Raw genomic sequence first — 57,671 nt, 5'->3', positions numbered from 1 at the left:
GTTCTGCTCAAAAAAATGAAACTAAAGAAAAAGAAACGTTCACTGTAACAAAGACTGAGGCTGAGTGGAAGGAGATACTCACAGAACAACAATACTACGTTTTAAGAGAAGCGGGCACTGAGCGACCGTTTTCTAGTGCACTTAATAAAAATTATAAAAAAGGCGTTTATCATTGTGCTGCTTGTAATACACCTTTATTTAAAAGTGAGTATAAATTTGATTCAGGAACTGGTTGGCCAAGTTTTGATAGAGAAATTAAAGGTAATGTTGCCTATGGCACAGATACTAAAATCGGTTATACTAGAGACGAGGAACATTGTGCTACTTGTGGAGGACACCTTGGACACGTCTTTAATGATGGACCACAAGAGACTACTGGCAAGCGTCATTGCATAAATGGTGTAGCACTAAAATTCGTTGCCGAAGAGGATGAATAATTCAAAATAGCAATCACGATATTTTATCTAACTATCTCATTAGATTAATATTCTAAAATTGAATCACTAAATTTAAAGGACTAATCCAGAAGTTATGGAAGAAACCTATTTACCTAGTGTTATTAAACAATTTGAATATTACAAAAGTCTTGGAGACAAAACAATCGAACAACTTTCTGCGGTTGAATTAAAAAAAGAACATTCAGAAGATTCAAATTCTATTGCCATCATCGTTAAACATCTTGTTGGTAATATGCATAGTCGTTGGACCAATTTTTTAACCGAAGATGGCGAAAAAGTATGGCGTAAACGTGACGAAGAATTCATTGACAATTTTAGTACAAAAGAGCAATTAATTACGTCGTGGCAAAATGGATGGTATTGTTTACTAACAACGATTAAAAATCTTAAAAACAAAGATTTAGACTATATAGTTTACATTAGAAATCAAGGTCATTCTGTAACTGAAGCCATTAATAGACAAATGATGCATTACGCCTATCATGTAGGACAAATTGTATATATCGGAAAACTAATTAAAGGTAGTAATTGGCAATCGTTATCTATTCCCAAAGGAGAGTCAAAACATTTTAATAACTCAAAATTCAAACGAGAAAAAAGCCGAAAACATTTTACAGATGATGTTTGACTAAAACTAAAAAAAGGTAAAAGACTACAGATAACTATAAATTTCAAAGTGTTTTTTGAATTGGAATTTGCTGTTTACTATTCGGAATTTCATATTTTTGTAATTCAAAGAACTTAAACAAAAAAACTTATCCATGAGTAAATACGATATTATAGTATTAGGAAGTGGTCCTGGAGGCTACGTAACTGCAATTAGAGCATCACAATTAGGATTTAAAACTGCTATTGTAGAAAAAGAAAGCCTTGGTGGTGTGTGTTTAAATTGGGGTTGTATTCCAACTAAAGCGCTTTTAAAGTCTGCTCAAGTTTTTGAATACCTTAAACATGCTGAAGATTACGGATTAAAAGTAAAAGATTACGAGCATGATTTTGATGCCGTAGTAAAAAGAAGTCGTGGTGTTGCTGAAGGTATGAGTGGTGGCGTTAAGTTTTTGATGAAAAAAAACAAAATCGATGTAATTGAAGGTTATGGAAAACTAAAAACCGGAAAGAAAATCGAAGTTGATGGTAAAGATTATTCTGCTGATCATATTATTATTGCTACAGGAGCACGCTCTAGAGAATTACCAAGTTTACCACAAGATGGCGAAAAAGTAATTGGCTACAGACAAGCGATGACCTTAAAAAAACAACCTAAGAAAATGATAGTTGTAGGCTCTGGCGCCATAGGTGTTGAATTTGCTTACTTCTACAATTCTATGGGAACCGAAGTGACAATTGTAGAATACTTAGATAAAATAGTACCAGTTGAAGATGCTGACGTATCTAAACAATTAGAACGTAGTTTTAAGAAATCTGGAATTAAAATAATGACATCTTCAGAGGTAACTTCTGTTGATACATCTGGAAAAGGTGTAAAAGCAACAGTAAAAACTAAAAAAGGAGAAGAAATATTAGAAGCTGACTTAGTATTATCTGCTGTTGGTATAAAATCTAATATTGAAAATATTGGGTTAGAAGATGTCGGTATTGTTGTTGATAGAGATAAGATCTTGGTTAATGATTTTTATCAAACTAATATTCCTGGTTATTATGCTATTGGTGATGTAACTCCAGGTCAAGCTTTAGCGCACGTTGCTTCTGCTGAAGGAATTATATGTGTTGAAAAAATTGCTGGTCAACATGTAGACAAATTAGACTACGGAAACATTCCTGGTTGTACATACTGTACACCAGAAATTGCGAGTGTAGGTTTAACAGAAGCGCAAGCTAAAGAACAAGGATTAGACGTAAAGATTGGTAAATTTCCTTTCTCTGCTTCTGGTAAAGCAAGTGCTAGTGGTGCAAAAGAAGGTTTTGTAAAAGTAATATTTGACGCTAAGTATGGAGAATGGTTAGGATGCCATATGGTAGGTGCAGGTGTTACAGATATGATTGCTGAAGCTGTATTAGGTAGAAAATTAGAAACTACTGGCCATGAAGTATTAAAAGCGGTTCACCCTCACCCAACAATGAGTGAAGCTGTTATGGAAGCTGTAGCTGATGCTTATGATGAAGTAATTCATTTATAAATAACTATTTATAATCATTACTAAATGAAACAAAATTCATTTAAATAATGTACAATATAAAAATGCGATTCTTACGAATCGCATTTTTTTTAGAACTTTATTCCATATTTAAAAAAAAGACTCGATCTGTTTCCAAAGTTATAATTGTAGTGGGAACCAGAATTATTTAATTGATAATTAAATCCTGCACGAAGAAAGGCATTCTCTATAAAATCATATTGCAAGCCGCTTGAAATAGACACACCAACATCCGTAGAAATACCATTCTCTAATCTGTAAAAATCTAATTTGGCACCAGACAGTAAACTCAATTTATCGGTTACTTTTATTTTAAGTAATAAAGGCACTTCAATTAATCCAGCCTCTGCACCAACAAACTCAAACTGGCTTGCTGTAAAAGAAACATCTTCCTTCAAAAAAATTCCATTAACCGTTAAATTCCAATTTTGTGAAGCAAAATCCTCCTGTAATTTTTTAAATTGAAATTTATATTGACCAAAACAAAATGAAGAAGTTAAAATAAAAAGTATAAAAGTATTTCTAGATTTCTTTTTAAAAACTCTCATACAACTTAAAATTTATAACCTATTCCAAAATTAAAACTGTTTTTACTTCCATAATGCGGTGTTTCATCATAGACATCAATTAAGAACTGATCAGTTAATCCGTAAGTATACCTTGCGTCAATAAACCAATGAGAATTTATGTTATATTGAGCTCCTAGTAAAAATGACGATCCATATTTTTCATCTTCAAAACCTCGTAAACTCCCATTGTCAATAGACAAATTTAATTGAGGTCCTGTAAACAAATCAAATTTATTGGTCAACTTATATTTTAAAAGCAACGGAATATCTAAAAGCACTGATTGCGAGTAATTAGCCTCCAATTGTAAACTAAACTTTTCAGATAAACTTTTGCTTAAAAACAAACCTGCGTAAACACTTGTTCTTCCTATAGAAGTATAACTGTTCGAAATATTCAATTCACTATAACCATGCCTAATTCCAAAATGAAATTTGTTCTTCGAGGTTATGAATTCATCTTGTGCCGAACTAATAAAAGTGGAAAACAAAAACACTGTAATAAAAGTAAAAATTCTCATAATTAATTGATTGTTAGAAATTAATAATCACAAACCTAACTTGGTAAATTGTTAATTAATCCTAACTAAATCACAATCAAATTGAAAATAACAGTTAAATCCTTGTGAAAATTCTTAAATTTTTATGGTAAAAAATCATAACTAACAGACTTAAATGAGGTAGAATAATGGCTTGGATCATGGATACAATCTTAAGACTATAGTTTAAGTCCCATCCCTAAAAAGACTCCATTAGGTGAAATTTCCTGAAAACCTATGACGTATTTCATATGAATATCTACATCTGAGGTTAGATTAAAAGCCAATCCTAAGTCTGCTCTCACTTTGAGTTTAGCATTAAAGAAATCGAAGAAATAATTTAAACTTGGGCCGACAAGAATATTAAAATTATAAGCAATTTGGTATTTTAAATAAATTGGAGCATTTAAAAACTTAAAATCATTAAGCCCAATATAAAGCAATTCTACTTGCAGATTGAAGTTATCTTCCAAATAAAAGTCGGCAAAAATGCCACCATAATAACCAGTTTCTGCAGATGAAAAATCTCCAAATACACCATTATCCGTTTTAAAAAAGGTTTTATTAATTCCGCCTTTTATACCAAAATCCGTTTGTGCAAACGATTTGTACAAACCGCCAAATAACAAAACAATTATGAAAACTTGAAATTGATACTTCATACAACCTAAACTATGAATCAAATTATGAATCTTAATTACTAGCGCATTACTTAATACTTATATAAAGCTCTCTATAGCTAAATCGTAACTCTGCATACCAAAACCTAAAATTACACCTTTAGCGTTTGGAGAAATATAAGATTGATGTCTAAATTCTTCTCTAGAAAACGTATTAGAAATATGCACTTCTACTACAGGTGTAGAAATCGCTTTAATTGCATCACCAATACCTACAGAAGTATGCGTATAAGCAGCTGCATTTAAAATGATACCATCGTAATCAAAACCAACCTCTTGTATTTTTGATATTAGCTCACCTTCTATGTTAGATTGAAAGTAAAGGAGCTCGGCATTAGAGAATTTTTCTTTTAAAATTTCTAAGTAATCTTTAAAGGTTTGGTGTCCATATATTTCTGGTTCACGCTTACCTAAAAGATTGAGATTTGGGCCATTAATAATTATAAGTTTTTTCATACAACAAAAAAAATAACATGCTACATATCAGAAATATAAGATTTCGCTCAATTAAATCTCAAAATTCTAATTTAGAGTTAATATTGATTAGTTTATTAAGGCAAGAGTTGATGATATTTTTACCTTAAATCCATCTTAATATTTATAAATATATTCTATATTTGAAATCTAATCAAATTAATTATAATTATGAAAAAAAACTTATTAAAAGGTGCTTTCGTAGCATTCGCAGCATTATCATTAACAGCTTGTTCAATCACTATGCCAGTTACTGCAACTAGTAACTCTGTAGGTTCTAAAGTTGGTAAATCTTCTGCAACTGTTGTCTTAGGTTTCGCTTTTGACGAAGATGCTAGTATCAAAACTGCTGCTAAGCAAGGTGGTATTTCTAAAATTTCTACAGTAGACATTAAAATCAAAAACGTTTTAGGTCTTATTGTAACTTATGAAACTATCATTACAGGTGAGTAATTATAAGTACATATTAAAAATGGGTAGAGTTTCTTTACCCATTTTTTTTTATTTCTTTTTTAACTGTAGCCAAGTTTCTCAAAAAGAAATTACGCTTTTCGATGGTCACGTTTATTTATTAAAAGATGGGGAAACAGAAATTACCAAAACTGGTGTGGAGGTTAATGAGTCTGGAGAGTTAAAGACACTTTTTGCGAAAAATGACTTAGTCTTATATAAAGCAATAAAACATAAAGATTACAATACTTATCTTTTTATAGACCTAGACTCTACTATTGTTAAAGAAAACATTTACAAAACCAAGTCTATAAATACGAGCAAAATTATTCTTTATCAACACATGGTAGATTCTTTAAGTGAGATTACAGGAATTACGATTTTAAAGAATGATAAATTTAATAATAGATTTTCTAAAGACTCTTTATCTCAACAACGATTTATAATTTCAATTGATGCAGATGTTAAAACTAAATAAGCTTCCTATTGTAATATTTATTACATTCATTGCACTTAGCACTTATAGTTGTGGTGGTATAAAACCAGCTGCAACAGGAAAAATATCTAAATACGTTGAAGATTTTTTTCTTGGCGATGGTAAAATGCAATACTTTGTAAAACCAATAGATTACATAAGTACAACCGAAGATAAAGCAACTCTAGACGCTACTTTTAGAAGAGCTGACAGAAAAAATGATTCTGTTACAGTTAACTTTTCAGTTTTACTAAACAAAAACAATACAGTAAATAAAGTTGTTATTAATAATGGGGAAACTGAATACATCACAGAATCCGTTAAAACATTTTATACTCAAAAGGAAGATGAAAAGATTTCGCATAGATTAAGTATAAAAACCACTTATGCCGATTACCAAAACTATTTACTAAATCAAATACATTTTATTACGGTAACAACCGAAGACGAATCTGCAACAATTTCTCTCACAGAGAAGTCTAAACAAAAACTAGAGAATATCGTGGCAATCTTATCAGATTTACTATAACGAGTTTCAACCCATAGACTGAAAAAGCTTTTATATGCAATAAATAGCATGGTTGTTGAAATACATCTTTAAATTAAAGCAAAAATATTAAACTAGACATACGCATATTCCTTTCTCAGCACCAATACTATTTGAGACCATACATTATTCTTAACCTGTTTGCATACCGAAACAAGTTTGCAACAATATGGTAAGTTTTAATTTCTTTATAAAACAGAATTGAATATAGTTATTTTGTTACTTCTACTCTATTATTCTTAACTTTAATTATGAAATGGAAACAAGCCATTACGGATTATAAACATTATCTTCAAATTGAACGTGGATTATCTAAAAATTCAATTGAGAATTATAGCTATGATATTAAAAAGCTTGTTTCATTTTTGGAAGAACATGCCATAAAGGACTCTCCTATTTCAATAGATAACAGCATCGTAAAAGACTTTATATATTCGGTTTCAAAATCTATAAATCCAAGATCTCAAGCACGTTTAATTTCTGGTCTTCGAAATTTTTTTGATTATCTAATTTTTGAAAATTACAGAACCACCAATCCATTAGATTTAATAGAATCACCTAGAATTGGCCGAAAATTACCTGATACACTATCAATAGAAGATATTGATAATTTAATTAATGCCATTGATCTTAGTTACCAATATAATGGTGTTAATCTTGGTGAGCGAAATAGAGCTATCATTGAAACATTATATAGTTGTGGTTTAAGAGTTAGTGAACTTATTGAATTAAAAATTTCTGATTTGTTTTTTGAAGAAGGCTTTATTAAAGTAACAGGAAAAGGTAACAAACAACGTTTTGTACCCATTGGTCTTCCAACTCAAAAATTCATTAATATATGGATTAGCATTAGAAATCACATTGACGTTCAAACGAGTTCCAAAGATGTACTTTTCTTAAATTATAAAGGCAAACAACTAACGCGAGCGATGATATTTACCATTATAAAAAAATTGGTAAAAATTACCGGTTTAAAAAAAACAGTTTCGCCTCACACCTTTAGGCATTCCTTTGCAACGCACTTATTAGAAAACGGAGCAGACTTAAGAGCTATACAAATGATGTTAGGTCATGAAAGTATTACAACAACTGAAATATATATGCATGTAGATCGTTCTCATTTAAGTGAAGTTTTGAATAAATTTCATCCAAGAAAATAATTTTATTTTACTTAACTTAACAGTGACAAATACTTTATAAAAGTGTCTTATCACAAAGAAATAAACTATGAAACTCTCTAATTTTAATCTAACCAATTACAAGTCAAAATTTTACGAGAAAAACAAGTTATCTAACGAGTCCTTTGAAGATCAAAAACATCAAATTGCTTTAGAAATCTCTAAAGTTGGTATATGGGATTGGGACGTAAAAACTAACAAAGTAACTTACTCAAAGGAATCTAAGGAAATTATTGGCTACTCTAGTGATGATCTTAAAAACACATCAACAGCTTGGAATGACAAAATTCATCCTGATGACAAAGAAGCGTATTTTAGTGGTTTTAAATCTCATATAAAAGGCGAAATTGATTTCTATGAAAACGAATATAGAATTCAATGTAAAAATGGAAGCTATAAATGGATATTACATAAAGGAAAAGTTATAGAGAGTGATAACACAGGAAAACCCTCTCGCATCATTGGTACTCACACAGATATTACTAACTTAAAAAACACTGAAGATAAGCTTAACCAAAACTTACAGTTAATTACAAACCAAAATAAGCGATTATATAGCTTTACGCATATAGTTTCACACAATTTAAAAACGCATATAGGTAACTTTAGAAATCTTTTAGAATTCTATGATGAAGCCAAATCTGAAAAAGAAAGAGACGATTTAATAGATCATTTAAAAACAATTTCTAATTCATTAACTACGACAATTGTAGATTTAGACGATATAATAAGTATAAAATCTAAAGCTCAAACCAGCCAAATAAAAGAGCGCGTTTACCTTCATAATTGTTGTAATAAAATCATAGACAGTTTAAAATCCGAATGCGAAAAACATAGCGTTACAATTCATAATGCTTTAAGGAAGGATGAAGTCATTCTATCTAATACCTCTTATTTAGATAGTATTTTTTACAATCTAATTTCTAATGGTATTAAGTATTCTGATCCTAAAAAAAATTCGCAGATAATTATTCAATCTATACATACTAAGGATATCATAAAAATTCTTATATCTGATAATGGTATTGGTATTGACCTCAATAAATTTAAGGGTCAAATATTTGAAATGTACCAAACATTTCATGGTACAGATAGAAAAGATAGCAGAGGAGTTGGTTTATATATCACAAAAACCCAAGTCGAAGCACTACAAGGACGTATTGAAATTGAAAGTGATTTAGGTAAAGGAACAGCATTTTCAATTACTTTTAATAAACATAAATAATCTGAAATTATCCTAACTTATGTGTTGCAAATTACCATGTTCTGGTACCTGCATTTCAGTCGGTGGCAATTGCATATAATCGCCATAAAATTTATTTAGATATAAATCGTAGCCATCTAATATCATTAACTCTACACCTTCAAAATTAACTTTAGAATAAGATTTTAATATTGATTTAGGTAATATCTTTCCTAGGTAGGCAAACTTATCTAGAGATGAAAACATATAATCAGTATCCTTATTTTTAAAAAATGTAGCAAGCTTATCATAAGCCTTTAGTTTAATACTTTTGCTAAATATTAATCCTATCACATATAATACTCCAGTAAAAACAAATCCAAATACGCCTTTATCTTTGGTTACTTGGCCTTTTAAAGTTCCTTGAATAGCCATTAAACCAAATAGTTGCAATTTTTGAGAAATCTTAGAACTTGATATATTATCAAAAACAAAAATATCAATACAGATTTTTGGGTTATCAACTGAAACAAATCGTGTTACCCATAGATTATTACTAGAAATCGCAAAACCATCTGGAATTACTTTAAGAAATTTATCATACTCACTTCTTTCAAACACAACATCTGCATCATCATCCCAAGGTATAAATCCTTTGTGACGTATAGCGCCAATCATTGTACCAGCAAACAAACTGTATTTTAAATTATGTTTAGAACAAACATCATCTAACGCTTTTAGTAAGTCCAACAACTCATTATGAAGATCTTTTATACTACCCATTATTAAGTAATTGTTTTAATTGAGACGTAGAGACACCTTTAGTTCGAGGTAGGTAAATGACATCACAGAATTCCTCTAAATAATTAAATTTGTCTTTCCAATCATCTCCCATAACAAAGAAGTCTACTCTATGCTCAATGACATCTTGTGATTTTTGTTCCCAATTATCTTCTGGTATTACGAGATCTACAAAATCTAAAGATTCTAAATAGCGCTTTCTTTTGTTGTAATTAAACTTACAAGTCTTGCCTTTTACCTTATTAAATTCATCTGTAGATAAACCAACGATAAGCTTGTGACCATAATCTTTTGCACGTTTTAAAATTTCTAAATGCCCATAATGAAGCAAGTCAAAAGTTCCATAGGTTAACACGGTTTTAAACTTATTCTGCAGTATCATTGAAAAATCTACATTCAATTTTTTAGCAGTTTTGTATATGAAAAACTTAAAAAGGGTATTTAAAATTGGTAAGCTTTTAATTAAACTTGGTTCAATAATATTATTTAAAAGTTTTAATGTTTTAATATCCTCTAAGACAACATTACTTGTATTATCTTCTACATTGAAAAATCCTTTACCTATAATAGAACCTAAAGTTCTATTTCTACTTAATTCAGATAATGAAGTTATACAAAGGCCTCCTATGCCAGCACCAAGATTTGCGGTCCTCGTATCACACTTAAGGTATTTTAATAAAATTTTTATTTCTTTAAAACATTGTGTTAGTATAAAATACCGTGTGTTATTAGAGTTAAATTTACCATCAATATTACCCATATAAACGGCATAGATATTATTTAGAGCACTTAAATATTCTACTCCGTTATTGTCTGTTGTAAAATCGAAATGGAAAATAGTATTTTTAAAAATCTCCTTCACTTTAACAACATCCATTCGATCAGTATAACTCATCGTTAAAAGTGTAGGTGCATTTCTAATTACTTCAACATTAAAAACGGGACCTTTTAAACTAATAAATTTTTCAAATTTTAGATTTAGTTTGAAGTGATCATGTATAGTCATCCCATCCTTAAGTAAGCCTCGAGACATATTGATAATAAGAGAATTCTTATCTATGTTTTCTGAAAATATTTTGTGATAATCGTTAAATCGATTGGTCGGAATGGTAATAATTATAATTTCAAAATTCTTTAATAATTCAAAATCAAATTCTGATTTGACTCTTTTACTTAATCTAAAGTTTTGAAAATACTTTTTATTCCTATTTTTTTTATTAATGCGTTTGCTTTGTTTTTCACTTCGCACAAATAAAGAAACGTTGTTCTTTTTGTTAAGAGATAATTGTTGAGCGACAGCAGTTCCTGTAGTAGCTGATCCAATAATTGCAATGTTATTCATAATTATTTTAATACTCTAAAATTGATGTTTGAAACTTCCTTTTCTTAATATTTCAATCGATCAATAGATGGCTTAATAAATTACTAATAACAAGACGTGAATCATTATTATAAGGTTAGGTCTAATAATTTACAGCTGCAATATAATCATTTAACGTTTCTCATTTAAATTACTAGGTCAACCAACATATTTTTACTTTAAAGTTGACAGAATACAAGATTTATCCGATTAAATCATTACAATAACTTTAATCTTTTCCGCCCTCTGTAAACTGAAATATTAATGAGTTTTACAATTTTTTACACATTACAATAAAAAAAAGACTGTCATAAACTGACAGTCTTTTTTGATGAAAATTTGATTTAATTATTTAGCAATATTCACTGCTCTTGTTTCCCTTATTACAGTAACTTTTACTTGTCCTGGATACGTCATATCTGTTTGTATTTTTTGAGAAATCTCAAAAGATAAGCTTGCGGCTTTCTCATCTGATACTTTTTCACTTTCTACAATAACACGTAATTCTCTACCAGCTTGAATAGCGTATGCTTTCTTAACACCTGTAAATCCAAAAGCAACATCTTCTAAATCTTTAAGACGTTGTATGTAAGAATCTAATACTTGGCGTCTTGCTCCTGGTCTTGCTCCTGATATAGCATCACAAACCTGAATAATTGGTGATAACAATGTCGTCATTTCTATCTCATCGTGGTGAGCACCAATAGCATTACATACTTCTGGTTTTTCGCCATGTTTCTCTGCCCATTGCATACCTAAAATAGCGTGAGGTGTTTCTACATCTGTTTCAGATGATGGTACTTTACCGATATCATGTAACAAACCTGCTCTTTTAGCTAGCTTCGGGTTTAAACCTAACTCCGCAGCCATTACACCACATAGTTTTGCAACTTCACGTGAGTGTTGCAATAAGTTTTGTCCGTAAGAAGATCTGTATTTCATACGACCAACCATCTTAATTAATTCTGGATGCAAACCATGAATTCCTAAGTCAATCACAGTGCGTTTTCCAACCTCAATAATTTCTTGCTCTATTTGCTTTTCAGTCTTTCTAACAACTTCTTCAATACGTGCAGGATGTATTCTTCCATCCGTCACTAACTTATGTAAAGATAAACGTGCAATTTCTCGTCTTACAGAATCAAAACAAGATAAAATAATCGCCTCAGGTGTATCATCTACAATAATCTCTACTCCAGTTGCTGCTTCAATAGCTCTAATATTTCTACCTTCTCTACCGATAATACGACCTTTAACATCATCAGATTCTATATTAAATACAGATACACAATTATCTACTGCTTCTTCTGTACCAATACGCTGAATGGTGTTAATAATAATCTTTTTAGCTTCTTGCTGAGCGGTAAGTTTTGCTTCTTCTACTCTATCTTGTACAAATGCCATGGCATCTGTCTTAGCTTCTTCTTTTAAAGATTCTACCAATTGAGACTTAGCTTCTTCTGCAGATAACGCAGAGATCACTTCTAATTGTTTTATTTGGCTCTTATGAGCCTTTTCAACTTCGTCTTGTTTTTTCTCAAGAAACTCAGTTCTATAATCGTAATCCTTTATTTTAGATTCTAAAGATTGATTAGATTTCTTTGCTTTATTAAGTTCATTAGAGATTTGAGATTCTTTATCTCTAATACGTTTTTCGGCTTCAGCCATTTTTTTATCACGAGATAAAATTACTTTTTCGTGTTCTGCCTTTAACTCAATAAATTTTTCCTTTGCCTGAAGAATTTTATCTTTTTTAATAGATTCTCCGTCAGATTTAGCCTGTTTTAAAATTGTTTTAGATTCGGCTTCTGCATTAGAAATAAGCTTTGATGCTTTTCCTTTCTCTAAAGATTTTGCTATAATATATCCTAGTATTACGCCTAATACTACACCTCCAACTATATATATAATTGTGTTACTGTCCATTGTTTATTGTTTAGTTTAGTATATAAAAAAAGCCTATATCAGCTATCGGTTTTGTATAAACTCCTTAAAAACAAGTTTAGGGCTAACAAGATGATCAAAAATCTGTCTAAGATACTGAAACGAGTTCAGCACTAACAGCACGATTTTACAACTTAAACTCACCCTTTTTAAAGAATTGATCGTTGAGTTTATCAAAAAATGTAACTAATATAGGCAGTAACCTTATTTTATTTTAAAGAACGTACGAGTTAAATATGTTGATTTAATAGTTCGTTTAAAGCTTCTAACTTCTCTTGAACTTCTTCATTTACATACTCTTTATCTATTGACTTTTGCTCTACTTGAGCCGCAAACTGTAAAGCACACATGGCTAATACATCTTGCTTATCTCTTACAGAATAATTCTGCTCAAATTGCCCAATCATAGCCTCAATTTTTTTTGTGGCCTTGCGTAAACCTTCTTCTTGACTAGGATTTATCGTTAACGGATAAACTCTATTCGCAATAGAAAGTTTAATCTTTAATTGTTCTGGCATATCATTTAAATTTACAACTTTATTCTGAGAGTTGACCTATACAATGGTCTATATCTCTTATAAGTGCATTTATTTTGAGCTTCGTTTCTCGTTTATTTTCGTCACTACCAAGCATTGAATTTGCCATTTTGAGCGTATTATGCTTATCTGCCCAATCCGCAATTTCTTCTTGCTGCGCTTTAAGCTTTAATTGCTGCTGCTCTATTTCATTAGATAGCCGTGCATTAGTTTGTTTTAATGCTTCCTGCTTATGTAAAATCTTACTGATTTTATTTTCTAACGCATCAACAATGTCTTCTATTTTACTCATTAAAGCAATTCAATACTATTGAAACAAAGTTAACATACCAAATGAAAAAACGCAATTCTTTTGTGATTATTTTTTATAAACCTAATGTCTATAAGATTAATACTTTAACTAATAGACTAAAATTAAAAGCTTTAATAAGTATTAAAAATGAAATAACATTTATGAAATATTAAAAATGAAATTAAAATTTTAAAGTAAAAACTCACGGTATTAAAAATAATACACTTTTAACATTTGTATTTCGTTATCAAATTAATATTTTAGCTATTCTAGTTTTATATATGAAACCACTCTTATTTTTTATCTTATTTTCTTGCTCTATTTATGGGCAATCTGAATATCCTCAAGACTATTTTAGGCATCCATTAGACATTCCTTTAGTGCTTTCTGGTACGTTTGCAGAGTTACGTTCTTCGCATTTTCATGGCGGATTAGATATTAAAACACAGCGTAAACAAGGTTTAAAAGTATATACCGCTGCAGAAGGCTATGTAAGCCGAATTAAAATTTCGCACTTTGGGTATGGTAAAGCTATTTATATCACTCACCCTAATGGTTATACAACAGTATATGGTCATTTAAAAAAATTATCTGACCGGTTTGAGGAGTATATAAAACAATGTCAATACGATAAAGAAAGTTATGAGGTTGAAGTTTTTCCACATTCAGAAGAATTATTAGTTGCCGCAAACGAAGTCATAGCATACTCCGGAAATACAGGTAGTTCTGGTGGACCTCATTTGCATTTCGAAATTAGAGACAACCAAGAGCGACCAATAAATCCATTACTTTTTGGCATGAAGGTTAAGGATTCTAAACAGCCTTATGTTTCTGCAGTTTTTGCCTACCCTAAAGATGAAAACGCTTCAATTAACGGAAAAAACGAACGCACTCAATTACGATTAATTCCTCAAAAATCTGGAGATTATACCGTTGAAAAAATAACGGCTTATGGTGACATTGGTTTTGGTGTAACTTCTTACGATAAGCAAGATTTAGCTCCTAATAATAACGGTGTTAGTAATATTCAAACCATATTTAACGGCAACAAAAGTATTGAAGTAGATTTTAAACGATTTAGTTTTGAAGAGACCAAACATATTAAACGCTATGTTGATTACAATTACTATAAAACGAAAAAATCAAAAATTCAAAAGTTATTTATAGAACAAAACAATCCGTTAAGCTTATATAAAGACGTGCATGACAATGGATATGTATCTGTAGAAGACAGTACAGCAACTGTTTATAAAATAAGAATTAGAGATTATCATAACAATGAAACATGGGTTACTGTGCCAATTGAAGGTAAACCCTTAGTTGTAAAAAAAGACAGTCTTATAGATGAATCTGATAAAACCTTAATATATAGTGACCAATCGACAACCTTAACTTCAGGATTAATTACCGTTAATTTTTATGAAAACACTTTATATGATGATGAATTTGTAGATTTTGAAGTCAATTCTGATACGCTTTTTCTGCATGAAGATAAAATACCACTTCAAAAGAATTTTTACATCAATTATGATTTAACGAAGTATAAATCAGAACATCAGGATAAAATTTTTATTTCAAAGTTATACGGCTACTATAAAAGACCCAATTACATTAAAACTACCAGAAAAGGTAATGTACTAAGTGCTAGAAGTAAAACATTTGGCACGTTTGCATTAGCTATGGATACCATCTCCCCTACCATAAAACCAATTAATTTTCAAGATAAGAAGTGGTTAAGCAAATACAGATATCTAAAAGTGAAGATTGAAGATGACTTATCTGGTATTAGCAAATACAGAGCAACTGTAAATGGCCAATGGATATTAATGGAATATGATTATAAAACCAAAACTTTAATACACGATTTTAATGATAACATCGTTAAAGGTACTAAGAACGAATTAAAGATTATAGTAACAGATAATGTAGGAAATAGTTCTACATTTGAAGCCACCTTTTTCAGAAAATAAAACCAAACTATTTGAAACGCTTACACTTTATTATTTTAATTAGCTTACTATTTAGTTTGCTATCCTTTGCGCAATCTTCAATCATAAGAGGTGTTATTTTAAACGAAGCCAATACACCTATTGAAAACGTAAATATAAAAGCGAGTACTGGAGAAGGTACAGCGACCAATAGTAATGGATTCTACGAATTAAAAATACCTTATGGTAAAGAAGTTACTGTGGTTTTCACACATTTATCTCATGAACGAATAGAACAAACCTTCAACTTAAAAAATGGACAGGAGTTAGAATTTAATCCTGTTATGCTCGTAGAATTTGAACAGATTACAACCGTTGTTATTAATAGTAATACAAGATTAACAACGGAAGGCGTTGTGTCAATTGATCCTGCAACGCTAAGAACCATAAAAGGCGCACAACCAGGTGTAGAGAACATTTTAAAAACATTACCTGGCGTTAATATTTCTAATGAGTTAAGTACGCAGTATTCTGTTAGAGGTGGGAATTTTGATGAAAATTTAGTTTATGTAAATGAAATTGAAGTTTACAGACCTTTTCTTATTAGATCTGGAAATCAAGAAGGTTTAAGCTTTGTGAATACAGATTTAGTGCAGAATGTAGATTTTTCAGCTGGTGGTTTTCAAGCTAAATATGGAGATAAATTATCTTCCGTACTAGATATTACATATCGTAACCCAGTTGATTTTGGGATAAGGGCAGATTTAAGTTTACTTGGCGGAAGTATCGCAGCAGAAACCGTTTCCAAGGATGGAAAGTTTTCAGGTATCGCAGGTGTACGCTACAGAGATAATAGTTTACTGCTCAACAGCTTAGAGACTGAAGGCAATGTTGAACCTGTTTTTGCAGATGCTCAAACCTATTTAACCTATCGTTTTTCGAGTAAATTTCACTTAAACTTTTTAGGGAATCTTTCTTTAAACAAGTACAATTTTCAACCAGAAAACAGACAAACAAATTTTGGTACACTTCAAGACCCAGTAGCGCTTTTGGTTTTCTATGAAGGTCAAGAAAAAGATCAATACCAAACAGCGTTTGGAGCATTAAAGGCTAACTATTTTGTAAATGAAGACCTAACTTTAAAATTAATTGCATCAGCATATCACACTACGGAACAAGAATATTTTGACATATTAGCACAGTATCGATTAGGTCAAGTTAATACTAGTATTGGCGACGAAAATTTAGGCGAAGTAGAATTTAGTGAAGGTATTGGTTCTCAATTAACACATGCTCGTAATGATTTAGATGCTTTTATTATAAATGCAGAACACAGAGGCGATTATAAAATTGATGAAGAAAGTACTATTGAGTGGTCTGTAAAATATACCAATGAAGATATTAGAGATAGACTTGTAGAATATGAAGTTATTGACTCTGCTGGTTTCTCTATAAGACCTCCACGTTTTAGCGAACCAAATTACCAACCTTATGAATCTTTCTCAGGACCATTAACAGCCTTTGAAGAAGTAAGAGCTTTAAACCGAATAACCATAAATAGATTTCAAGCTTTTGGTCAGTACAGTAAAAAAACGGATTGGAATGGACACGAAGTCTTTTATAATGCAGGTGTAAGAACTCATAGTTGGTCCGTTTCTGGCGAAGATGTTGAAACTAAATCCCACACTGTATTTAGTCCAAGAGCTCAATTTGCAATTAAGCCTAACTGGGAAAAAGATGTGCTTTTTAGAGTTGCAGGTGGTTTATACCATCAACCGCCTTTTTACAGAGAGTTAAGAGATTCTGTAGGAACTGTACAACCAGATGTTAAGGCTCAAAAATCATTTCATGTGGTACTTGGTAATGAGCAAAGTTTTCAACTTTGGAAACGACCATTTAAATTGGTAGTAGAAGCCTATTATAAAGGTATGAGTGACGTTAATCCTTACACATTAGAAAATGTGAGAATTCGGTATGCAGCAAAAAACAATGCAAAAGCGTATGCTTATGGTTTAGATTTAAGACTAAATGGAGAATTTGTTCCTGGTACTGAGTCATGGTTTAGTTTTGGTTATCTAAAAACAGAAGAAAACATTGACGATCGTGGTTACATTGCAAGACCAACAGACCAACGTTTAAAATTTGGTGTACTTTTTCAAGATTATGTACCCAATATGCCTGATCTAAAAATGTACCTTAATTTAGTTTATAATACTGGTGTTCCTGGAGGTTCGCCTAGTTATGCCGATCCCTACGTTTACCAACTTAGACTTAGAGATTATAGACGTGCAGATTTAGGAATTTCATACCAAATTGTTAACCCAGAAAGCAAGTACAAGGCCAAATGGAAAAAGTCGGTAAAAGAATTGTCTATTGGTTTTGAAATTTACAACATGTTTAATAACCAAAATTCCATAACAAATACTTGGGTAAGAGACGTGTATAGCAAAGGGCAATATGCAATTCCAAACTATTTAACGCCTCGCGTTTTTAATTTAAGATTATCTGCCCGATTCTAATTTTTTCTTGTTGAATTAGAAAAACCAATCTTATTTTTAGTGGAAATACCAATATTACCGATGACCGAACATTAATTCAACTATAAAATGTTTAAATTTGTAACTATTTAATTCACTTTTGGTTACCCTACTAAACACAAGTGCAAAAATTTAAGAATATGAAACTTTCTTTATTTGCATGCGCAATACTGTGTTTTTCTTTTTCATTCGCTCAACTAAGCGTACGAAACAATGCTTATGTATTTGTTTCTGATGAAGTACTCTTTGTTAACGATGATGTTAATTTAGAAGAATCAACCGCAAAAATTTATTTAAGAGATGAATCTCAACTAATTCAAGGAACAGGTACTACAGGTAATTCTGGATTGGGAGAGCTAAGTGTTTACCAAACTGGTACAGCTAACCAATGGAGTTATAATTATTGGTGTTCTCCAGTAGGTAATACCTCTCTAGCAAATGGAAATGAAGATGCTAGAGTCGCCCTACTTAATGATGTTATTGATCTCGAAAACTCAACACCAGCATTATTTACAACAGGCTACGATGGTAGCGCAAGTCCATTAACAATTTCTACAAGGTGGCTATGGACGTACCAAACTTCTAGTCTTTATTCAGATTGGTTTTTTGTTGGAGACGCAGGCGCTATTGCTCCTGGTTTAGGATTTACAATGAAAGGAAACGGTACAGGTGTTTCTAATAATCAAGAATATGATTTTAGAGGAAAACCAAACAATGGAACCATGTCTAATCCTATTGCAGTTGGCGAATTTACATTGGTTGGTAATCCTTATCCAAGTGCTATAGACTCTGCAGCTTTTATTCATGACGCTGATAATGTAAACGAAATCGTTGGTACACTTTTTTATTGGGAACAAGCAGGATATATTAATTCACATTACGTTGCAGATTATATTGGTGGTTATCATGAGTTTACCATCAATGCAGCTGGCACAATAGTATCTAATACATTTGCTCAATTCGAAACTTATAATTCTCAAGGAATTTCTACCGGAATACCTCCTGGACCTCCAGGTGGCACTAAACAAGCACGTCGTTATATACCAATTGGACAAGGTTTCATGGTTGAAGGACAAGCTGGTGCAACTACAAATACTGTATCTGTAAAAAATACGCATCGTGTTTTTGAAAAAATTGGTACAGATAGTTACTTTTTTAGAAGTAGTAATACTAACGATAATAATGCTACTGAAACAACTCCAAATACTGGGATTCAATATCAAGAAAATGGACTTTCCATAGTTCCTAATGATTATAAAAGGTTTCGACTAAATGTTGATTTTAGTGTCAATGAAGCACAATACACACGTCAACTCTTATTGAATTTTCATGATACGGCAACCTTTGGACATGATAGAGGTTTAGAATTACATCGTTCTCAAAATTTAAGTTCAGATGCTTATTTTGAACAAGAAAATGATGTCTATTCTGGTTTGGCTTACCCATTTGCTCAAGAGTTAACAATCCCATTTGTAATTGATATTGAAGAACAACAACCATTAAGATTCAGAATTTTCGATGTTCAAAATTTTGACGAATCTCAAGGTATTTATATTCATGATAATGAAAATGACACATACATTAATTTAAGAAATGTAGATTATGAACTAAATATTGAACCTGGAAACTACACAAATCGTTTTGAAATTGTATTTACAACAAACAGTACCTTAGGTATTGAAGATTTTGAGGCTACGTCTTTAACCATACGTCAAAACAATGATAATAATGAGCTTTCAGTTTTAAATCCTAATGCATTAGATATTAAAACTATTGAGATATTTGATGTCGCAGGTAAACGTATTTATAATTTACCATATAATGCGGTTTCAGAACTTTATAGTGTATCTACAGCTGCGATCAGTGATGGTGTGTATGTTGTAAAAGTGACCACAAATTCTTCAACTGTAAAATCACAAAAAATTATTGTTAAGAATTAACAAACGCTTTTAATACACTTATTACATAATCTAATTCGTCTTTTGTATTGTAAATACTAAAAGAGAAACGCACAGATGGTTGCTTCAGTTTATTTTCTGATAGTATTTCAGTCAATACGTGAGATTGTTGGCTACTACCACTTTGGCAAGCACTTCCTTTAGAACAAGCAATTCCTTTTAAATCGAGCTGAAATTGTAACATTGCTGTTTTTTCTGCAGCTATTGGTAAACAGACATTAACTAATGTGTAGGTACTGTTAGTATTATCTTCACAACGACCATTAAAACTTGCTTCTGGAATCTCGTTTTTTAGTTGCGCTATGAAGTAAGTCTTTAAACCTGAAACATACTTTTTATCATCTTCAAGATTAGAGTAAGCAATCTTTAAAGCTTCATCTAAACCAACAATATTATGAATAGACTCCGTACCTGCTCTATAACCTCTCTCCTGTTCGCCGCCAAAAATTAATGGTTTAAGACCAGATTCTTTTCTAATAAAACAAAAACCAACACCTTTAGGTCCATGAAATTTATGCGCGCTAGCAGCCAAAAAATCTATAGGTATAGCTTGTAGGTCAATTTTATAATGACCAATAGATTGAACAGTGTCTGTATGAAACAATGCATTATTCGATTTACATAAATCAGCTACTTTCTTTATATCTAAGATATTTCCTATTTCGTTGTTAATATGCATTAAACTAACTATTGCTTTATCACTAGATTTTAATAATTGTTCTAAATGCGCATAGTCAACTTGTCCACATTGGTCAACGTTTACATAAGTAAGCTTTACATTATATTCTTTTTGCAGCTGTTCCGCAGTATGCAAAACCGCATGATGCTCTATTTTAGAGGTTATAATTTCAGTATAACCTAAATCTCTAACAGCACTGCGTAAAGCTAAATTATCCGCTTCAGTTCCACCAGATGTAAAAACTATTTCTGAAGCAGAAACATTAAAATAAGATGCAATATTCTTTCTACATTGTTCTAAAAGAGCTTTAGATGAGCGTCCAAAACTGTGAGTAGACGACGCATTACCATAGTTTTCTTGTAATACTATAGTCATACGTTCTATAACTTCTTTACGAATTGCTGTGGTTGCCGCATTATCTAAATAAACGTGTTTCATTTCACAAAAATATTGTAAATAAAATTATTTAGATAATGGAGCGTTATAATTTTACAAATCCTTTATTTTTGTTTAAAATTGAATCTATGATCCGTCGTTTTTATTTCCTTTTTTGTTTCGCTTTTTTAGTCGCTTGTGATGATGGCGATATTTTAACAATTGACCTCGAGTTTGAAGGTGAATTAGAACGTTGTGATAATGCAGTTAACTCATATTTGTTATATGACACTCGTGAAAGTCCTAGTGAAGCGTTATTATTAATAATAAATAAGGATGAAGAAAATGAATTAATTTTTACAACAGCTACGTCGGCAGAATTCACTATTGTAGAAGGAGGCGAAACGCGCTTTATACTAAGGTCATATAACAGATCTATAGAAGACGATGAATTATGTGATGATATTCCACCTGGTGATTTAAGTGTAATTGATGATTACGAAGCAGACAGCGGAACGGTTTATGCCACTTCAACAATTATTGATGATGATGGAGATGGTATACCAAGTGAAGATGAGTATGGACCTGGCGGAATTGATGATCCACAAGATTGGGATGGTGATGGCTTACCAGATTACAAAGACGACGATGATGACAACGATAATGTAAGAACTTCACAAGAAATTGATATTTTAAATGCTGATGGTGATGATGATCCGTTAACCAATGGGCTAGATACTGATGGTGATGGTACATTAGATTATTTAGACGACGACGACGATAATGATGGTGTACCTACTCGTCTAGAAGATTTTTCTGTAAATCAAAACCCTAGAGCACAGGTAAATATTGTTGCGGATGAAAATGACATAGATATTTATCGTTACTTATATAATCACATTTCTGCGCAAGAAGAATTTGATGACTCTGGTTTTATAGTGAGTACTTACACAAGTACAGTGACTACTAGTTTCATAATTGAAAATGCAGGATTTGACATTATCAATTCTACGTATATAGATTATGGAGATTTTGATATTTCTTATATCATTACTGTCGAACCGGAAACAGATGATGATTAAGGCGCTATATTTTGTAATATTCTAACTTCAGTTGCACCTAATCCATAAGTTTTATAGTCAGCATCATAAAATTTTACGTTATTATAACGGCTAAATAAGGTTTCTAATTCTTGACGAAGTACGCCTTCGCCAACACCATGTATAAATACAATTTTTGGGATTCGTTTACGAATTGCAAACTCTAGTTGTCCTCTTGCAGTATCTAATTGAAGATTTAGCATGTCATAGTTAGTCATGCCTCTAGACGATTTAGTTAAATGATGAATATGTAAATCAACCTCAAACTTTGGTGCATGTCGTTCTTTTGGTTTAACCGTTAGTGTTTGTTTTCTTTTTTTAAATGCTTTTTCTTTTTTAACAGCCTCAAAGTCTGCATTGTAAACAGCACTTTTTAAAGAATTACCAGCTGCTCTGATAATGAGTTCGTTAGCTTCAAACTGAAAATCAAAACCATTATTATCTTCAACTGTAATAGTGTTTTCAGAAATCTTAGTTACAGTTCCTGAAATATCGTCGTCTATAGTTTCAACCGAATCGCCAATTTTAAACTTCATCTTCCTTCTCAGTTTTTATAAAAGATTCTTCTGGTTTATCATTTTTGCTAGGAATATTTCTTGAAGTTCTATAAATACCAAACATCAATAAGGCAATACCACCAATTAATAAATATAGATTTTGCTCTTCTTCTGCATTTGCATAGAATGCAATTAAGCCACCAACTACAATGCAAATTAAATTTACTGTTCTAGAAATATTCATAATTAAAAAATTAAAACACAAAAGTACACTTTAGAAAAATAATAAATTCATTTGTAAAAGTATTTAGTAAAATCTTAATTTAGCGCTATGCTAATATTGATTAACGGTCTTGAAGACTACATGATTCCTTGCTTAAACAAAAAAATTTTTGGTTATGAGTGCATGGGTTGTGGTATTCAACGCTCTATCGCTTTAATCTTGGAAGGTAAATTAATTGATGCTTTTTTTATGTATCCTGCAATCTACACATTATTGGGCTTTTTTGGATTTCTAATTGTAAACAGTTTTAAGAATTTTAAAAACAGCAATAAAATTATATTTATATTAGCGATGTCTAATGTTATTATAATCGTTGGAAGTTATCTAATCAAACTATATTTAAATAAAATTTAACCATGGAACAACAAAAATTAAATACTGCAGTCGTATACGTTTTATCAATAATTGGCCTATTATGCTGCTGCTTTGGTGGCCTTGGTATATTGCTTTCTGCTCCTGCTTTTTTTATAGCACAGAGCGGATTAAAAAAAGCTAGTATTAGTCCTGATGATTATGAACCAACAAGCGTAAAGGCAATGACTACAGCTAAAACTGTTGCTTTAGTTGTTACTATTATTTGTGCTATAACATTAATCTATAATATTTACGATCTTTCTACTGGAGGATGGGAAGCTAGACAAGAAATGATGAATGAATTTATGGAAGGCTACCAACAAGGGATGGAAGATGCTGGAGAATAAATAAAATTTATTTATAACATCAAAAAAGCGATTTTCTTAAATGAAAATCGCTTTTTTTTATCTTTAATTTTAACGAAATTATTATTCAAATTCCCTTAAAGTCTTTGTTATAATTGAAACACAATCTAACAATTGTTCTTTAGTCATTACCAAAGGTGGCGCGAAACGGATAATGTTGCCATGCGTTGGTTTTGCTAATAAACCGTTATCTCTTAATTTCAAACAGATATTCCAAGCGGTATCGCTTTCTTCTGTATCATTAATTAAAATAGCGTTTAACAACCCTTTTCCTCTTACTGCGTTTACGATAGGACTTGTTTCAATAAATTTAGATAATTCACTCCTAAATAGTTGCCCTAATTCTTCAGCATTATTAGCTAAGTCTTCATCTCTTACAACATCTAAAGCCGCAATACCGACAGCTGCTGCAATAGGATTTCCTCCAAATGTACTACCGTGATTTCCTGGTTTTATAACATCCATCACATTGTTGTTTGCTAAAACAGCAGAAACCGGATAAGCACCTCCAGATAATGCTTTACCTAAGATTAATACATCTGGTTTCACTTCTGGTTCGCCAGAGCAGTGTTTATCAGAACAATTGCAATTACCGCATGTTGCTAACAAACGACCTGTTCTTGCTATTCCTGTCTGTACTTCATCTGCAATAAATAAAACATTATATTTTTCACATAGTGCTTTTGCTTTAGATAAATATCCTTCGCTTGGCACATAAACACCAGCTTCACCTTGAATAGGTTCTACTAAGAAACCAGCAACATTAGCATTATTCTTTAATGTCTCTTCTAATACTTCAAGATTATCATATTCAATTTTAATGAATCCATTAGTATATGGTCCAAAGTTTTTGCGAGCAACAGGGTCATTACTAAAAGAAATAATAGTTGTTGTTCTTCCATGGAAGTTATTTTCACAAACTACAATTTCGGCTTCATTCTCATCAATTCCTTTTACTTCATAAGCCCATTTTCTACAGAGTTTTAAAGCTGTTTCTACAGCTTCTGCTCCTGTATTCATTGGTAACAGTTTGTCAAAATGAAAAGTTTCAGTTGCGTACTTTTCATATTTCCCTAACATATCATTATAAAAAGCTCTTGATGTTAAGGTTAAAGTTTGTGCTTGCGAAGTCATTGCAGCAACAATTTTTGGATGACAATGTCCTTGGTTTACAGCAGAATATGCAGAAAGAAAATCGTAATATTTCTTTCCTTCTACATCCCAAACAAAGACACCTTCTCCTCTACTCAAAACTACAGGTAATGGATGGTAATTGTGAGCACCATACTTGTTTTCTAATTCTATCGCTTCTTGCGATGTTACTTGGTCTATAACAGCCATTTTAAAAATAATTTAAGGTTTATGCCTCTTTAGAAGGCATCGTTTAACATTGTTATACAATGCAAACATTAATAATTAAATCTCGCTATGCGAGTTCCTTATCTACCTTTATCCTTTCGAAGTATCCGAAAATTCAGCGTGGGAAAGAAATCATCCCTAGAGGCTGCAATTTACAAAGAATCTTTTTTAAATTAAACCTCCTCCGAAATTTTTGATGACAGCGAAGATACTTGTAATTCTAAACGTTTTAATTCTCGTTGTAATGCATTTCTATGGATTTGTAACCAAGCATATATTTTTATCATGCACATTGTAGCAAAACAAACAAAAAATCCTGAAGTCCAAAGTATAAGCTCTTTGGTTGATTCTGTCTTAAACGCCTGCATGGCAGAGTAAATTAAAAATCCCAATGCTACTAAATTTACAATATGCATTACGACAGTAAACCATAAGTTTTTACCTTTATATAAACCTGCAATCATAGCGAATACACTTTGCTCCTCCAGATCATCATAGAATTTTGCTTCTTCTTCAGTTAATGTCTCTTTTATTAATTGATCTATTTCTTCTATTTTAGTTTTCATCTTAAAATTTATTTTTTAGTTCTCTTGAATTCGAGAATATGTTATTTTTTATCTTGTAATTCTTTTTTTAATTTTTCTCTAGCATGAAACAGTCTTGATTTAGCTGTTCCGATAGAGATATTTAACAAGTTGCTAATCTGATTTAAAGTACAACTTTCAATATAAAATAGCTCTATTACTATTTTCTGAGCATTTGGTAATTCATTTATAGCTTTAGATAATTTAAGTTTTAACTGTTCATTCTCAGAATAAACGTTGTCTTCAGTTTTAGTTTCAAAATTATTCCTAACCGTTTGTTTTTGATTTTTTGATTGTAACCTCAACCAATCTGTTGCCTTATTACAGACTATTCTATAGGCCCAAAATTTGAATTGTTTTGGGTCCTTTAAAGTTTCGATTTTATTAATTATAATGGTCCAGCTGTCTTGTGCAATGTCTTTAGCTGCCTCTTTATCCTTAACTAACCAATAAGCTTTATCACAAAACAATTTATGCCATCGCTTTACCAAAGCTGCCAATGCTCTTTTGTCTCCACTTTTATAAGCTTCAACTAATTTTTTATCTATACTTTGGTCGGTTTTCAATTATGCTGTTTTGGTTGTATTAGCCTTACGTTTATAGATTTCTCTCAACAACTTAACCCATAAATTATATTCAGTTTTCTTGCTATTACCTGAAAAATAATTTTCCACTTTATCAAAAGCATCTTCTATTAAAGCATCATGAAGCCATCGTATTACAAAAACCCATAGCAATGCTGTTTTAAAGGTAGTAACTGTTGTTATCTCATGACTAATTTCTGTTGAAGTATTGTTTGTAGCTTTAATTCTAAATTCATGTGTGCCTGCAAATCCTTCGGGTTTAGAAAACTCAAATTTAATAAAATCGTCTGCGCTATAGTCTAGAATTGTATATCTAATAGTTCCGTGTCCACCTTTGCTTCCAATACTTATTCCATTTTTAAAACGAATTGCAGGCCAGTTCTCATAAGGCCAAATTAAATCATTAGAAGTTGCTAATGTTTCAAACAATTTAGACACATTTTCTTTTGGCTCATTAATTTGTCTGGTATGTATATTTATTACTCTCATATCTTAAAGACGAAAGATTTTAGAAAAGGTTCATTTTTATTTAGAAATCTTTTCAGCGACCATAAAAACCGAATCCATATTTACCTAATAAATTAGATTAATGTGTCTTTTTAAAATAATAAGTGTCTCAATTATATAATATTAACTATTCAACTTTAATTATCCATGGACTATTTAGCAGATTTATTTAACAAATTTACGGCATCATTTGGTGAAAACCTTTCTGGTGTAATTGCAGCTATTTTAATACTAATTATCGGCTGGTTTATTGCTGGTTTTGTAAAACGTATGACAACAAAACTTATTAAAAAAACTGGTGTAGATGACCAGCTTAAAAACTCAAAATTAAAGCTATCCTCTTTTATCGGTAAACTTCTTTACTTCTTAGTAATGATATTTGTATTTATGTTGGCTTTAGGAAAACTAGGTTTAACAGACGTGCTAGATCCAATTAAAAACCTATTAAATGGATTTACAAATTACATTCCCAACATTATTGGTGCAGGTTTAGTCGCATATATTGGCTATATGCTAGCGACTATAGTCTCAGAATTAGTAGAATTATCTGGAGATACCATTCAGAAATTCACACCAAAATTAAGGTTACCAGAAAACATCAATGTGGTATCAATTTTAAAGAAGGTTGTATTTATATTCATATTTATTCCTTTATTAATCTCAGCGTTTCATATTTTAGATATGAAAGCCATTTCCGAACCAGCAACAACTATGTTAAGCGCATTTTTTGAAGCTATCCCTAGAATAATTGTTGCAGCAATTATCATTTTAGTGTTTGTATTTGTAGGACGCTTTGTAGCACAACTTTTAAAAGAATTACTACAAAGTCTTAATGTAGATGGCTTGGTTGCAAAAATGAATATGACGGAATATGTTGGCACCAAAAGCGTAGCTAAACTGATATCTAACATTGCTTATGCTCTGATTGTTGTATTTGGAATGCTTACGGCTTTCGAAAAATTAGAATTCACACAACTTACGGAAATAATCGATACCGTTTTAGCTTATGCTGGTAAGATACTATTTGGAATAGTAATCATTGGCTTAGGTTTAATTATTTCTAATCTATTTACTAAGGCTTTAAACAGTAAAAACAATCCGTTTGTTGTCTCTATTGTAAAAATTAGCATTATTGCTATATTCTTAGCAATAGGCCTACGTTCTATGGGCATTGCAGACGAAATTGTAAACCTAGCTTTCGGTATAACATTAGGAACCGTAGCACTTACCGTAGTATTGTCATTTGGACTTGGTGGCAGAGAAGCAGCAGGAAAACAAATGGGAAAAATCTTGGAAAAATTTAATAAGAACTAATTTTTCACCCTTAATTAACTAAAACGGCTTAGAGAAATCTGAGCCGTTTTTTATTTGTATAAAACTCAGATGTATTAGCATCATTTTCAACTTTACTATTCGCAAAATTGCACCTATCTTTGCAGCTTAATTAATATTAAGAAATGCCAAGAAGAGAACGAAACAAATTTGTAAAACGTGGACAGATTATAGACATCCTAATAGAAGATTATGCGTTTGGTGGTAAAGGCATTGGTCGTATTAGAAATGAGCATGGCGAATTTGTTGTTTTTGTACCGAATACATTACCTGGTCAGTTAGTAAAAACACAAATTAAAAAGAGTAGTAAAAAATATGCCGAAGGCAAACTTTTTGAGGTTTTAAAACCTTCTGAGGATGAAATTGATATGCCTTACCAAAGTATTCCTGGCGCACCTTATATTAATTTACCTATTGAAAAACAACACCAATACAAGCAGCAAAGTACTTTAGAACTGTTTAAACGAATTGGTAAAGTTGCAGATATTGAAGATAAATTTGATGAATTTGTAACCTCTCCAAACACCTTCCATTATAGAAATAAAATGGAATATGGTTTTTCTTCTATTGGATATAACCATGAGAAAAAAACCGATGTCGACGAATTCACATTAGGTTTTAAAAAACGTGGTACTTGGTGGTGTGGCGATGACCTTAAGAAAGATTCTGGTTTATTTGATGCCGAATTTGAAAATCAACTTAAAGAGATTAAAACTTACTGCGTAAATACAGGGTTACCACCTTGGCATCCACCAAAAAGGGAAGGTTTCTTTAGATATTTTGTAGTTAGAAAATCTTTTAAAACCAATCAGCTATTATTCAATTTGGTAACCACATCTTATGATTTACCAAAATTTGATTTAGATAAATTTGCTAATTATTTAGTTGAATTATTTGGCGACCGAGTTGCAGGTTTATTGCATACCATAAATGACGAAACAGGAGATAGAACTATTGCAACTACCGGAAGCATTTCTTTGGTTTATGGCGATGACAAAATTGTAGAAGAATTATTAGACTTAAATTTTGAAATTAGCATGAAGAGCTTTTTTCAAACCAACCCAAAATGTGCTGAGAAACTCTATACTAAAGTTGTTGATTATGCTCTAGAAAACAAAGAAGCTGTTGATAACACGGTTGTTTTAGATTTATTCTGTGGCACTGGGACTATTGGGCAAATTATAGCTAACAAAGCCGAAAACACTAAAATAGTTGGTGTAGATATTGTTGCTGCGGCTATTGAAGATGCAAAAGAAAATGCAAAACGCAATAATATAGAGGGCCTAAAATTTTATGCAGCAGATGTTGGTAAATTCTTAACCGAACACCCAGAATACACCAATAAAATAAGAACAATTATCTTAGATCCTGCAAGAGCTGGTATTGCGCCAAAAACTCTTAAAAAAATAATAAACCTAAAAGCAGAACGTTTGGTTTATGTATCTTGTAATCCTGCAACTCAGGCTAGAGATACTGAGCAATTAACGGAGGCAGGTTATACTATTAAAAAATTGAGTTTAATTGACCAATTTCCACATACTGCGCACATTGAAACGGTTGTATTATTTGAAAAATATTAATGAAAAAGATAAAATACTTTGTACTGTGTATTGCTATCTCGCTTATCAATTGTGAGCGAGATGATATTTGCGCAGCATCTACAACTACAACACCAAGATTAGTAATAGAGTTTTACGACAATCTGGATACGACAGAAACAAAAGATGTTCCCAGACTTACCGTTTATGGTGAAGGATTGGTAGTAGATGAAAATGGAGAGGTTACCCAACCAACAGCGTCTTCTGATAGTATTGTAGTAGATTTTGAAGATGACGATTTATATGTCTTTGACACTAATACGAGTATTGTAGCATTACCTTTAAGGATCTCAGATGAATTAGGAAACAACTTTGTAACATCTCGCTATATTTTAGAAAAGGATACGAGCTTTAGATTAGACGAAGATGTTAATACAGAGTCTAATATTGATATTCTAGAAATTACGTATCAAATTGATTTTAGTTACGTTTCTAGAGCATGTGGTTATAAAACAATTTTTACGCAATTAAATGTGGCTAGAATTTTGGATGATAATCCTTGGATTGCTAATATAATAATCGAAGACAGTATTGAAAACTCTGTTGAAAATGAAAACACAACACATGTACGCATCTATCATTAGAAGTGCAATAATATTGCTGTTGTTTTCTGCAATGGCTTTTGCTCAAGAAGATAAAAAAACTATAAATGACACCTTAGTTTACAAACAAAAATATGGTCTAAGACTTGGTGCTGATATCAGTAAATTAGGACGAACCTACTTTGATGACAGCTATACTGGTTTTGAAATTATGGGCGATTATAGGCTATCTAAACAAATTTATATCGCAGGAGAACTTGGGAATGAAGAAAAAACATTAGAAACCGATTACTTAAATAATACTACTAAAGGGAGTTATTTTAAAGGTGGAATTGATATTAATTTCTACAAAAACTGGTTAGACATGGAGAACATGATTTTTGCCGGAATTAGAGTTGGCGCAAGTACTTTTAGTCAAACTTTAAATAATTTTACAGTTTACAATGTATACAACCAATATTGGGATGAACAATATTCAATTACAGAAGGGCAAGAATTCACTGGTTTAACAGCACTTTGGACAGAGTTTCAAATAGGTTTAAAAACAGAACTTTTTAATAACTTTTATGCTGGTATTAATCTTCAACTTAAAATATTAATTAGTGATAAGGAAATAAATAATTATGAAAACCTTTATATTCCAGGATACAACAGAACGTACGACAGTAGTGCTTTTGGTGGTGGATATGGTTTTAATCTTTCTTATTTAGTTCCAATTTTCAAAAAGGACAAAGTCGTTATTCAAGAAAAAGAAGTTGAGGAGTAACTTAAACTCTTTTCGACAGAGCGAAGAATGAGCGACGAGAAATCGCATTCTACCAATAATTCAACAATTATCAACCAAAAATATTATGTGATATCTCACTACCGTTCAACATGACTAAACTCCTCTACTTTAAATACTCTAAAACATTAGCTTCTATTCTACTCTGAATATCTGAAACATCTGCTTTTACAAACTTATCGCCTGTGATGTTTTCGTATAATTCTATATAGCGTTCACTCACAGATTCTATATATTCATCACTCATGAAAGGTACTGTTTGCCCTTCTAATCCTTGAAAATCATTGGCAATTAACCATTGCCTAACAAATTCTTTTGACAATTGCTTTTGTGATTCACCTTTATCTTGACGTTCTTGGTAACCGTCTGCATAGAAATAACGCGAGGAATCTGGTGTATGTATTTCATCTATCAACACAATTTTTCCGTCTTTAGTTTTACCAAATTCATATTTAGTATCTACTAAAATTAATCCTCTTGCTGCTGCGATTTCTGTTCCGCGTTGAAAGAGTTTTTTTGTATAATCTTCTAATACTAAGTAATCTTCTTCAGAAACGATTCCTTTTTTAAGAATGTCTTCTCTAGAAATATCCTCATCATGATCACCCATTTCTGCCTTGGTAGCTGGCGTAATTATTGGCGATGGAAATTTATCGTTTTCCTTCATACCTTCTGGCATTGGCACACCACAAAGCATGCGTTTACCTGCTTTATATTCTCTTGCTGCATGGCCAGACATATAACCACGTATAACCATTTCTACTTTAAAAGGTTCGCATAGATGACCTACAGCTACATTTGGGTCTGGTGTGGCTACTAGCCAATTTGGCACCAAATCTTCGGTTTCCTTCATCATTTTGGTTGCAATTTGGTTTAGAATTTGCCCTTTGTACGGAATTCCTTTTGGCATAACCACATCGAAAGCACTTAAACGGTCTGTGGCAACCATTACTAATTGCTCATTGTTAATATTATAAACGGCTCTTACTTTTCCTTTGTAAAGACTTTTTTGATTTGGAAAATTGAAATTGGTATCTGTTATAGTATTGTTCATTTTCTGTTAGCTTTTAGCTACTAGTGTGTTTTGATTATTAATAGTTGAGTTAAGCCCTAGCCCAGATTGAAGCGGCATCCTTTTTTGCCATTAAAAGCAAAAAAGATATAGCGGAAAGCTGGAAATAGCTTCTAAAAAAATTAATCTCTGTTTTCTATACTTTTATAGGCTGCAATGACTTTTTTAACGAGTTTATGACGAATGACGTCTTTATCATCTAAATAAATCATGCCAATACCTTCGACATCTTTTAGTACCAAAAGTGCTTCTTTTAGTCCAGAAATAGAACGACGCGGTAAATCTACTTGGCCTGGATCACCTGTTAAAAGGAACTTTGCGTTTTTGCCCATACGTGTTAAAAACATCTTCATTTGGGCGTGTGTGGTGTTCTGCCCTTCGTCTAAAATAACAAAGGCATTATCTAAGGTACGACCACGCATAAAGGCTAATGGTGCGATTTGAATGACACCTTTTTCTATATAGCTGTCTAGTTTTTCTGCCGGAATCATATCACGCAAGGCATCATACAAAGGTTGCATGTATGGATCTAGTTTTTCTTTTAAATCGCCAGGTAAAAATCCTAAATTCTCGCCTGCTTCTACTGCAGGACGTGTTAAAATAATTCGCTTTACTTCTTTATTTTTTAATGCTTTTACGGCCAATGCAACACCTGTATAAGTCTTACCCGTACCTGCTGGTCCTATAGCAAAAACCATATCGCTTTTACGCATGCTTTCTACCAACTTGCGCTGATTTGCAGTTTGTGCTTTTATGAGTTTTCCACCAACACCATGTACTATAACTTCGCCACTTTTTGCGGATGTTGCGTAATCATCACTGCTTTGACTTGTGAGGACGCGCTCTATTACATTCTCATCTAACTTATTATACTTTGCAAAGTGCTTAATTAGCATGGTCATTCTGCGATCAAACTCTTCTAATAAATCTTCGTCACCATAGGCTTTTATTTTATTGCCTCTGGCTACAATTTTTAGTTTTGGAAAATACTTTTTAAGTAGTGCAATATTTGCATTTTGTGCACCGAAGAATTCTTTTGGTGTGATTTCTTCGAGTTCTAGTATAAGTTCGTTCAAAAGCGTGCTTTATTTAATGCGTTAATCTCTTTTCTTTTCTTAATTTTGTACAACAAGGTGTGTACACACAAAGCTAATAATTTTACAATCACAATTCTTAAAAAAATATCAACAATCAATCCATGGCAATAATCACTTTAACGACTGATTTTGGAGAAAAAGATCACTTTGTTGGCGCTATAAAAGGTGCTATTTTTAGTGAACTTGAGCAGATAAATATTGTAGATATTTCGCATTCTATTTCGCCTTTTAATATTTCTGAAGCAGCTTATATAATACAAAATGCGTACAGTAGTTTTCCTAAAGGAACGATTCATTTAATAGGAATAGATTCTGAGTTAAGCCCTGAAAACAAGCATATTGCAATTAAATTAGACGACCATTACTTTATATGCGCCAATAATGGTATTATGAGTATGATTTGTAACGAAATTGTACCTGAGAAATTGGTAGAAATAAACATCCATGATAGGGTTGAAACCAACTTCCCTGTTTTAGATATCTTTGTAAAGGTTGCCTGCCATATTGCTCGTGGTGGAACCTTAGATGTGATAGGAAAAGTTATTAACACTATTAAACCAATTAAAAATTTAATTCCGTTTGTAAACGACGAACAAAACCAAATTATAGGCAGTGTTATTTATATTGACAATTACGGAAATGTAGTGACTAATATAAAGCGGCAATTTTTTGAAAATATTCAAAAAGGAAGAACTTACGAAGTGTTTGCTCGTAATCATAAATTTAAAAAAATACACAACAAATTTAGCGATATAGTAAATTTTGATATTGAAGAATCTAAACGCGATGTAGAAGGTAATGGCTTGGTTGTTTTTAATTCTTCGGGTTATATTGAAATAGCAGTTTATAAAAGCAATTGCACAACCGTAGGTGGCGCATCTACTTTAATGGGATTAAAATCTATGGATACCGTAACCATTAATTTTATAAAAAGACCTTCTATTCTACAATAAGTAAATTGAGATATGTTAGTAAGAATTGTAAAACTGAGTTTTGAACCGACAAAAATTGAAGAATTCTTGGCTAATTTTGAAACTGTAAAGGATAAGATTAGGAATTTTGAAGGTTGTAATTTTTTAGAATTATACAGAGACCAGAATAATACCAACATCTTTTTTACGTATAGTTATTGGAATTCTGAAAACGATTTAAATAATTACAGACATTCTGATTTATTTAAAACCGTTTGGTCTAAAACTAAACCTTTGTTTAACGGAAAACCTGAAGCTTGGAGTGTGGATAAATTAGCTTCGCTTGAATAGCTGTTAGAAAAAAGTTAAAAAACACTGAATACTGAATACTGAATACTGAATACTGAATACTGAATACTGAATACTGAATTTAAAATATGTTAGCAATACTTAAAAAAGAAATAAACACCTTTTTCGCCTCGCCAATTGGCTATTTAGTGATTGGTGTATTTTTATTACTCAATGGTTTATTCCTTTGGGTTTTTAAAGGCGAATTCAATATTTTAGATAGTGGACAAGCGAGTTTATCATCGTTCTTTTTATTAGCACCATGGATTCTTATTTTCCTAGTACCTGCAGTAACCATGCGTAGTTTTAGTGATGAGAAAAAACAAGGGACTTTAGAGCTATTAGTAACCAAGCCTATTTCACATTTTCAAATTGTACTTGGTAAATATTTTGGTGCATTTGTATTGATTATTATGGCTTTGATACCAACCTTGCTCTATGTATACACGGTTTCTCAATTAGGAAATCCTAAAGGTAATTTAGATATGGGAAGTACCATTGGGTCTTACTTTGGGCTTTTGTTTTTAGTTGGTGCTTACACAGCGATTGGTGTCTTTGCTTCTACACTATCAGACAATCAAATTGTAGCATTTATTATAGCTGTTTTTATATGTTTCTTTTTCTATTTTGGTTTTGAAGGATTATCTAATTATAACGTTTTTGGAGACCTTATTTATATGGAAAACCTTGGTATGTCTGCGCATTACAACAGCATGAGTCGTGGTGTTATAGATACTAGAGATTTAATCTATTTTATTAGTATTGCTTTAGCCTTCTTATTGTTTACAAAACTTAGAATCCAAAAACAATAGTATGATAATTACTCCACTTTTAGTTATATTTTTAGTCTTCGTTTTTGTCTTATTGTTTTTGTTTTTTAATACTGTAGACAAGCGTAAATGGCTCACAGCTATTATCAGTTTAGTGGCTACGCCATTTGTTTTTTTCTATATGTTTTATCCATTTTTAAATATTATTAGTAATTACCATCATCAAAAATATTTTGATAGAGAAGCTTGGGTCGAAAATCCTGCGCTACGTTACGAAATGATAGATCACACCATTGAATCTGATACACTCATTGGTGTTTCAAAACAAGACATAGCCACACTTTTAGGCAATGCAGAATGGCTTAGTTGGGATGAAGCTAATAAAAGACACGATTCTAATAAGTGGAACTATGGCATTGGAATAGAACCTGGTGCTTTTAACGACCAACAAGAACGCGTAGAAATTATATTTAAAGATGATAAAGTCATCGCTATAAAACCTTATCAAGAAGAAATAACCTTCGAGAATGAAAAAAAATAAAACTATACTATATATCGTAGCCATTATCATCGGACTCGTAATTGTAAATGCAATATCGAGCTCAGTGTATCAACGCTTCGATTTAACTAAAGACCATCGTTACACACTTTCGGATGTTTCAAAATCATTAATTAGTGATTTAGATTCGCCTTTAGTAATCGATGTGTTTTTAGAAGGCGATTTTCCTTCAGAATTTAGATTGCTTCAAACGGAAGTGAAACAGATGGTTGAAGAATTTCAATTAGAATCTAAACAGATTTTTGTCAATTACATTGATCCTGTAAAGGATGAAGCCACACGACAGCAATACATCGAAGAACTTACAAATGCTGGTTTAGAACCATATATAAATACCGATAATAGCACTGGGAAAGTGACGCAAGATATTATTTTTCCTTGGGCTTTTGCAAGCTACAAAGACCAAACTTTAAAAATTCCGCTTTTAAAACGAAGCATTACACTTGGTTTGCCAGAACAGATTAATAATTCAGTACAATCTTTAGAATATGCTTTTGCGGACGGATTTAGTAAATTGGTTAAAGCAAAAGAAAAGAAGATTGCCATCTTAAAAGGAAATGGTCAGTTAGGCGATATTTACATTGCAGATTTTCTAAAAACAATAAAGCCTTATTACAACTTGGCGCAATTCACTTTAGATAGTGTGGCTACCAATCCACAAGGGACTCTCGAGAAGTTAGAACAATACGATTTAATTGTTTCTGCGAAACCAAGTATTGCTTTTTCTGAAAATGAAAAACTAGTGTTAGACCAATATACCATGAATGGTGGAAAAAGTCTTTGGCTTACAGAATCTGTTGTGATGGATAAAGATAGTTTGTACAATGCCACAGGAACTGGTGTTTCTATTATGCGCGATTTAAAGTTGAATGATTTCTTCTTTAAATACGGTGTTCGTGTTAACCCTACTTTAGTAAAAGACCTATACTCTGCTCCTATTATGTTATCTATTGGTGAAGGTAGTCAGGCACAAATGCAACCCATACAATGGCAATACTCGCCATTGGCTGCCTCTAATCCAAATCATCCTATTACCAAGAATTTAAACTTAGTAAAGTTCGATTTTGCCAGTCCGATTGACACCTTAAAAAATGGCATTAAAAAATCCATATTATTACAAAGTTCTCCTAAATCTAAAACGGAAGGTGCACCAACAACAATTTCATTGGCAAACGTCACGCTAGCACCCGATGAAGAAAATTACAATTTAGGCCCTCAGAATTTAGCAGTTTTATTAGAAGGAGAATTTACGTCTGTGTACGACAAACGTGTATTACCCTTCAAGGTTAAGAACTATAAATCTAAAAGTACAGCAACTAAAATGGTTGTAATTTCTGACGGAAACGTTGCTAAAAATGAAGTTATAAAGAATAGACCTCTTGAATTAGGCTTTGATCAAATGACAGGAAAATCGTTTGGTAACAAGGAATTTCTTCTTAATACAGTGAACTATCTTTTAGATGACACAGGACTTATAAACATAAGAGCCAAGGAAATTACAGTCGCATTTTTAAATGCAGATGAAGTAAAGGAAAGTAAGGGTACTTGGCAATTTATTAATATAGCCTTGCCACTCATACTTTTAGGTTTATTTGGTTTTGCCTTCAACTATTTAAGAAAACGAAAATACGCATCTTAAAATTCTAGCGAAGGTTTGTTACGAATTGTGTATTCTTAAGCCTAATTTGTTAATAAGTTTGTTTTATAAAACCCATCTATTAAGATATATTTGTAAGACCAATTAAAAGTATTAAACACATATATTTAGTATGAAATTTATTGTTTCAAGCACATATTTATTAAAGCAACTCCAAGTATTAGGAGGCGTTATTAATAACAGTAATACACTTCCTATTTTAGATAATTTTCTATTTGAACTGAGCCAATCGAAATTAACGATTTCGGCGAGTGATTTAGAAACAACAATGTCTGCAACGATTGATGTAGAAAGTGATTCTGAAGGTAGCATTGCTTTACCAGCACGTTTACTATTAGATACGTTGAAGACATTTCCTGAGCAACCTTTAACGTTTGTAGTTGAAGAAAACAATACTGTTGAAATTAGCTCTAATCATGGTAAATATGCTTTAGCTTATGCTGATGGTGCAGAATTCCCAAATGCAGTTTCTATTGAAGATGCAAGTACAACAACGATAATGGGAGACATTTTAGCCACAGCAATTAGTAAAACTATTTTTGCAGCTGGTAATGATGATTTAAGACCTGTAATGAGTGGTGTATTCTTTCAATTTTCTCAAGATAACTTAACATTTGTAGCTACAGATGCTCACAAGTTGGTAAAGTATACTAGAAACGATGTTAGTGCTACCGAAACGGCAGAATTCATTATGCCTAAGAAACCTTTAAATCTTTTAAAAGGTATTTTAGCAGGAAGTGATGATGATGTCTTGGTGGAATATAATGAATCTAATGCTAAGTTTACTTTTGAAAACTCAGTATTAATTTGTCGTTTAATTGATGGGAAATACCCTAATTACGAAGCCGTAATACCTAAAGAGAATCCAAATAAATTAGTAATAGACAGAACACAATTTTTAAACTCTGTTCGTCGTGTTAGTATTTTCTCTAACAAAACAACACACCAAATTAGACTTAAAATTGCTGGTGCTGAATTAAATATCTCTGCTGAAGATATCGATTACTCTAACAAGGCTGAAGAACGTTTAACTTGTGATTATCAAGGTGACGATATGCAAATTGGTTTTAACTCACGTTTCCTTACTGAAATGATTAACAATTTAAGTTCAGATAACGTACAGTTAGAAATGAGCTTACCAAACAGAGCAGGAATCTTAACACCAATTGATGGTTTAGATGAAGGTGAGCATGTAACTATGCTTGTTATGCCAGTGATGCTTAACTCATAATCTAATTACTGCGAAGGCAGAAATCTCTAACAAAGAGATGAATAAATTATATAAAAAAAACACTCATTTGATTGAGTGTTTTTTTTTGCGTTAATAATAATCATTATTAAAAGAGATTCTGGCCTATACTGGAATAAAAAAGGCTCATCAAACGATGAGCCTTTCTATTTCCATTTCTTTTAATAACTAACTAACAAAATTAATAGACAATGGATAGCTAGGTAATTCTCCATTACTAGCTTTTATAGCATTTACAATCGGCATTACAAATGCTAAGATTGCGACTAATATTAAGATTAAAATTCCCAATCCAAGAGCAAAGATTAAAGGAATACTTATTAATGAATAAACAACAAGACTTAATTGAAAGTTTAAAATAGATTTCCCGTGCTCATCCATACCCTCTACCTGTTCTTTCTGTGTTACCCACAGAATTAATGGGGCAATTAGTCCACCAAAACCTGTGACATACGTTAGTAACTGAGATAAATGTGTTATGACTAATAATTGATTGTCTGTGCGTTTAAGCGTGTGGTAATTTGATTCCATAATTGATGATTTTACACCTATAGGACGCAACCAAATATAATTTGTTACATTCTATAACATAAAATTAACAAGAGGAACAACTTCCACCTTCTTTCTTAACTCCTAGCCTCACTAAAATAGTTTCTAGTAAGCACCATTTGGTAAATGCGGACTGTATTAAGTTGACACCAATAAATACTGTAAACCACATCCAATACGGACTTACATAAACAGAAAGTACTACACTTAATAATACCATTGTACCAACGATGACTCTGAAATAAGTATTTAACATTTTAATTAATTTTTAAATTATATATATGTCTCAATAGGAACCACAACCGCTTTAATAGGATTGTTCGATTCTAAATTTTCATTAAACACTTTTAACAATTCGAATAACGCATCAATGTTTCCATCCTCAGCAAACGAAAAAAACAAACGTGATTCGTTACCAAATTGCTCGCCAGGAAACCAACTTGAAGCCATCGTTATTGATGGCCTATTTTTATGACCATCAATATCAGAACTACTTAGATTCTGAATATTGGCTTTCTTAAAAAGCTTCAACACTTCTTTTTGATATTCTTCTACTGCTGTAACTATGACTAATTTCATTTCTTTGTTTTTTGTCATTCTGAACTTGCTTCAGAATCTCATTATTTATAATTCTTTTTCTCTATCATGTAATAAACCAATGGTACAACTAACAAAGTCAATACAGTAGATACAATAGTTCCTCCCATTAATGAGATAGCTAATCCTTGGAAAATGGGGTCAAACAAAATCACAAATGCTCCAATAACAACCGTTCCTGCCGTAAGTAATATTGGTGTAGTTCTAACCGCTCCAGCTTCAATTGCTGCTTGTTTAATTGGCACGCCTTCTTCTATTCTTAAGTTGATAAAGTCAATTAATAAAACTGAATTTCTAACCATAATTCCGGCTAATGCAATCATTCCTATAAAGGATGTTGCCGTAAAAAACGCTCCCATAATCCAGTGCCCTAGAATAATTCCGATTAATGACAACGGAATTGCCACCATCATAACCACTGGTGCTTTAAAGTTTTGAAACCATCCAACAATTAAAATATAGATTAAGATAATGGCTCCTAAAAAGGCGATTCCTAAATCTCTAAAGACTTCTAATGTAATTTGCCATTCGCCATCCCATTTTACAGTATAATCATCTTCAAATTCGGGCTGACCTAAATACATTTCGTTCATCTCGTAACCTTTTGGTAATGGAATTTCTTTCAACTTTTTCTCCATTCCTAAAATTGCATACGCAGGACTTTCTAATTCTCCAGCCATATCTGCCATGACATAAACCACACGTTTCTGGTTTTTGTGATAAATACTTTTTGCTGCTGTTGTTTCAGAAATATCTACCAAATCTGAAATAGGAACCATATTTCCCATTTTAGATTTAACCTTCAATTGTGAAATATCTGTAATCGTAGATTTTTCCTTTTCGTCTAAAGCCAACACCAAACCAATTTGGTTTACTGCATCTTCATCATAAATGTTGGTAATCGCTCTGTTAGATAAAGCCATATTCATAGTGTAGGCAATTTGCTGCGGTGCCACACCATATAACATTGCTTTTTCTTTGTTAATGTCAAATTGATATTCGGTTTGGTCATCTTCAACCATCCAATCAATATCTACCACATCATCTGTGTTTTTCAGAATGTCTTGAACATGGTTTGCAACTTTAATTTGCTCATCGTAATCTGGTCCATAAACTTCAGCAACAATAGTCGATAACACTGGTGGTCCTGGTGGCACTTCCACCAACTTCACATTCGCGTTGTATTTTGCTGCAATTTTCTGAATATCTGGACGAAGTAATTTTGCAATATCATGACTCTGCGCAGAACGGTCTTCTTTAGACAATAAATTCACTTGAATATCAGCCATATTGCTTCCACCACGCAAATCGTAATGACGAACCAAACCGTTAAAGGTTATTGGTGCAGACGTCCCAACATAGTTTTGATAATTAACAACTTCTGGTCTGTTAGATAAATACTGTGAAATCTCTTGAGCAACAACTCCTGTTCTTTCAAGCGTTGTTCCTTCAGGCATATCAATAACCACCTGGAATTCATTCTTATTATCAAAAGGCAACATTTTTACAGCTACCGAATTTGTAAAAAACAATACCATAGTTCCCATTAATACGGCAAAAGTTCCTAATAAAAATAACCAACGCTTTCCTTTACTTTCTAAAAGTGGTCTTTCAAACTTGTTGTAAACTCTGTAAATAAACGTGTCTTCTACTGCTTTTTCTGGTTTTTCTTCAGCACCTTTTTTGTCTTTTTCTCTTAAGAAAATATAACCCAAATATGGTGTAATGGTTAAGGCGACAAATAAAGATAAAATCATCGCAATAGAAGCTCCAATTGGCATTGGTGCCATATATGGTCCCATTAAACCAGAAACAAAAGCCATTGGTAATACCGAAGCAATTACTGTAAATGTTGCTAAAATGGTTGGGTTTCCCACTTCGTTAATGGCATATAAAGCCGCTTGTTTAAACGGCAAGCGTTTCATTTTAAAATGCCTATGCATATTTTCGGCAATAATAATGGAATCATCGACGACGATTCCTGTTACAAATACTAACGCGAAAAGTGTGATTCGGTTAAGCGTGTAATCCATCATATAATAACTCAACAGAGTTAGTGCAAACGTAATTGGTACAGATAAAAACACCACTAATCCACCTCGCCATCCCATAGCTAACATCACTACAATTGTAACCGCAACAATAGAACCTATAAGGTGTAACAATAATTCTGATACTTTATGAGACGCTGTTTCTCCATAGTTTCTTGTAATTTCTACATGAACATCATCCGGAATTAAACTGCTTCGCAAATGCTCTAACTTATCTATAATAACTTCTGCAATTTTCATTGCATCTGCACCTTTTCGCTTAGCAACAGAAATAGTAACAGCAGGATATTCAGACTTATATTTGGCAGAAGCTTCACTCCCTTTTCCAAAGCCTAAACTCACATAATTTTGAGGCACTTCTGGTCCATCAATAATCTTCGCCACTTGCTTTAAATAAATAGGCTGACTTTGTTGCACACCAACTACTAAGTTTTCGACATCTGTCACTGAGGCTAAAAACTTCCCAGTATTTACAAGGAATTCCGTATCACTTTTATCAAAACTTCCAGCACTTAATTGACTGTTGTTGGCTTTAATCATTTCAGAAACCGACAGAAAATCTAATCCGCTTGCTGCTAATTTATCTTTATCTAAAACCACTCGCAACTGACGGTCTCTTCCTCCAATTTTATGCGTAATCGCAACATCGTTTACCTTTTTAATTTCGGCCTCTAACTCTTGAGCCATTTGGTTTAATTGGTAATCGTCGTAATTCTCACTCCACAAGGTTAAACCCAACATTGGCACATCGTCAATCGCTCTCGTTTTCACTAACGGAAACGTAACACCAGCAGGCATTTGGTCCATGTGTTTATTAATTTCGTTGTACATTTTTACAAACGAACGTTCAATATCTTCGCCAACATAAAATTGCACGATAACCATACCTTGCTCTTTCATCGACGTTGAATACACATATTCTACACCTTTAATATTCGAAATTAATTGCTCTAACGGCTTAATCACTCGCGACTCCACTTCCGTAGGACTAGCTCCAGGATAACCAACAAAAATATCTGCCATTGGCACATCAATTTGCGGCTCTTCCTCACGCGGAATTAAAAACGAACTATAAACACCAACCACCATAAACACAATCATTAACAACACGGTTAACTTAGACTGCATAAAGACTTTGGCGATTTTTCCTGCGATACCTTCTTTCATAATTGGCCCCTTTTAATTTCCCCAGAGGAGAAAAACTGTTACGAGTTATTTTTTAGTTATTGAATTGAAATTTTAGCTCCGTTATATAGTTTTCCTTCTGCAGAAACGATATAAGCTTCATCTGCATTTAAACCAGATAATACTTCTACTTGATTTCCAAAAGTTCTACCCAAACGTAACCAACGTAACATGGCTGTATTACTTTGGCTTGGTGTATATATGCCAGATAATTGTCCGTTGGTTACAATAGCTTCAGTTGGTACTAAAACCATTGCAGTTTTTGCTTTTCTTTCCACCGGAAATTGAACTGTTGTAAACATGCCTGATAAAATTTTGGCTTCTGTTTTATCTAAATCTATTTTTACCAAATATTGTCCACCTGTATTTTTCGCAGATGTACTTATTTCTGTCACTTTTCCTTTGATAGTTTGGTTAATAGATTTTACCAAAACATCTACAGTTGTTCCTTTTTTAATTTCAGAAATTTCAGACTCTGGTACCATCGCCATGACTTCAAAAGCACCTGGTGTTTCAATACTAATTAATGGAACTCCTGGATTCGCCATGTTTCCAGCTTCTACATTTTTACTAGTAACTGTTCCGCTAAAAGGCGCCGTGATATTACTGTAAGTAAACTGTGCGTTCACTTCGTTTTTCATTTGGTTAGCAGATTCTAATCTTGCTTTTGCCATTTCAAAATTTGCCGTCATATCATCCATTTCTTTTTGTGATGCACTATTGTCTGCAAACAAATTTTTAAAACGGTTGTAATCTTTTTGTGCATTATTAAAAGCAGCTGTTGCTTCAGTGATTCCTGCGCTAACTTGCGCTCTTTTGGCTTGTAAATCGCTATTATTAATAGACACTAATAATTGCCCTTTATGTACTATATCGCCTACATTTACGTGAACTATATTAACGTAACCCATCATTCTAGTACTTAAATCTGCACTATTTGTAGCTTGAATTTTACCACTAACCGCTAAAAATGGACTATTACTATTGGCTTCCACCTGACTTGTTTTTACAACAATTGCTGGCGAATTATCTTCAACGGTTTTCTTGTCTTCACTTCCGCAGCTGGTTACAAAAAATGCTGTTGCTGTAAGCGTTAGTAAATAAATATATTTTTTCATTTTGATTGTTTTTATGTTGGTACCTACAAGGTTTCGGAAACCTTGCAGGAAAAATTATTCTTTTGTTAAAAATTGTAAGTACGCTTGCGCGTAATTATATTCGAAAATGGTTTGGTAATATTCTAATTGCTTCTGAGCAAACTGAGTCTCAGCAATCAGTAAATCCGATGTTTTTTCTAAGCCTTCTTTAAATCTGTTGGTTCTAATTCTAAGAGATTCTTCGGACTGCTCTAAAGCTAAACTGTTTAATTTCAATTTGTTTTCAGCATCAATAAAAGCACGTTTTGCTTTATTCAATTCTAGATTACTTTGTGATACATATTGTTTGTATTCTAATTTCGATTTTTCGAATTCCGATTTACTTTTTTGTGATTTTCCAAATCGTTTAGATCCTTGAAAAATATCCCAACTCAATTGTGCACCAAATAAATAGCCATTAGCATCACCTTGAAAAATTTGGTCGTCGTATAGCTCGTAGCTTCCAAAAGCATTTAATCTTGGTAAGAATGCCATTTTATCTGCTTTGCTCATTGCTTCATATGCATTAGAAGCTAATTGCATTGCCTTTATATCCGAACGGTTTTTAGAAATTGATTGATCTTCAACTGTAGTTGCAGAAACAACTAATTCATCAGTTGGCGTATAAACTACATAGGTGTCATCATTCATTAAAAATGATAAGTAATTGGAAGCGTTTTGCAGATTACTTTTTGCTGACTGTAACTGGTTTAGTACTTCTGTAACTCTAACTTCAACATTCAACACATCTGCACGTTGCAAATACCCTTGTTTTAGACTATTATCTGCTAATCTTTTATTTGCATTTGCAGCTTCTAATGCTGTTTCCAAAACATCAACCGCTTTGTAAGCTAATTGTAATTGCATATATGCTTTTTCTACTTCAAACGCTAAATAATCTTGTATGCGTTCAGTTTTTAAAGCCATCGCCTCCATTTTAGATTTGGCTGCTTTACGCTGAAACATACCATCCATGTTGATTAATGGCTGTTGAATTTCGAATTTAGTCGCATAATTTTCAATTTGCGATGGGTCGTTTAACAAAGCCGGATTAAAATCGCTTGCTGTTAAAATTTCCTGATTCAATTTAGAACCAAAAGCCATTAACGGATTAGTTGTTGCCAGTGCTGTATGACTAGCCGTTATGTTTGGTAAAAACACTGCGTTTGTTTGTCTAAAATCTGCTTTAGCTTGATTAAAATCTTCTTCAGAAATCTTAATGCTTGTGTTATTTTCTGAAACTTTCGTTAAGACTTCTGATTTAGTAATTGTAACTGATTCTTGTGCATTAATTAAAATACCTAAAAGCAAAAAAGAAATCATTAATAAATGTGATATTTTCATCAGTGTTATTATTTGTTCTGACAAAAATAGATTGAAGAAAAATAATAGTTAGTAACAAAGGTTACCTAATGCCATTTCTTCCATTACTACTGGTTATAACAAAGAAGAGCGTTCATTAAAAAAATAAACGCTCTTCAATAACCAACCAAAAACTGATAACCACATCAGTTAATTTTTATATTACTGCTTATATGTTGCATGACACTGCACACAGTAATTTATTGTATTTGATAAAGCAACTAATGCTTTTTCTCTATTTCTTTCTTTAAAAATTTCACTCATTTTATCTGCACTTTTATGAAATTCTAAACCCATATTTTCGAAACCTTTATCTCCAAATGAGGCACACATCAATTTCATTTCGGTAGTAGATCCTAACTTTGTGTATGCTATTTCTGAAGCTTTATCGTAATCTTCTCTAGACAACAAAAGTGTAATTTCTTGCACAGCTTCTAAATGACTCCTCATATTAGAGAGTTGATGGTTTTTCTGCATTGGATTTAGATCTAGCGATATACGGCCATCATCAATTGGTGTTGGTTCTACAAATATCGTTTCAACCTTTACTGGTATTTCCTTCGAAGTTTCATTTTTACAAGAATGAATCCCTATAAAACTTAACCCTAAAATTGCTATAATTATCTTTCTCATATATTATTTTGAATTTTCTCTTGTTCCACCATGTCCACCAGCTACAATAACCATAATTTTTATACTTAAAATTATAAATTTGAAAAACTGGAGAAACGGATTCATCATTCTAAAACGCATTCTTGGTGATATTCTTTTCATGATAATATAATATGTAATTACTAATTAATTGTTGTTTATTCGTTTTAAATACTAGAAAAACACCTCTAAAGTCCCTATAAGGGGACACTACTCCTATGTGATTAATCATTGTTAAAATTATTCCTATATCTAAACTCTTAGGATAAAAACTACTCTGGAATCAACCACCAAAATGGTTTCATTTTTGCCTTGTAAATAAAGGCGTAATGCAACATTAATTTTAGCCAATGACCAGCAAGACCAATAGATCCGAAAGTTTTACCATAATGTCTTCCATGAGAATCAGGATATTTTTCAAAATCTGGAACTATAGGATATGTGGTAATGCTTACGCCACTTCCTTTCCAAAAACCAAATCCTGCTGAAGCTATACAAGCGGCTCCCATATTCCCCATTGAACCTTTATGATGTAAATTTTCTTTGCCGTTTTTAATATTATCGATAATATTATCAGCTACTAATTTTGCTGTAATTCCTGATGGCATTCCTGTTCTAGGTGGTGCCGGAAAAATAGCTGTTCCATTTTTACTTAGTCTAGGTTTAGAGATCGTATGTGGTGGCGCAAACGCAATTCCTGGCGCAAAAACATTTTTATAACTTGGATTTTGATAGGTTTCTGGCCAATCTTGTACTCTCCATTCTTCATAAGGTTTTGCCGTATAATCTGCATCAACGATCATAAACCCATTAAAAAGTTTTTCTGTAATATCCTCGTTGTTTTTACCATATGCCTTAAACCCATGGCCAGAAAATGCAGGAATTAACATCGCAAAATCATAAGATTCTGTTTTATAATCGCCATCTAAAGTTTCATAATGTGCTAATCCATCTTCGATTTTATTTACGCCTGAACCTAAAATCCATTTAATGTCTCTGTCTTCAAAAATCATTTCAACAAGCTCACTAGATTTCATTATCATGTCTCCATAACTCATTAACATGCCATCCATTCCAAAATCACCTAGCTCATACTCATTAGAAATCCAAGTGATTTCTGCCATATCTCGAACATTATGCTTTCTAAGTTCTTGCTCCACATTTAATATGTACTCAAACGCCGCTCCTTGACAAGTAGATTTAGCGTGACCTGTCCCTATTAATATTTTCGCCTTTTTTCCTTTTTTCATTTGTTGAATGACTTCATTCAATCCTTCCCAAGCGTGGTCTGCATGTGTATAAGTACAAACTGAATAGGTTTTATTTTTCCCTGGAATTAAACCTTCTGTGGCTTCAAAATTCAACTTTGGTCCTGTAGCATTTATTAAATAATCGTATGTTATTTTTTCTTGTTGTCCTTTGTTATTTCCTGCAACATATTCTGACAAAACATATGGTTTTAGCTCTGTTTTATTGCCTTCTGGGTGAAACGAAATGGCCTTAGCTTGTTTATAGCTTATACCTTTCTTTTTATATAAAGGTGCAAGTGGAAACAAGATTTTTTCAGACTTCATTCTACCAATACCAACCCAAATATTGGATGGAATCCATTGATAATTACTGTTAGGTGATACAACGACAACGTCGTGTTGTTTAGATAATTTTCTACGTAAATGTGTTGCAGCAACATGACCAGAAATACCTGCTCCTAAAATGACAATTTTAGACATGACTATTAGTTTTCATTAAAGGTACTCTGCTTTAATGAGCTCGATAGTAACTTTAGTTACACAAGAAAGATTAATTATTTGATGAATTTCTATTCATTTTAGAAACAATAAATTTTGAAACTACAAGTCCTAGAATTCCGCCTAAGGCAGAAAACAAGATATTGATTATTAAACGGAACGTATCAAAATCGCCATTGTTCATAATAGACCATGGGTCAAAACCTAAGCGTCCAAACGTTTTAATTAGTAAGATACTTCCAAAAACACCAATTAAAGTGTTGCCTTTAAAGCCTAATGAATATTTCTTAAAGATAGAACCAAAGGTATTAGCCGAAATAATGCCAATTATGATACTTATTAATGAAATTAGAGTGCCTGTCATTTAAATAAAATTAATGACCATAATCCATGTTATCAATCTTCCCGCTTGTTAATCGTTTTTGAACAATCATATAAACAACAATGAGAATAAATCCAAGAATTCCCCAAGTTAAAGCAACAGATAAGCCATATTGTGATGCAGACGTATTATAAATAGTAAGATGCTCGTGCACATCATTAACTGAAGGTAATATCACAGGAAAAAGCGATGCTAAAGACGATGTAATTCCGCCTAAAATCAATAAGGTTGAAAACAGAAAAGCATGACTATCTTTCTTTATTTTTTTAATAAAAAACAAACCAACCAAACCTGCTAAATAAACAATAGGAAAAACTAGTAAATAAGGTTTGTCTGCAAAATTATCTAACGAGTTAGGATTCACATTTTGCCACAATATCAATGAAAGAGCTGTAAGGACTGCGAGCGTAATATTCAATTTAAAAATTACGCCTTTGAGTTTATTATTAATTGAAGAATTGGTTTTTAGTATAACCCAATTAGCACCATGAATTGTTAAGGTTACGACAGAAATGATGCCGATTAACACCGTAAACCAATCAATTACACCTGGATGCTCTGTTAAAGGACTAAAACTACTATCCCATAATGGTAAGAAAAAATAATGCCCTTCATGCGCAGCAACTCCATTATCTACAATACCTAAATTTACACCTCTTACGATGTTTCCTAGCGCAATTCCAAAGAATAAAGCCAATAATAAACTAGAAACACCGAATGATTTATCCCAAATATCTTTCCACATTTGGTATTTAAATTGCCCTCTAAATTCTAAACCTATTGCTCTAAAAACAATCAACCATAATACAATTATTAATGGTAAATAGAAGCCACTAAACACAGATGCATAAAAGGTTGGAAAGGCCATAAAAAGCATGCCTCCTGCTGCGACTAACCACACTTCATTAGAATCCCAAAATAAACCAGCAGATTTAGTAATGACCTCCTTATCCTTTTCTTCTTTAGCAAAGAATAAATGAACAATTCCTGCGCCAAAATCATATCCATCTAAAACAAAAAATATTGCTAAAACAATTGCAATTGCGATGTACCAAAATATTTCCATAATTAATGTTTTTGATGATTTGGACCTTCATTTATAGTTTTACCAACTAAGACCAAAAACAAGAGTCCAAGAAGCATATATAAAGCTACAAAACCAAGTAAAGTAAAAAGTGTATTTCCTGATGAGACTGTTGGCGAAATACCATCGCTAGTTTTTAATAAACCATAGACCAAATACGGTTGTCTACCCAATTCTGCCGTGTACCAACCTGTAATATTAGCGATGTAAGGAAATGGAACTAGAAACATAATCATCCAAAGTAATGGCTTCATGGTAAACAATTTTTTTCGCCATAAAAAGAACAACGCTACAAACATTACACCAATAAAAATAGTACCCAAGCCAACCATAATATGGTATGAATAATATAATGCAGGAATGTTATCTGGTAATTCTTCGGCTTTAAATTGGTCCATACCAGCAATTTGCCTATCCCAATCTTGATAAGTTAAAAAGCTTAATATGTTTGGCACTGCAATTTTATTATCTAATTTCTTATCTAACATGTTTGGCTGCCCAATAAGAACAATTTCTGCGCCTGCATGTTCGGTTTCAAAAATACCTTCCATCGCTGCAAAAGTCCCAGGCTGATATTTTGCGACGTTTTTAGCATTCCAGTCGCCTGTTGGAAAAGCCACCAACAGACTAGAAATCAATCCGAAAATGACACCTGTTTTTAAGAACAACTTACCATACTCGGTTTGTTTATTTCTTAAAATATAAAATGCACCTATACTGGCTACCACAAAAGCAGACGTAACTACAGAAGCCATTTGATTATGTAAAAAAGCAGGAATTAACCAAGGGTTTGTAAATAGTTCTGAAAAATTATCTAAAACAAATTTTCCATTTTCTAAAACCTCATGTCCTACAGGATGCTGCATCCAAGCATTGGTAGCCAAAATAAACCAACCACTTGCCCACGAACCTATAAACACAAAAAGGCCAGTTAAGAAATGTAATTTCTGACCCATTAATTTTTCTCCAAAAATAAAGAGCGCCAAAAATGAGGATTCTAAAAAGAAAGAGAACATACCTTCCATGGCTAAAGTCTGACCAATAATGCCACCTGTCAACTCAGAAAACTTTGCCCAATTGGTACCAAACTGAAATTCCATAGGAATACCAGTTACAACTCCCATTGTAAAGTTAACAGCAAAAATTTTCATGAAAAACTTCGCTGCATTGTTATATTTTTCGATTTTATTCCTGAGATATTTCCATTTAAAATAGACAATCATTAATGAAAGTCCCATGGTTAATTGCGGAAAAATGTAGTGAAAAGTGATAGTAAAAGCAAACTGCAATCTATCGTAAAAAAGCATATCCTCCATAGCCTGATTTTGAGCTATAAAAATACGACAGAAAAAAAGAAAATTACGTAACTTTTGATACAAAGAAAGGTCATCTAAATTAATAGACAACCTTTCTTATTTTATATAAATTTGTTGTTATTAAAGTTCTTTTGTTTCTTCGTCTTTAGGCTTTCCCTTAGACATAAAATTAATTAATATTCCAACCAAGGTAATACATACTACAGCGAAAATTGCAATCATTATAACGCCATTTGTCCAGCTATATAGAGCTATTGAAGATTTAATCATGTTATTGTTATTATTTCTTGATGTAAAATTAAGAACTTACATCATCTTGAAATATGACATTTATCATGTATTAAAAAAACTTAATTAGTACTTGATATTATCTTTATTATTTCATCTTTTTGCAAAACGCCAGACTGTCGCCAAACTTGCTTACCGTTTTTAAAAAGTAACATTGTTGGCACACCTCTTACTTGGTATTTTGTTGCTAAAGATTGATTTTTATCTACATCAATTTTAATGATAGCCACATCATTACCTAACTCGTCTTTTACCTGTTTTAAAATAGGACTCAACATTTTACATGGTCCGCACCAATCCGCAAAAAAATCGACTAAAACGGGTTGGTCTTTATTTATTATTTCTGAAAATTTACTCATACCTGACATTATTTATTTATCAAAAGAAATACTCCATATACCTCTTACTTCATTTTCGCCATAGCCAATAGCTTTATCCATTGGGTATAACGTTTTAATTTTAGTTAAGGTTAATTTATCTATTGTTTCATTTGGTTTTCCGTGACATTGTAGACACATTGTATTGGTCGTAATTGGGTAATAAACCTTAACATTATTATCAAACTCTTTAACAAGTGGCTTGGGTTCTTCATTGTTAGCGATGGTTTGTTTAAAGTCTTCAATATATTTTAGCTCTTCTCTATTGGCTTTATTATTTGGATTTCTTGGTTGCTCTGAAACACGTTTTATTTTCGCATCATGCACAACAGCCATACTATCTGTTAAAGGATACGCTTGCACATTACAAAACTTTAAAGCTTCTAAAACACCTTTTTGTTGAATGGTACCCATTAAGTTTTTGCCTAAAACAACTTTAGTCGTTAAGGCATATTTTAAACCACGTTCGCCATACGGCAAATCTTCAAAATTCACTTCTACCTGTTGTTTATTCTCTTTGTTCTGCATGGCTTTACCATTACCTGTCCCTTTTCGGTTTCCCATTTCTTCATTGTAATGCGCCTCAAACCAATCTGGTTGTTCAATTTCAAAATCGTACAAATACTCTGAAATTTGTTCTATTGTTTTCTCTGGATAAGCCTGTTTTGGCATAACTCCAAATCGTTTTACAGCACCAAACATTTTTGCGTCTTTGGCATTAGGATTCTTAATCCAAGCTTGTATGGCAGAAACGAACTCTTCTTTTGTGGTTCCACTATCTATATAATGTCTTTTTATAGCAATCATTGGTGGTCCAATTCTATTCTGTTGCGTAGCTGCAGGACTATGACATATATTACAATTAGTTTCCATTAGTTTTTTACCAGGATGTTCTTTGGCTGCGACCTCTTTATTCGCTGCACTATAAGGGTCTTTTTTATTTGAGTTACAACTCACTAAAAACACAACCAAAACAAGTAATAATAGACTATTTTTCATACCGAATAAGTTTGAATAAAGATACTGAGTTCAACTTGTCTTTAACGTAACTTTTGTTACAATAAGAACATTGAGATTACCAAGTTTCTCATATCTCATTTCTATTAGAGAAAGCGTATTTTTACCACCAATTATGGATTCACTCACTCAAATTGTTTTAGGTGCAGCCGTTGGCGAAGCTGTTTTAGGAAAAAAAGTAGGAAACAAAGCACTTTTGTATGGTGCTATTGCTGGTACAATTCCAGATTTAGATGTGTTTGCTTCTTATTTTACAGATACGGTTTCTGCACTAGCTATGCATCGTGGGTTTACACATTCTGTACTATTTTCAGTGCTCTTTGCGCCTGTTTTTGGTTGGTTGGTTTCTAAATATGAGAAATACAAAGATTTTAAAGGTTGGTCTTGGCTGTTTTTCTGGGCATTTATTACCCATCCTATTTTAGATGCACATACCACTTGGGGAACGCAATTATTTTGGCCATTAGATTTAAGATTAGCTTTTAAAACCATTTTTGTTGTAGACCCAATGTACACCTTACCGTTTTTAATTTGTGTTATTTTAGTACTATTTCAAAAACGTGCCTCTAAAAAAAGACAGGTCTATAATACGATAGGTCTTACCTTAAGCACTACTTATTTAGCACTTACATTTCTACTTAAAAGTTTAGCATTTACTAAATTTGAATACGCCTTAACACTTCAAAATATTCCATACCAACAGTTAGATACTAGACCTTCTGCCTTAAATACAATACTTTGGAATGCTAACGTAGACACTAAAGACCACTATCTTATTGCGGATTATTCCTTTTTTGACACCCAAGAAATTTCATTTGAAACCTATCCTAAAAATCATCATTTATTAGGTAATCTTATAGAAAACGAGAAGGTAAAACAAATGATTGCTATTTCTAAAGGTTGGTACACTATTAACCAAGTAGACGACAAATTGTATTACAATGATTTGCGTTTTGGTTTGATGAATTTAAAACCCAATTCTCAAGATTTTGTGTTTAAATATTTAATAGATGTGGATGCTTCTGGCAACGTTAATTTTATAGAACAAGAGAAAAAAACAACAGACGGAAAGGCTTTATTATTCAGTTTATGGAAACGTATTAAAGGTAATTAATGCCATTTTAGTTGTTTTCGTTCTTGCCAATATTTTTCGCTAGAAATTCCGAAAGCACTTAATTGTTCTACTTCAGAATTGGTTAGAGAAAACTCAGCTGCTTTTAGATTAGCCTCTAAATGTTTACTATTATTAGCACCGCTTAAAACTATAGCTTCAGGAAAAACAGATTCGCAATAATTTAAAGCAATAGCATCTGCACCTACATTGTATTTATCAGCCAATTGACTTATAAACGTATAAAGATTTTTATAGTCAAAATAATTTGAGTTAGGAATTAATCGTCCATTTGCCAGAGCTTCCTTAATAATAAATGGACCAGACAATTTTTGTAATTCGTTTTTATATGGTGCTAAACTTTGGTCTAAAATATTGAAAGTACTCTGATACGATTGAAACAAGCTTTCATTCTCAACTTCAATAGATAACGCATTTTCTAAAACCGCTGTTTGGTTATTACCTGTTGTAGATAAACCAATGGTAATATTATATGTTTTCTTTATGTGGTGCAAGCGTTTTAGTACGTCTAAATTATCTAACACACCAGTATCTAAAGTTGCAGAATGTATTTGATACAATCCTAAATTTGGCAACAGTAATTTAGACTGTTCCCACTGCTCATTTAATTTTTTAAGCGAATGCTCTTTAACTTCATGTACCGTTGCATCTGATTTAAAATTTGCCACATAGGTATAACCCCATTTTGTAGAGACTTTGATGGTTGGGTCGTTTTTTTGCTTTAACCAATCTACCAATAAATCTTCCGCTAAACCGTAACCAGGCGACGTATCAAAAAACCGAATGCCTTTGTTATAAGCCTCGTCTAAAACCTTTAATCCATCAGTTTTAAATGCTGGCAAATTAAACGGTTTCTCATCAGCATTTTCTTTTATATTAATGTAAACTGGTCTGCCAATTGCGGCTGTGCCTAAGCCTAAATCTTTTAGTTTCAATACGTCTTAAAATTAAGTTCTTTTAGATATAAGGTTCTTCAAATCTGAGGTAATGACACGTGTAGCCATTTGGATTTTTTACTAAATAATCTTGATGATTTTCTTCGGCTTGCCAAAATGGTGCAAAAGGCTCTAACGTAGTAACCACTTTACTATCCCATTTACCAGAAGCATCAACAATAGCAATCATTTCTTCTGCAATTTGCTTCTCTTCTTCATTCTGATAAAAAATAGCAGAACGGTAACTAGAGCCTTTATCATTGCCTTGTTGGTCTACCGTTGTAGGATTGTGCATTCTAAAAAAGTAGTCTAAAATTTCTTTAAATGAGGTTATATTTGGATCGTAAGTTAACTCTAAACCTTCCGCATGACCAGGATGATATTTATAACTCGGATTCTCATTTTCGCCACCTTGGTAACCTACTTCTGTATCTATAATTCCGGGACGTGTTCTAAACAAATCTTCCATTCCCCAAAAACAACCTCCTGCTATATATGCTTTTTTATATTCTGACATTTTTTTATTTCTATTTTTTAATTTAAATGACATTAAACTTAGTCTCTATTTTTAAAATAAATTACAGTGTTTAAGTAAAAAATTTTATGTTTTTAAGAGCTACAAGATAACATAGAACAACCCACTTTATCTCTTGCCCATTCTGGTCGTTTTGCAAACCATTTTTCTAAATTTGGTTGCTCATCATATGGTTTTTTTAATAGATTGAATAATTCATCTATTAAATCATAATTACCTTTATTTGCATCATCTATAGCTAGTTGCGCCATATAATTACGAAGCACATATTTAGGATTTATGTTATTCATTTCAGATTTTCTTTCAGCATCTGACAATGTTTCAAGCGTTAAACGCTCTTCATAGCTTTTAAACCAAGCTGACCATTGTTGTTTAATTTCCTTTGAAATTTCTTCTGGATTATAAAAGGCATCTTCAATTGTAGCGTACCAATTTTCTGTATTTTCTTTTTCTAAATTTGCTAAATTCCTGAAGAAGATAGTCATATCTGTTTCCGAACGCTGCAATACGTCTTCTAAGACTTCAATAAGTTGAATATCATTTCGGTCTTCCACTTTTAAACCTAATTTAGAACACATCATATTTTGAAGCTCTAATTGAACTTCAATTTGGTAATTATTAAGAATCTCTTCTAAAGGTTCTGCCTCTTCTACTAATGGATACAGTGCGTTAGCGAGTTGAATTAAATTCCAAAGTACAATATGTGGTTGTGTGCCAAAGCGATATCTTTTGTGTGTATTATCAGTGGTATTTGGCGTCCAACCTTGGTCGTAACCTTCTAACCAACCATATGGTCCGTAATCTATGGTTAATCCGAGAATAGACATGTTATCTGTATTCATTACACCATGCACAAAACCAACACGTTGCCAATGCACAACCATATCTAAACTTCGTTTTGTAACTGCTTTTAGAAAAGCGATATAGGTTTCTTTAGACGGTTCTCCTAATTCCGCATAATGATACTTTATGGTATAATCTACCAAAGTTTTTAGTGTTTTAGCATCGCCTTTTGACGCAAAAATCTCATAGCTTCCAAATCTTAAAAACGATTCTGCTACTCTACTTACAATGGCTCCTTTTTCGTAAGCTGCATTGCCATTATACATAACATCTCGTAGCACCTCATCGCCAGATAAACTTAACGATAAAGCTCTTGTAGTTGGCACGCCTAAATGAAACATGGCTTCACTACACAAGTATTCTCTTATGGAAGACCTTAAAACTGCCAAACCATCTGCTGAGCGCGAGTATGGTGTTTCGCCAGCACCTTTTAACTGCAAAGCCCAATGTTTATCATTGTGCTCTATTTCCGTTAAATTTATCGCACGACCATCGCCTAACTGCCCAGCCCAATTACCAAATTGATGACCAGCATAACACATAGCATACGGTTTTGTATTGGGTATAAGCTCAGCACCTGTAACTACGTTTAAAAATTCTTGTGTTTTACTATCTGCTTCCGTTAGACCTAAATTTGCTAACATTTCTGGTGAAACATGAATTAATGACGGCTTACTAGGAATTTTTGGTGTAACGTAAGAAAAACACGCTTCCTTTACCTGTCTTCTAGAATTCTCTAGAATTTTATCTGCAGGAAGTTCTTGGTTAAATCTATCTTTTATGTTGAATTGAATTGCCATAATATAAGTAATCCTTATTCTGAAACTTGTTCTTCCGTTTGAAGCACCATAGATTCTGAATTGATGCAATACCTTAATCCACTTGGTTCTGGTCCATCTGGAAATACATGGCCTTGGTGCGCATCGCACGTATTGCATTGCACTTCTACTCTAACCATACCAAAGGCTGTATCTTTTAAATATTTTATGGCGTTTTCTTTAATAGGTTGTGAGAAACTTGGCCAACCTGTGCCAGAGTTAAATTTAATTGTAGAATCGAATAATGGTGTGTTACAACAAACACAGTTGTATTTACCAGCTTCATAACTTGTACATAAACCACCAGAATGTGGTGCTTCTGTACCTGCTTTTCTGGTAATTCTAAATTGTTCTGATGTTAAAATTGCTTTCCATTCTTCTTCTGTTTTCTCAACTCTTCGGTCTGGCTTTGGGTTTCCATTTACTGAAAAACTGATAATATCTTTCCAAGTTAACATAGCTCTATTTTTTATTGTTTAGACGCAAATTCATCTCATTAATTACGTCTTTTAACAAAGGTATTAAACAAAAAGCAATTAATCGTTTTTGAAATTAGAGTGAAAAAAAATGGTATGAATTTATGGAACAAAAAAAGAGAGCAAATTAGCTCTCTTTCCTTATTATATATTGAACTCGCTTAAACGCCTTAAATGAAATAGTTACCGATAATTCACTTAACATGTTTTTTGAAAGTAGAAATTATACTTCTTAGTTAGGGTATAAGAACATACTCTGCTTTTAAAAACACTTACATTGGATGGATTGTTAATAGGGATCCAATGGTGTAAGTGATTGCTATTTATTCCGAACGTATCCTTAATTAATGTTATTAAGGCGTAATTATACAAGTTAACAATATGTTTCCTTTTATTATTTTTAATAGTTAATACTATGCACTTAAATTATTATTCTCCAACAACAAATAACTATTAACCAACGTTATACAAAAATTGATAATCATTTTGACAATATCTTAGAGCTAAATTGTTATCCGCAT

The 57,671-nt window shown here is 32.3% G+C and carries 62 protein-coding genes and 1 other RNA gene (2 of these 63 running past the window's edge); 25 read left to right on the top strand and 38 right to left on the bottom strand.

Features of this window, described 5'->3' with window-relative positions; translation table 11 throughout:
- The 3 genes from msrB (Q0891_RS11390) to lpdA all read left to right on the top strand — a co-directional run.
- Window positions 1-437, top strand: partial view of a peptide-methionine (R)-S-oxide reductase MsrB gene (gene msrB, locus Q0891_RS11390; RefSeq protein WP_299101695.1) — the 3' portion only. 52 nt of this gene lie to the left of the window's left edge; 437 of the gene's 489 nt are visible here — the last part of the coding sequence; its start codon lies off the left edge, out of view; the stop codon is at window positions 435-437.
- A 94-nt stretch (window positions 438-531) separates the two neighbouring features.
- Window positions 532-1,086 carry a DUF1572 family protein gene (locus Q0891_RS11385; RefSeq protein ID WP_299101693.1) on the top strand — a complete coding sequence of 185 codons (555 nt, stop codon included), beginning with the start codon at window positions 532-534 and terminating at the stop codon, window positions 1,084-1,086.
- A 133-nt stretch (window positions 1,087-1,219) separates the two neighbouring features.
- Complete coding sequence (lpdA, locus tag Q0891_RS11380; protein WP_299101691.1) at window positions 1,220-2,596, top strand: dihydrolipoyl dehydrogenase; 1,377 nt, start codon at window positions 1,220-1,222, stop codon at window positions 2,594-2,596.
- An 89-nt stretch (window positions 2,597-2,685) separates the two neighbouring features.
- Here lpdA and Q0891_RS11375 read toward each other — a convergent pair whose 3' ends face one another.
- The 4 genes from Q0891_RS11375 to aroQ all read right to left on the bottom strand — a co-directional run bounded on the left by Q0891_RS11375 (window position 2,686) and on the right by aroQ (window position 4,855).
- Window positions 2,686-3,162, bottom strand: coding sequence for a hypothetical protein (locus Q0891_RS11375; protein ID WP_299101688.1), 477 nt, complete (start codon window positions 3,160-3,162; stop codon window positions 2,686-2,688).
- Window positions 3,163-3,167: 5 nt separating this feature from the next.
- Window positions 3,168-3,701, bottom strand: coding sequence for an outer membrane beta-barrel protein (locus tag Q0891_RS11370; RefSeq protein WP_299101686.1), 534 nt, complete (start codon window positions 3,699-3,701; stop codon window positions 3,168-3,170).
- 197 nt (window positions 3,702-3,898) lie between these two features.
- On the bottom strand, window positions 3,899-4,381 hold the full coding sequence (locus Q0891_RS11365; protein ID WP_299101684.1) for a hypothetical protein: 483 nt from the start codon (window positions 4,379-4,381) through the stop codon (window positions 3,899-3,901).
- Between the two features lie 57 nt (window positions 4,382-4,438).
- The gene (gene aroQ, locus Q0891_RS11360; protein ID WP_299101682.1) at window positions 4,439-4,855 is read right to left on the bottom strand and encodes a type II 3-dehydroquinate dehydratase; all 417 of its coding nucleotides are present in this window, start codon (window positions 4,853-4,855) and stop codon (window positions 4,439-4,441) included.
- Window positions 4,856-5,044: 189 nt separating this feature from the next.
- Here aroQ and Q0891_RS11355 point away from each other — a divergent pair, with 189 nt between their 5' ends.
- The 5 genes from Q0891_RS11355 to Q0891_RS11335 all read left to right on the top strand — a co-directional run bounded on the left by Q0891_RS11355 (window position 5,045) and on the right by Q0891_RS11335 (window position 8,748).
- The gene (locus Q0891_RS11355) at window positions 5,045-5,326 is read left to right on the top strand and encodes a TRL-like family protein (RefSeq protein ID WP_299101680.1); all 282 of its coding nucleotides are present in this window, start codon (window positions 5,045-5,047) and stop codon (window positions 5,324-5,326) included.
- On the top strand, window positions 5,301-5,801 hold the full coding sequence (locus Q0891_RS11350) for a hypothetical protein (RefSeq protein ID WP_299101678.1): 501 nt from the start codon (window positions 5,301-5,303) through the stop codon (window positions 5,799-5,801). The genes Q0891_RS11355 and Q0891_RS11350 overlap by 26 nt, the downstream gene beginning before the upstream one ends.
- Window positions 5,785-6,327, top strand: a complete 543-nt coding sequence (locus Q0891_RS11345; protein WP_299101674.1) for a hypothetical protein — start codon at window positions 5,785-5,787, stop codon at window positions 6,325-6,327. The genes Q0891_RS11350 and Q0891_RS11345 overlap by 17 nt, the downstream gene beginning before the upstream one ends.
- 269 nt (window positions 6,328-6,596) lie before the next feature.
- Window positions 6,597-7,505, top strand: a complete 909-nt coding sequence (gene xerA, locus Q0891_RS11340; RefSeq protein WP_299101672.1) for a site-specific tyrosine recombinase/integron integrase — start codon at window positions 6,597-6,599, stop codon at window positions 7,503-7,505.
- Between the two features lie 67 nt (window positions 7,506-7,572).
- The gene (locus Q0891_RS11335) at window positions 7,573-8,748 is read left to right on the top strand and encodes a PAS domain-containing sensor histidine kinase (protein ID WP_299101670.1); all 1,176 of its coding nucleotides are present in this window, start codon (window positions 7,573-7,575) and stop codon (window positions 8,746-8,748) included.
- A gap of 12 nt (window positions 8,749-8,760) precedes the next feature.
- Here Q0891_RS11335 and Q0891_RS11330 read toward each other — a convergent pair whose 3' ends face one another.
- From Q0891_RS11330 to Q0891_RS11300, 6 genes are all read right to left on the bottom strand, one after another.
- Window positions 8,761-9,489 carry a LicD family protein gene (locus Q0891_RS11330; RefSeq protein WP_299101668.1) on the bottom strand — a complete coding sequence of 243 codons (729 nt, stop codon included), beginning with the start codon at window positions 9,487-9,489 and terminating at the stop codon, window positions 8,761-8,763.
- Window positions 9,482-10,849 (bottom strand): glycerol-3-phosphate cytidylyltransferase, encoded by a 1,368-nt coding sequence (gene tagD / locus Q0891_RS11320; RefSeq protein WP_367179569.1) that lies wholly within the window; start codon window positions 10,847-10,849, stop codon window positions 9,482-9,484. The genes Q0891_RS11330 and tagD overlap by 8 nt, the downstream gene beginning before the upstream one ends.
- A gap of 366 nt (window positions 10,850-11,215) precedes the next feature.
- On the bottom strand, window positions 11,216-12,793 hold the full coding sequence (rny, locus tag Q0891_RS11315) for a ribonuclease Y (RefSeq protein WP_299101666.1): 1,578 nt from the start codon (window positions 12,791-12,793) through the stop codon (window positions 11,216-11,218).
- A gap of 57 nt (window positions 12,794-12,850) precedes the next feature.
- A non-coding RNA gene (ssrS, locus tag Q0891_RS11310) (6S RNA) lies at window positions 12,851-12,981 on the bottom strand.
- A 60-nt stretch (window positions 12,982-13,041) separates the two neighbouring features.
- Entirely contained in the window at window positions 13,042-13,329 is a 288-nt protein-coding gene (locus Q0891_RS11305; RefSeq protein ID WP_186846899.1) for a cell division protein ZapA, read from the bottom strand.
- 19 nt (window positions 13,330-13,348) lie between these two features.
- Entirely contained in the window at window positions 13,349-13,639 is a 291-nt protein-coding gene (locus Q0891_RS11300; RefSeq protein ID WP_299101665.1) for a hypothetical protein, read from the bottom strand.
- A 281-nt stretch (window positions 13,640-13,920) separates the two neighbouring features.
- Here Q0891_RS11300 and Q0891_RS11295 point away from each other — a divergent pair, with 281 nt between their 5' ends.
- The 3 genes from Q0891_RS11295 (at window position 13,921) to Q0891_RS11285 (ending at window position 20,044) form a co-directional block, all read left to right on the top strand.
- The gene (locus tag Q0891_RS11295) at window positions 13,921-15,609 is read left to right on the top strand and encodes a M23 family metallopeptidase (protein ID WP_299101663.1); all 1,689 of its coding nucleotides are present in this window, start codon (window positions 13,921-13,923) and stop codon (window positions 15,607-15,609) included.
- 11 nt (window positions 15,610-15,620) lie between these two features.
- Window positions 15,621-18,086 carry a carboxypeptidase-like regulatory domain-containing protein gene (locus Q0891_RS11290; protein ID WP_299101661.1) on the top strand — a complete coding sequence of 822 codons (2,466 nt, stop codon included), beginning with the start codon at window positions 15,621-15,623 and terminating at the stop codon, window positions 18,084-18,086.
- 158 nt (window positions 18,087-18,244) lie between these two features.
- Complete coding sequence (locus Q0891_RS11285) at window positions 18,245-20,044, top strand: T9SS type A sorting domain-containing protein (protein ID WP_299101659.1); 1,800 nt, start codon at window positions 18,245-18,247, stop codon at window positions 20,042-20,044.
- On the opposite strand, the gene Q0891_RS11280 is transcribed toward Q0891_RS11285, so the two are convergent.
- The gene (locus Q0891_RS11280) at window positions 20,034-21,179 is read right to left on the bottom strand and encodes a cysteine desulfurase family protein (protein WP_299101657.1); all 1,146 of its coding nucleotides are present in this window, start codon (window positions 21,177-21,179) and stop codon (window positions 20,034-20,036) included. The genes Q0891_RS11285 and Q0891_RS11280 overlap by 11 nt on opposite strands.
- A gap of 35 nt (window positions 21,180-21,214) precedes the next feature.
- Between Q0891_RS11280 and Q0891_RS11275 the strand changes: the two genes are divergently transcribed.
- Window positions 21,215-22,198 carry a hypothetical protein gene (locus tag Q0891_RS11275; protein WP_299101655.1) on the top strand — a complete coding sequence of 328 codons (984 nt, stop codon included), beginning with the start codon at window positions 21,215-21,217 and terminating at the stop codon, window positions 22,196-22,198.
- Here Q0891_RS11275 and Q0891_RS11270 read toward each other — a convergent pair.
- Together Q0891_RS11270 and Q0891_RS11265 are read right to left on the bottom strand one after the other, a co-directional pair.
- Complete coding sequence (locus Q0891_RS11270; protein ID WP_299101653.1) at window positions 22,195-22,752, bottom strand: Smr/MutS family protein; 558 nt, start codon at window positions 22,750-22,752, stop codon at window positions 22,195-22,197. The genes Q0891_RS11275 and Q0891_RS11270 overlap by 4 nt on opposite strands.
- Complete coding sequence (locus tag Q0891_RS11265; protein WP_299101651.1) at window positions 22,742-22,957, bottom strand: hypothetical protein; 216 nt, start codon at window positions 22,955-22,957, stop codon at window positions 22,742-22,744. Before Q0891_RS11265 ends, Q0891_RS11270 begins: the two co-directional genes overlap by 11 nt.
- Window positions 22,958-23,044: 87 nt before the next feature.
- Between Q0891_RS11265 and Q0891_RS11260 the strand changes: the two genes are divergently transcribed.
- Together Q0891_RS11260 and Q0891_RS11255 are read left to right on the top strand one after the other, a co-directional pair.
- Window positions 23,045-23,350 carry a DUF2752 domain-containing protein gene (locus Q0891_RS11260; protein ID WP_299101650.1) on the top strand — a complete coding sequence of 102 codons (306 nt, stop codon included), beginning with the start codon at window positions 23,045-23,047 and terminating at the stop codon, window positions 23,348-23,350.
- Window positions 23,351-23,352: 2 nt separating this feature from the next.
- Window positions 23,353-23,697 carry a CCC motif membrane protein gene (locus Q0891_RS11255; RefSeq protein WP_299101648.1) on the top strand — a complete coding sequence of 115 codons (345 nt, stop codon included), beginning with the start codon at window positions 23,353-23,355 and terminating at the stop codon, window positions 23,695-23,697.
- 81 nt (window positions 23,698-23,778) lie between these two features.
- Here Q0891_RS11255 and rocD read toward each other — a convergent pair whose 3' ends face one another.
- The 4 genes from rocD to Q0891_RS11235 form a co-directional block, all read right to left on the bottom strand.
- Window positions 23,779-25,056 (bottom strand): ornithine--oxo-acid transaminase, encoded by a 1,278-nt coding sequence (gene rocD / locus Q0891_RS11250; protein WP_299101646.1) that lies wholly within the window; start codon window positions 25,054-25,056, stop codon window positions 23,779-23,781.
- 191 nt (window positions 25,057-25,247) lie between these two features.
- Window positions 25,248-25,640 (bottom strand): DUF6768 family protein, encoded by a 393-nt coding sequence (locus tag Q0891_RS11245; RefSeq protein WP_299101644.1) that lies wholly within the window; start codon window positions 25,638-25,640, stop codon window positions 25,248-25,250.
- A 41-nt stretch (window positions 25,641-25,681) separates the two neighbouring features.
- Window positions 25,682-26,224 (bottom strand): sigma-70 family RNA polymerase sigma factor, encoded by a 543-nt coding sequence (locus Q0891_RS11240; protein ID WP_299101642.1) that lies wholly within the window; start codon window positions 26,222-26,224, stop codon window positions 25,682-25,684.
- Window positions 26,225-26,731, bottom strand: coding sequence for a hypothetical protein (locus Q0891_RS11235; RefSeq protein WP_299101640.1), 507 nt, complete (start codon window positions 26,729-26,731; stop codon window positions 26,225-26,227).
- A gap of 165 nt (window positions 26,732-26,896) precedes the next feature.
- On the opposite strand from Q0891_RS11235, the gene Q0891_RS11230 reads away from it, so the two are divergent.
- The 4 genes from Q0891_RS11230 to Q0891_RS11215 all read left to right on the top strand — a co-directional run bounded on the left by Q0891_RS11230 (window position 26,897) and on the right by Q0891_RS11215 (window position 30,987).
- Window positions 26,897-28,063, top strand: coding sequence for a mechanosensitive ion channel (locus Q0891_RS11230; RefSeq protein WP_299101638.1), 1,167 nt, complete (start codon window positions 26,897-26,899; stop codon window positions 28,061-28,063).
- Window positions 28,064-28,206: 143 nt separating this feature from the next.
- Window positions 28,207-29,661 (top strand): 23S rRNA (uracil(1939)-C(5))-methyltransferase RlmD, encoded by a 1,455-nt coding sequence (gene rlmD, locus Q0891_RS11225; RefSeq protein ID WP_299101636.1) that lies wholly within the window; start codon window positions 28,207-28,209, stop codon window positions 29,659-29,661.
- Window positions 29,661-30,263, top strand: a complete 603-nt coding sequence (locus tag Q0891_RS11220; RefSeq protein WP_299101634.1) for a DUF6452 family protein — start codon at window positions 29,661-29,663, stop codon at window positions 30,261-30,263. The genes rlmD and Q0891_RS11220 overlap by 1 nt, the downstream gene beginning before the upstream one ends.
- A complete protein-coding gene (locus Q0891_RS11215) occupies window positions 30,229-30,987 on the top strand; it encodes a DUF6048 family protein (RefSeq protein ID WP_299101632.1) in 759 nt (252 codons plus the stop codon). The genes Q0891_RS11220 and Q0891_RS11215 overlap by 35 nt, the downstream gene beginning before the upstream one ends.
- Window positions 30,988-31,111: 124 nt before the next feature.
- Here the strand turns inward: Q0891_RS11215 and Q0891_RS11210 are convergent, their stop codons facing one another.
- Together Q0891_RS11210 and Q0891_RS11205 are read right to left on the bottom strand one after the other, a co-directional pair.
- Window positions 31,112-32,059, bottom strand: a complete 948-nt coding sequence (locus tag Q0891_RS11210; protein ID WP_299101630.1) for a phosphoribosylaminoimidazolesuccinocarboxamide synthase — start codon at window positions 32,057-32,059, stop codon at window positions 31,112-31,114.
- Window positions 32,060-32,199: 140 nt separating this feature from the next.
- Window positions 32,200-33,153, bottom strand: coding sequence for a PhoH family protein (locus Q0891_RS11205; protein WP_299101628.1), 954 nt, complete (start codon window positions 33,151-33,153; stop codon window positions 32,200-32,202).
- A gap of 122 nt (window positions 33,154-33,275) precedes the next feature.
- Between Q0891_RS11205 and Q0891_RS11200 the strand changes: the two genes are divergently transcribed.
- The 6 genes from Q0891_RS11200 to dnaN all read left to right on the top strand — a co-directional run bounded on the left by Q0891_RS11200 (window position 33,276) and on the right by dnaN (window position 38,650).
- Window positions 33,276-34,127 carry an SAM-dependent chlorinase/fluorinase gene (locus Q0891_RS11200; RefSeq protein ID WP_299101626.1) on the top strand — a complete coding sequence of 284 codons (852 nt, stop codon included), beginning with the start codon at window positions 33,276-33,278 and terminating at the stop codon, window positions 34,125-34,127.
- Window positions 34,128-34,139: 12 nt separating this feature from the next.
- Entirely contained in the window at window positions 34,140-34,436 is a 297-nt protein-coding gene (locus Q0891_RS11195) for a putative quinol monooxygenase (protein ID WP_299101624.1), read from the top strand.
- An 86-nt stretch (window positions 34,437-34,522) separates the two neighbouring features.
- Window positions 34,523-35,245, top strand: coding sequence for a gliding motility-associated ABC transporter permease subunit GldF (gldF, locus tag Q0891_RS11190; protein WP_299101622.1), 723 nt, complete (start codon window positions 34,523-34,525; stop codon window positions 35,243-35,245).
- Window position 35,246: 1 nt separating this feature from the next.
- The gene (locus Q0891_RS11185; RefSeq protein ID WP_299101620.1) at window positions 35,247-35,744 is read left to right on the top strand and encodes a hypothetical protein; all 498 of its coding nucleotides are present in this window, start codon (window positions 35,247-35,249) and stop codon (window positions 35,742-35,744) included.
- Window positions 35,731-37,401 (top strand): gliding motility-associated ABC transporter substrate-binding protein GldG, encoded by a 1,671-nt coding sequence (gene gldG / locus Q0891_RS11180; protein WP_299101618.1) that lies wholly within the window; start codon window positions 35,731-35,733, stop codon window positions 37,399-37,401. Before Q0891_RS11185 ends, gldG begins: the two co-directional genes overlap by 14 nt.
- A gap of 130 nt (window positions 37,402-37,531) precedes the next feature.
- Window positions 37,532-38,650: a DNA polymerase III subunit beta gene (dnaN, locus tag Q0891_RS11175; protein WP_299101616.1), complete on the top strand. Its 1,119-nt coding sequence runs from the start codon at window positions 37,532-37,534 to the stop codon at window positions 38,648-38,650.
- Window positions 38,651-38,836: 186 nt separating this feature from the next.
- Here dnaN and Q0891_RS11170 read toward each other — a convergent pair whose 3' ends face one another.
- The 14 genes from Q0891_RS11170 to Q0891_RS11105 form a co-directional block, all read right to left on the bottom strand.
- Window positions 38,837-39,199 carry a DUF4870 domain-containing protein gene (locus Q0891_RS11170; protein ID WP_299101613.1) on the bottom strand — a complete coding sequence of 121 codons (363 nt, stop codon included), beginning with the start codon at window positions 39,197-39,199 and terminating at the stop codon, window positions 38,837-38,839.
- A 64-nt stretch (window positions 39,200-39,263) separates the two neighbouring features.
- The gene (locus tag Q0891_RS11165; protein ID WP_299101612.1) at window positions 39,264-39,473 is read right to left on the bottom strand and encodes a DUF2892 domain-containing protein; all 210 of its coding nucleotides are present in this window, start codon (window positions 39,471-39,473) and stop codon (window positions 39,264-39,266) included.
- 17 nt (window positions 39,474-39,490) lie between these two features.
- A complete protein-coding gene (locus tag Q0891_RS11160) occupies window positions 39,491-39,796 on the bottom strand; it encodes a hypothetical protein (protein WP_299101611.1) in 306 nt (101 codons plus the stop codon).
- Between the two features lie 41 nt (window positions 39,797-39,837).
- Window positions 39,838-43,032: an efflux RND transporter permease subunit gene (locus Q0891_RS11155; protein ID WP_299101610.1), complete on the bottom strand. Its 3,195-nt coding sequence runs from the start codon at window positions 43,030-43,032 to the stop codon at window positions 39,838-39,840.
- 56 nt (window positions 43,033-43,088) lie between these two features.
- Window positions 43,089-44,168 (bottom strand): efflux RND transporter periplasmic adaptor subunit, encoded by a 1,080-nt coding sequence (locus Q0891_RS11150; RefSeq protein ID WP_299101608.1) that lies wholly within the window; start codon window positions 44,166-44,168, stop codon window positions 43,089-43,091.
- A 54-nt stretch (window positions 44,169-44,222) separates the two neighbouring features.
- Complete coding sequence (locus Q0891_RS11145; RefSeq protein WP_299101606.1) at window positions 44,223-45,530, bottom strand: TolC family protein; 1,308 nt, start codon at window positions 45,528-45,530, stop codon at window positions 44,223-44,225.
- 180 nt (window positions 45,531-45,710) lie between these two features.
- Window positions 45,711-46,181, bottom strand: a complete 471-nt coding sequence (locus Q0891_RS11140; RefSeq protein ID WP_299101604.1) for a hypothetical protein — start codon at window positions 46,179-46,181, stop codon at window positions 45,711-45,713.
- Window positions 46,182-46,184: 3 nt separating this feature from the next.
- Complete coding sequence (locus tag Q0891_RS11135) at window positions 46,185-46,322, bottom strand: hypothetical protein (RefSeq protein WP_299101603.1); 138 nt, start codon at window positions 46,320-46,322, stop codon at window positions 46,185-46,187.
- 149 nt (window positions 46,323-46,471) lie between these two features.
- Entirely contained in the window at window positions 46,472-47,929 is a 1,458-nt protein-coding gene (locus Q0891_RS11130) for an FAD-dependent oxidoreductase (protein WP_299101601.1), read from the bottom strand.
- Window positions 47,930-47,999: 70 nt separating this feature from the next.
- Complete coding sequence (locus Q0891_RS11125; protein WP_299101599.1) at window positions 48,000-48,311, bottom strand: hypothetical protein; 312 nt, start codon at window positions 48,309-48,311, stop codon at window positions 48,000-48,002.
- 10 nt (window positions 48,312-48,321) lie between these two features.
- Entirely contained in the window at window positions 48,322-49,395 is a 1,074-nt protein-coding gene (cydB, locus tag Q0891_RS11120) for a cytochrome d ubiquinol oxidase subunit II (RefSeq protein WP_299101598.1), read from the bottom strand.
- 2 nt (window positions 49,396-49,397) lie between these two features.
- On the bottom strand, window positions 49,398-50,729 hold the full coding sequence (locus Q0891_RS11115) for a cytochrome ubiquinol oxidase subunit I (protein ID WP_299101597.1): 1,332 nt from the start codon (window positions 50,727-50,729) through the stop codon (window positions 49,398-49,400).
- A 350-nt stretch (window positions 50,730-51,079) separates the two neighbouring features.
- Window positions 51,080-51,376, bottom strand: a complete 297-nt coding sequence (trxA, locus tag Q0891_RS11110; protein ID WP_299101596.1) for a thioredoxin — start codon at window positions 51,374-51,376, stop codon at window positions 51,080-51,082.
- Between the two features lie 12 nt (window positions 51,377-51,388).
- A complete protein-coding gene (locus tag Q0891_RS11105; protein ID WP_299101595.1) occupies window positions 51,389-52,393 on the bottom strand; it encodes a DUF3365 domain-containing protein in 1,005 nt (334 codons plus the stop codon).
- 133 nt (window positions 52,394-52,526) lie between these two features.
- On the opposite strand from Q0891_RS11105, the gene Q0891_RS11100 reads away from it, so the two are divergent.
- Window positions 52,527-53,525, top strand: a complete 999-nt coding sequence (locus Q0891_RS11100; RefSeq protein WP_299101594.1) for a metal-dependent hydrolase — start codon at window positions 52,527-52,529, stop codon at window positions 53,523-53,525.
- Here the strand turns inward: Q0891_RS11100 and Q0891_RS11095 are convergent.
- From Q0891_RS11095 to Q0891_RS11075, 5 genes are all read right to left on the bottom strand, one after another.
- Window positions 53,522-54,478, bottom strand: a complete 957-nt coding sequence (locus Q0891_RS11095; protein ID WP_299101593.1) for an aldo/keto reductase — start codon at window positions 54,476-54,478, stop codon at window positions 53,522-53,524. The two genes, Q0891_RS11100 and Q0891_RS11095, sit on opposite strands and share 4 nt — an antisense overlap.
- Window positions 54,479-54,500: 22 nt before the next feature.
- Window positions 54,501-54,995: a peptide-methionine (S)-S-oxide reductase MsrA gene (msrA, locus tag Q0891_RS11090; RefSeq protein WP_299101592.1), complete on the bottom strand. Its 495-nt coding sequence runs from the start codon at window positions 54,993-54,995 to the stop codon at window positions 54,501-54,503.
- Window positions 54,996-55,087: 92 nt separating this feature from the next.
- Window positions 55,088-56,650, bottom strand: coding sequence for a YdiU family protein (locus tag Q0891_RS11085; protein WP_299101771.1), 1,563 nt, complete (start codon window positions 56,648-56,650; stop codon window positions 55,088-55,090).
- Between the two features lie 20 nt (window positions 56,651-56,670).
- The gene (msrB, locus tag Q0891_RS11080; protein ID WP_299101591.1) at window positions 56,671-57,132 is read right to left on the bottom strand and encodes a peptide-methionine (R)-S-oxide reductase MsrB; all 462 of its coding nucleotides are present in this window, start codon (window positions 57,130-57,132) and stop codon (window positions 56,671-56,673) included.
- A gap of 471 nt (window positions 57,133-57,603) precedes the next feature.
- Window positions 57,604-57,671: the final stretch of a hypothetical protein gene (locus Q0891_RS11075; protein ID WP_299101590.1), read on the bottom strand. Its footprint extends 346 nt past the window's final position; only the last 68 of its 414 coding nucleotides appear in the window; its start codon lies beyond the right edge, outside the window; its stop codon occupies window positions 57,604-57,606.

The sequence above is a fragment of the uncultured Winogradskyella sp. genome, from assembly GCF_947498005.1.
Lineage (GTDB): Bacteria > Bacteroidota > Bacteroidia > Flavobacteriales > Flavobacteriaceae > Winogradskyella.
The sequence above is the reverse complement of the archived record's forward strand: the minus strand, read 5'-3'. Positions and strand labels throughout refer to the sequence as shown.

Bases quoted from the DNA above. Each gene is read 5' to 3' on its own strand.
- Q0891_RS11385 (WP_299101693.1), top strand. From the start codon at position 532: ATGGAAGAAACCTATTTACCTAGTGTTATTAAACAATTTGAATATTAC.
- lpdA (WP_299101691.1), top strand. From the start codon at position 1,220: ATGAGTAAATACGATATTATAGTATTAGGAAGTGGTCCTGGAGGCTAC.
- Q0891_RS11375 (WP_299101688.1), bottom strand. From the start codon at position 3,162: ATGAGAGTTTTTAAAAAGAAATCTAGAAATACTTTTATACTTTTTATT.
- Q0891_RS11370 (WP_299101686.1), bottom strand. From the start codon at position 3,701: ATGAGAATTTTTACTTTTATTACAGTGTTTTTGTTTTCCACTTTTATT.
- Q0891_RS11365 (WP_299101684.1), bottom strand. From the start codon at position 4,381: ATGAAGTATCAATTTCAAGTTTTCATAATTGTTTTGTTATTTGGCGGT.
- aroQ (WP_299101682.1), bottom strand. From the start codon at position 4,855: ATGAAAAAACTTATAATTATTAATGGCCCAAATCTCAATCTTTTAGGT.
- Q0891_RS11355 (WP_299101680.1), top strand. From the start codon at position 5,045: ATGAAAAAAAACTTATTAAAAGGTGCTTTCGTAGCATTCGCAGCATTA.
- Q0891_RS11350 (WP_299101678.1), top strand. From the start codon at position 5,301: ATGAAACTATCATTACAGGTGAGTAATTATAAGTACATATTAAAAATG.
- Q0891_RS11345 (WP_299101674.1), top strand. From the start codon at position 5,785: ATGTTAAAACTAAATAAGCTTCCTATTGTAATATTTATTACATTCATT.
- xerA (WP_299101672.1), top strand. From the start codon at position 6,597: ATGAAATGGAAACAAGCCATTACGGATTATAAACATTATCTTCAAATT.
- Q0891_RS11335 (WP_299101670.1), top strand. From the start codon at position 7,573: ATGAAACTCTCTAATTTTAATCTAACCAATTACAAGTCAAAATTTTAC.
- Q0891_RS11330 (WP_299101668.1), bottom strand. From the start codon at position 9,489: ATGGGTAGTATAAAAGATCTTCATAATGAGTTGTTGGACTTACTAAAA.
- tagD (WP_367179569.1), bottom strand. From the start codon at position 10,849: ATGAATAACATTGCAATTATTGGATCAGCTACTACAGGAACTGCTGTC.
- rny (WP_299101666.1), bottom strand. From the start codon at position 12,793: ATGGACAGTAACACAATTATATATATAGTTGGAGGTGTAGTATTAGGC.
- Q0891_RS11305 (WP_186846899.1), bottom strand. From the start codon at position 13,329: ATGCCAGAACAATTAAAGATTAAACTTTCTATTGCGAATAGAGTTTAT.
- Q0891_RS11300 (WP_299101665.1), bottom strand. From the start codon at position 13,639: ATGAGTAAAATAGAAGACATTGTTGATGCGTTAGAAAATAAAATCAGT.
- Q0891_RS11295 (WP_299101663.1), top strand. From the start codon at position 13,921: ATGAAACCACTCTTATTTTTTATCTTATTTTCTTGCTCTATTTATGGG.
- Q0891_RS11285 (WP_299101659.1), top strand. From the start codon at position 18,245: ATGAAACTTTCTTTATTTGCATGCGCAATACTGTGTTTTTCTTTTTCA.
- Q0891_RS11280 (WP_299101657.1), bottom strand. From the start codon at position 21,179: ATGAAACACGTTTATTTAGATAATGCGGCAACCACAGCAATTCGTAAA.
- Q0891_RS11275 (WP_299101655.1), top strand. From the start codon at position 21,215: ATGGAGCGTTATAATTTTACAAATCCTTTATTTTTGTTTAAAATTGAA.
- Q0891_RS11270 (WP_299101653.1), bottom strand. From the start codon at position 22,752: ATGAAGTTTAAAATTGGCGATTCGGTTGAAACTATAGACGACGATATT.
- Q0891_RS11265 (WP_299101651.1), bottom strand. From the start codon at position 22,957: ATGAATATTTCTAGAACAGTAAATTTAATTTGCATTGTAGTTGGTGGC.
- Q0891_RS11260 (WP_299101650.1), top strand. From the start codon at position 23,045: ATGCTAATATTGATTAACGGTCTTGAAGACTACATGATTCCTTGCTTA.
- Q0891_RS11255 (WP_299101648.1), top strand. From the start codon at position 23,353: ATGGAACAACAAAAATTAAATACTGCAGTCGTATACGTTTTATCAATA.
- rocD (WP_299101646.1), bottom strand. From the start codon at position 25,056: ATGGCTGTTATAGACCAAGTAACATCGCAAGAAGCGATAGAATTAGAA.
- Q0891_RS11245 (WP_299101644.1), bottom strand. From the start codon at position 25,640: ATGAAAACTAAAATAGAAGAAATAGATCAATTAATAAAAGAGACATTA.
- Q0891_RS11235 (WP_299101640.1), bottom strand. From the start codon at position 26,731: ATGAGAGTAATAAATATACATACCAGACAAATTAATGAGCCAAAAGAA.
- Q0891_RS11230 (WP_299101638.1), top strand. From the start codon at position 26,897: ATGGACTATTTAGCAGATTTATTTAACAAATTTACGGCATCATTTGGT.
- rlmD (WP_299101636.1), top strand. From the start codon at position 28,207: ATGCCAAGAAGAGAACGAAACAAATTTGTAAAACGTGGACAGATTATA.
- Q0891_RS11220 (WP_299101634.1), top strand. From the start codon at position 29,661: ATGAAAAAGATAAAATACTTTGTACTGTGTATTGCTATCTCGCTTATC.
- Q0891_RS11215 (WP_299101632.1), top strand. From the start codon at position 30,229: ATGAAAACACAACACATGTACGCATCTATCATTAGAAGTGCAATAATA.
- Q0891_RS11210 (WP_299101630.1), bottom strand. From the start codon at position 32,059: ATGAACAATACTATAACAGATACCAATTTCAATTTTCCAAATCAAAAA.
- Q0891_RS11200 (WP_299101626.1), top strand. From the start codon at position 33,276: ATGGCAATAATCACTTTAACGACTGATTTTGGAGAAAAAGATCACTTT.
- Q0891_RS11195 (WP_299101624.1), top strand. From the start codon at position 34,140: ATGTTAGTAAGAATTGTAAAACTGAGTTTTGAACCGACAAAAATTGAA.
- gldF (WP_299101622.1), top strand. From the start codon at position 34,523: ATGTTAGCAATACTTAAAAAAGAAATAAACACCTTTTTCGCCTCGCCA.
- Q0891_RS11185 (WP_299101620.1), top strand. From the start codon at position 35,247: ATGATAATTACTCCACTTTTAGTTATATTTTTAGTCTTCGTTTTTGTC.
- gldG (WP_299101618.1), top strand. From the start codon at position 35,731: ATGAAAAAAAATAAAACTATACTATATATCGTAGCCATTATCATCGGA.
- dnaN (WP_299101616.1), top strand. From the start codon at position 37,532: ATGAAATTTATTGTTTCAAGCACATATTTATTAAAGCAACTCCAAGTA.
- Q0891_RS11170 (WP_299101613.1), bottom strand. From the start codon at position 39,199: ATGGAATCAAATTACCACACGCTTAAACGCACAGACAATCAATTATTA.
- Q0891_RS11165 (WP_299101612.1), bottom strand. From the start codon at position 39,473: ATGTTAAATACTTATTTCAGAGTCATCGTTGGTACAATGGTATTATTA.
- Q0891_RS11160 (WP_299101611.1), bottom strand. From the start codon at position 39,796: ATGAAATTAGTCATAGTTACAGCAGTAGAAGAATATCAAAAAGAAGTG.
- Q0891_RS11155 (WP_299101610.1), bottom strand. From the start codon at position 43,032: ATGAAAGAAGGTATCGCAGGAAAAATCGCCAAAGTCTTTATGCAGTCT.
- Q0891_RS11150 (WP_299101608.1), bottom strand. From the start codon at position 44,168: ATGAAAAAATATATTTATTTACTAACGCTTACAGCAACAGCATTTTTT.
- Q0891_RS11145 (WP_299101606.1), bottom strand. From the start codon at position 45,530: ATGAAAATATCACATTTATTAATGATTTCTTTTTTGCTTTTAGGTATT.
- Q0891_RS11140 (WP_299101604.1), bottom strand. From the start codon at position 46,181: ATGAGAAAGATAATTATAGCAATTTTAGGGTTAAGTTTTATAGGGATT.
- Q0891_RS11135 (WP_299101603.1), bottom strand. From the start codon at position 46,322: ATGAAAAGAATATCACCAAGAATGCGTTTTAGAATGATGAATCCGTTT.
- Q0891_RS11130 (WP_299101601.1), bottom strand. From the start codon at position 47,929: ATGTCTAAAATTGTCATTTTAGGAGCAGGTATTTCTGGTCATGTTGCT.
- Q0891_RS11125 (WP_299101599.1), bottom strand. From the start codon at position 48,311: ATGACAGGCACTCTAATTTCATTAATAAGTATCATAATTGGCATTATT.
- cydB (WP_299101598.1), bottom strand. From the start codon at position 49,395: ATGGAAATATTTTGGTACATCGCAATTGCAATTGTTTTAGCAATATTT.
- Q0891_RS11115 (WP_299101597.1), bottom strand. From the start codon at position 50,729: ATGGAGGATATGCTTTTTTACGATAGATTGCAGTTTGCTTTTACTATC.
- trxA (WP_299101596.1), bottom strand. From the start codon at position 51,376: ATGAGTAAATTTTCAGAAATAATAAATAAAGACCAACCCGTTTTAGTC.
- Q0891_RS11105 (WP_299101595.1), bottom strand. From the start codon at position 52,393: ATGAAAAATAGTCTATTATTACTTGTTTTGGTTGTGTTTTTAGTGAGT.
- Q0891_RS11100 (WP_299101594.1), top strand. From the start codon at position 52,527: ATGGATTCACTCACTCAAATTGTTTTAGGTGCAGCCGTTGGCGAAGCT.
- msrA (WP_299101592.1), bottom strand. From the start codon at position 54,995: ATGTCAGAATATAAAAAAGCATATATAGCAGGAGGTTGTTTTTGGGGA.
- msrB (WP_299101591.1), bottom strand. From the start codon at position 57,132: ATGTTAACTTGGAAAGATATTATCAGTTTTTCAGTAAATGGAAACCCA.